General features: G+C 72.8%; 36 protein-coding genes, 1 pseudogene and 1 riboswitch (1 of these 38 only partly in view). Of the genes and pseudogenes, 15 read left to right on the top strand and 22 right to left on the bottom strand.

Going from position 1 to position 44,289, the window contains the following annotated elements; translation table 11 throughout:
* Window positions 1-93: the start of a bifunctional methylenetetrahydrofolate dehydrogenase/methenyltetrahydrofolate cyclohydrolase gene (locus AB0G63_RS18560; protein WP_360751125.1), read on the bottom strand. Its footprint begins 762 nt before the window's first position; 93 of the gene's 855 nt are visible here — the first part of the coding sequence; the start codon lies at window positions 91-93; its stop codon lies off the left edge, out of view.
* 282 nt (window positions 94-375) lie between these two features.
* Between AB0G63_RS18560 and AB0G63_RS18565 the strand changes: the two genes are divergently transcribed.
* Entirely contained in the window at window positions 376-1,005 is a 630-nt protein-coding gene (locus tag AB0G63_RS18565; protein WP_360751127.1) for a hypothetical protein, read from the top strand.
* A gap of 265 nt (window positions 1,006-1,270) precedes the next feature.
* Here the strand turns inward: AB0G63_RS18565 and purH are convergent, their stop codons facing one another.
* Together purH and purN are read right to left on the bottom strand one after the other, a co-directional pair.
* The gene (purH, locus tag AB0G63_RS18570) at window positions 1,271-2,836 is read right to left on the bottom strand and encodes a bifunctional phosphoribosylaminoimidazolecarboxamide formyltransferase/IMP cyclohydrolase (protein WP_360751129.1); all 1,566 of its coding nucleotides are present in this window, start codon (window positions 2,834-2,836) and stop codon (window positions 1,271-1,273) included.
* Window positions 2,833-3,462, bottom strand: a complete 630-nt coding sequence (purN, locus tag AB0G63_RS18575; RefSeq protein ID WP_360751131.1) for a phosphoribosylglycinamide formyltransferase — start codon at window positions 3,460-3,462, stop codon at window positions 2,833-2,835. Before purN ends, purH begins: the two co-directional genes overlap by 4 nt.
* A gap of 278 nt (window positions 3,463-3,740) precedes the next feature.
* Between purN and AB0G63_RS18580 the strand changes: the two genes are divergently transcribed.
* Window positions 3,741-4,562 (top strand): hypothetical protein, encoded by an 822-nt coding sequence (locus AB0G63_RS18580; protein ID WP_360751133.1) that lies wholly within the window; start codon window positions 3,741-3,743, stop codon window positions 4,560-4,562.
* A 1-nt stretch (window position 4,563) separates the two neighbouring features.
* Here AB0G63_RS18580 and AB0G63_RS18585 read toward each other — a convergent pair whose 3' ends face one another.
* Window positions 4,564-6,285, bottom strand: a complete 1,722-nt coding sequence (locus AB0G63_RS18585) for a DUF6350 family protein (protein WP_360751135.1) — start codon at window positions 6,283-6,285, stop codon at window positions 4,564-4,566.
* Between the two features lie 132 nt (window positions 6,286-6,417).
* Here AB0G63_RS18585 and AB0G63_RS18590 point away from each other — a divergent pair.
* Window positions 6,418-7,212: pseudogene (locus AB0G63_RS18590) on the top strand (RNA polymerase subunit sigma-24); the annotation flags it as partial.
* 144 nt (window positions 7,213-7,356) lie between these two features.
* Here the strand turns inward: AB0G63_RS18590 and sucD are convergent.
* The 7 genes from sucD to AB0G63_RS18625 all read right to left on the bottom strand — a co-directional run bounded on the left by sucD (window position 7,357) and on the right by AB0G63_RS18625 (window position 17,492).
* On the bottom strand, window positions 7,357-8,241 hold the full coding sequence (gene sucD / locus AB0G63_RS18595) for a succinate--CoA ligase subunit alpha (protein WP_324789072.1): 885 nt from the start codon (window positions 8,239-8,241) through the stop codon (window positions 7,357-7,359).
* Between the two features lie 27 nt (window positions 8,242-8,268).
* Window positions 8,269-9,450 (bottom strand): ADP-forming succinate--CoA ligase subunit beta, encoded by a 1,182-nt coding sequence (gene sucC, locus AB0G63_RS18600; RefSeq protein ID WP_360751137.1) that lies wholly within the window; start codon window positions 9,448-9,450, stop codon window positions 8,269-8,271.
* 529 nt (window positions 9,451-9,979) lie between these two features.
* Entirely contained in the window at window positions 9,980-10,624 is a 645-nt protein-coding gene (locus tag AB0G63_RS18605) for a hypothetical protein (RefSeq protein ID WP_360751139.1), read from the bottom strand.
* 279 nt (window positions 10,625-10,903) lie between these two features.
* The gene (locus AB0G63_RS18610) at window positions 10,904-11,890 is read right to left on the bottom strand and encodes a hypothetical protein (protein ID WP_360751140.1); all 987 of its coding nucleotides are present in this window, start codon (window positions 11,888-11,890) and stop codon (window positions 10,904-10,906) included.
* Between the two features lie 267 nt (window positions 11,891-12,157).
* Window positions 12,158-13,339, bottom strand: a complete 1,182-nt coding sequence (locus tag AB0G63_RS18615; RefSeq protein ID WP_360751213.1) for a VWA domain-containing protein — start codon at window positions 13,337-13,339, stop codon at window positions 12,158-12,160.
* Window positions 13,340-13,628: 289 nt separating this feature from the next.
* Window positions 13,629-16,163, bottom strand: a complete 2,535-nt coding sequence (locus tag AB0G63_RS18620) for a DUF5682 family protein (protein WP_360751142.1) — start codon at window positions 16,161-16,163, stop codon at window positions 13,629-13,631.
* 129 nt (window positions 16,164-16,292) lie between these two features.
* The gene (locus AB0G63_RS18625) at window positions 16,293-17,492 is read right to left on the bottom strand and encodes an AAA family ATPase (protein WP_360751145.1); all 1,200 of its coding nucleotides are present in this window, start codon (window positions 17,490-17,492) and stop codon (window positions 16,293-16,295) included.
* Window positions 17,493-17,625: 133 nt separating this feature from the next.
* On the opposite strand from AB0G63_RS18625, the gene AB0G63_RS18630 reads away from it, so the two are divergent.
* Both AB0G63_RS18630 and AB0G63_RS18635 read left to right on the top strand, forming a co-directional pair.
* Window positions 17,626-18,975, top strand: coding sequence for an SWIM zinc finger family protein (locus tag AB0G63_RS18630; protein ID WP_360751148.1), 1,350 nt, complete (start codon window positions 17,626-17,628; stop codon window positions 18,973-18,975).
* 274 nt (window positions 18,976-19,249) lie between these two features.
* On the top strand, window positions 19,250-20,881 hold the full coding sequence (locus tag AB0G63_RS18635) for a DUF5691 domain-containing protein (RefSeq protein WP_360751150.1): 1,632 nt from the start codon (window positions 19,250-19,252) through the stop codon (window positions 20,879-20,881).
* A gap of 335 nt (window positions 20,882-21,216) precedes the next feature.
* On the opposite strand, the gene AB0G63_RS18640 is transcribed toward AB0G63_RS18635, so the two are convergent.
* A complete protein-coding gene (locus tag AB0G63_RS18640) occupies window positions 21,217-21,633 on the bottom strand; it encodes a cobalamin B12-binding domain-containing protein (RefSeq protein ID WP_133927567.1) in 417 nt (138 codons plus the stop codon).
* Between the two features lie 620 nt (window positions 21,634-22,253).
* Here AB0G63_RS18640 and AB0G63_RS18645 point away from each other — a divergent pair.
* Both AB0G63_RS18645 and AB0G63_RS18650 read left to right on the top strand, forming a co-directional pair.
* Entirely contained in the window at window positions 22,254-23,117 is an 864-nt protein-coding gene (locus AB0G63_RS18645; RefSeq protein ID WP_360751153.1) for an alpha/beta fold hydrolase, read from the top strand.
* A gap of 219 nt (window positions 23,118-23,336) precedes the next feature.
* Window positions 23,337-24,875 (top strand): M23 family metallopeptidase, encoded by a 1,539-nt coding sequence (locus AB0G63_RS18650; protein WP_360751156.1) that lies wholly within the window; start codon window positions 23,337-23,339, stop codon window positions 24,873-24,875.
* Window positions 24,876-25,007: 132 nt separating this feature from the next.
* Here AB0G63_RS18650 and pcrA read toward each other — a convergent pair whose 3' ends face one another.
* Window positions 25,008-27,488 carry a DNA helicase PcrA gene (pcrA, locus tag AB0G63_RS18655; RefSeq protein ID WP_360751159.1) on the bottom strand — a complete coding sequence of 827 codons (2,481 nt, stop codon included), beginning with the start codon at window positions 27,486-27,488 and terminating at the stop codon, window positions 25,008-25,010.
* Window positions 27,489-27,737: 249 nt separating this feature from the next.
* A riboswitch (cyclic di-AMP (ydaO/yuaA leader) is annotated at window positions 27,738-27,908 on the top strand.
* Window positions 27,909-27,915: 7 nt separating this feature from the next.
* Here pcrA and AB0G63_RS18660 point away from each other — a divergent pair.
* Window positions 27,916-29,073 carry an NlpC/P60 family protein gene (locus tag AB0G63_RS18660; protein WP_360751162.1) on the top strand — a complete coding sequence of 386 codons (1,158 nt, stop codon included), beginning with the start codon at window positions 27,916-27,918 and terminating at the stop codon, window positions 29,071-29,073.
* Between the two features lie 21 nt (window positions 29,074-29,094).
* On the opposite strand, the gene AB0G63_RS18665 is transcribed toward AB0G63_RS18660, so the two are convergent.
* From AB0G63_RS18665 to AB0G63_RS18675, 3 genes are all read right to left on the bottom strand, one after another.
* Window positions 29,095-29,448, bottom strand: a complete 354-nt coding sequence (locus tag AB0G63_RS18665) for a hypothetical protein (protein WP_360751165.1) — start codon at window positions 29,446-29,448, stop codon at window positions 29,095-29,097.
* Window positions 29,449-29,543: 95 nt separating this feature from the next.
* A complete protein-coding gene (locus tag AB0G63_RS18670; protein WP_360751167.1) occupies window positions 29,544-29,792 on the bottom strand; it encodes a DUF397 domain-containing protein in 249 nt (82 codons plus the stop codon).
* Window positions 29,789-30,601, bottom strand: coding sequence for a helix-turn-helix transcriptional regulator (locus AB0G63_RS18675; RefSeq protein WP_351888260.1), 813 nt, complete (start codon window positions 30,599-30,601; stop codon window positions 29,789-29,791). Before AB0G63_RS18675 ends, AB0G63_RS18670 begins: the two co-directional genes overlap by 4 nt.
* A gap of 130 nt (window positions 30,602-30,731) precedes the next feature.
* On the opposite strand from AB0G63_RS18675, the gene AB0G63_RS18680 reads away from it, so the two are divergent.
* Complete coding sequence (locus AB0G63_RS18680) at window positions 30,732-31,175, top strand: ATP-binding protein (protein ID WP_360751169.1); 444 nt, start codon at window positions 30,732-30,734, stop codon at window positions 31,173-31,175.
* Window positions 31,176-31,249: 74 nt separating this feature from the next.
* Window positions 31,250-32,794: a protein kinase gene (locus AB0G63_RS18685; protein WP_360751172.1), complete on the top strand. Its 1,545-nt coding sequence runs from the start codon at window positions 31,250-31,252 to the stop codon at window positions 32,792-32,794.
* Between the two features lie 62 nt (window positions 32,795-32,856).
* Here the strand turns inward: AB0G63_RS18685 and AB0G63_RS18690 are convergent, their stop codons facing one another.
* Together AB0G63_RS18690 and AB0G63_RS18695 are read right to left on the bottom strand one after the other, a co-directional pair.
* Window positions 32,857-33,579, bottom strand: a complete 723-nt coding sequence (locus AB0G63_RS18690) for a response regulator transcription factor (protein ID WP_360751174.1) — start codon at window positions 33,577-33,579, stop codon at window positions 32,857-32,859.
* Complete coding sequence (locus AB0G63_RS18695) at window positions 33,576-34,874, bottom strand: PspC domain-containing protein (RefSeq protein ID WP_360751176.1); 1,299 nt, start codon at window positions 34,872-34,874, stop codon at window positions 33,576-33,578. Before AB0G63_RS18695 ends, AB0G63_RS18690 begins: the two co-directional genes overlap by 4 nt.
* Window positions 34,875-35,053: 179 nt before the next feature.
* On the opposite strand from AB0G63_RS18695, the gene AB0G63_RS18700 reads away from it, so the two are divergent.
* Together AB0G63_RS18700 and AB0G63_RS18705 are read left to right on the top strand one after the other, a co-directional pair.
* Window positions 35,054-36,583: a PspC domain-containing protein gene (locus tag AB0G63_RS18700; RefSeq protein ID WP_360751178.1), complete on the top strand. Its 1,530-nt coding sequence runs from the start codon at window positions 35,054-35,056 to the stop codon at window positions 36,581-36,583.
* Window positions 36,570-36,818 (top strand): hypothetical protein, encoded by a 249-nt coding sequence (locus AB0G63_RS18705; protein ID WP_360751180.1) that lies wholly within the window; start codon window positions 36,570-36,572, stop codon window positions 36,816-36,818. Before AB0G63_RS18700 ends, AB0G63_RS18705 begins: the two co-directional genes overlap by 14 nt.
* Before the next feature lie 472 nt (window positions 36,819-37,290).
* Here the strand turns inward: AB0G63_RS18705 and AB0G63_RS18710 are convergent, their stop codons facing one another.
* Complete coding sequence (locus AB0G63_RS18710; RefSeq protein WP_360751182.1) at window positions 37,291-38,580, bottom strand: hypothetical protein; 1,290 nt, start codon at window positions 38,578-38,580, stop codon at window positions 37,291-37,293.
* A 188-nt stretch (window positions 38,581-38,768) separates the two neighbouring features.
* On the opposite strand from AB0G63_RS18710, the gene AB0G63_RS18715 reads away from it, so the two are divergent.
* Complete coding sequence (locus AB0G63_RS18715; RefSeq protein WP_360751184.1) at window positions 38,769-39,656, top strand: DUF4429 domain-containing protein; 888 nt, start codon at window positions 38,769-38,771, stop codon at window positions 39,654-39,656.
* A 146-nt stretch (window positions 39,657-39,802) separates the two neighbouring features.
* Here the strand turns inward: AB0G63_RS18715 and AB0G63_RS18720 are convergent, their stop codons facing one another.
* Window positions 39,803-40,606, bottom strand: coding sequence for a class II aldolase/adducin family protein (locus tag AB0G63_RS18720; protein ID WP_360751186.1), 804 nt, complete (start codon window positions 40,604-40,606; stop codon window positions 39,803-39,805).
* A gap of 257 nt (window positions 40,607-40,863) precedes the next feature.
* Here AB0G63_RS18720 and AB0G63_RS18725 point away from each other — a divergent pair, with 257 nt between their 5' ends.
* Complete coding sequence (locus tag AB0G63_RS18725; RefSeq protein ID WP_360751188.1) at window positions 40,864-41,337, top strand: pyridoxamine 5'-phosphate oxidase family protein; 474 nt, start codon at window positions 40,864-40,866, stop codon at window positions 41,335-41,337.
* A gap of 17 nt (window positions 41,338-41,354) precedes the next feature.
* On the opposite strand, the gene guaA is transcribed toward AB0G63_RS18725, so the two are convergent.
* Window positions 41,355-42,932, bottom strand: a complete 1,578-nt coding sequence (gene guaA, locus AB0G63_RS18730; RefSeq protein ID WP_324789097.1) for a glutamine-hydrolyzing GMP synthase — start codon at window positions 42,930-42,932, stop codon at window positions 41,355-41,357.
* 366 nt (window positions 42,933-43,298) lie between these two features.
* Between guaA and AB0G63_RS18735 the strand changes: the two genes are divergently transcribed.
* On the top strand, window positions 43,299-43,688 hold the full coding sequence (locus AB0G63_RS18735) for a chorismate mutase (protein WP_360751190.1): 390 nt from the start codon (window positions 43,299-43,301) through the stop codon (window positions 43,686-43,688).
* A gap of 334 nt (window positions 43,689-44,022) precedes the next feature.
* Here the strand turns inward: AB0G63_RS18735 and AB0G63_RS18740 are convergent.
* On the bottom strand, window positions 44,023-44,289 hold a 267-nt coding region (locus tag AB0G63_RS18740), incomplete at its 5' end, for a hypothetical protein (protein ID WP_360751192.1).

A 44,289-nucleotide genomic window follows, 5' to 3' on the forward strand; every position in this document is an offset into this window, starting at 1 on the left:
GACGCCCTTCTCCTTCAGCGCCGCCACCCGGGCGGTCAGATCGGACTTGATCGCGGCTGCGGTGGCCTTGCCATCGAGAATCTGGGCGGTCATGGCCCCATCCTCGCGGATGACGGCCCCCCGGTTCCAATCCGGGTCCCTCCGGAGGGCAAGGCGCCGCTCCCCCGGTGTCCGGCCATGATCAGCGATGTTGCACTTGCACAACACCTGCGGAATGCGGCTGGACAAGTAAGTCACCGGTAAAGAACGATGGCGGAACAGTGCCGCGGGCAGCTCATCGGGGGGACGCACCGCAGACTCGGATTCTTTTCGGATCTTCCTCCGTACGGCGCCGCGCGTCGTCCCCGCACCTGGAGCAACGGAGGAAACCCCGCCATGAGTTTCGGCGATCCCAACAACCCCTACGGCCCGCCCCCGGGCCAGCAGCCGGGCTACCCCCAGGGTCAGCAGCCGGGGTATCCGCAGGGTCAGCAGCCGGGTTACCCCCAGGGCCAGCCGGGCTACGGCTACCCGCAGCAGCAGCCTCCCGGCTACGGTTACCCCGCCGCTCCCGCGCCCCAGCCCTACGGCGGCGCCCCGATGATGACGACGATGCCGGGCACCGTGAGCGCGGCCCGCATCCTGCTGTGGGTCATCGTCGCCCTGCAGCTGCTGGGTGTGGCCCTGTTCGCCTTCAGCGCCGCGACCATCCAGGCCGCCAAGAACGGCTCCCTCGACAACGAGGCGGCCTTCGAGCAGCTCAAGAACTACTCGACCGGCGCGCTGTGGGGCTTCACGGTGTTCGCGCTGGCCTGGGGAGTGTTCGCGCTCCTGCTGGCGGTGAAGTTCAACACCGGCGGCAACGGCGTGCGCGTGGCGGCGATGATCTTCGGCATCATCACCGCGGTCCTCGGCATCTACCCGTTCATCATCGTCGGTCTCATCCACACGGTGCTCGGCATCCTGATCGCCGTGTTCGTCGGCAACGCCAACGGCAACGCCTGGTTCAACCGAGCGCGTTACTGAGCCGGCGGGGCCGCTCGCGCCGAGCCGTCCGCGCCGCAGAAACGCCGAAACACCGAAACACCGAAACACCGAAACACCGAAACACCGAAACACCGAAACACCGAGGGCCGTGTCCCACCCCGCGGGGAGGGACACGGCCCTGCCGCGTCACGCGGACGCCGCGATCGACGGACGCCGCCATCAGTGAACGCCGCGATCGACGGATGCCGCGGTCAGCGGACGCCGCGGTCAGCGGACGCCGCGGTCGGGCGACGCGACGCCGCGATCAGTGGAAGAAGTGCCGCGTGCCGGTGAAGTACATCGTGATGCCGGCCTTCTCGGCGGCCTCGACCACCAGTTCGTCGCGGACCGAGCCGCCGGGCTGGACGATGGCCTTGATCCCGGCCTCGCTCAGCACGTCGATGTTGTCCGGGAAGGGGAAGAAGGCGTCCGACGCCGCGTAGGAGCCCCGGACCCGCTCCTCGCCGGCCCGCTGGACGGCCAGCCGGCAGGAGTCCACGCGGTTGACCTGGCCCATGCCGACGCCGACCGAGGCGCCGTCCTTGGCGAGCAGGATGGCGTTGGACTTCACCGCCCGGCACGCCTTCCAGGCGAAGGCCAGCTCGGCGAGCTCGGCCTCGGACAGCGCCTCGCCGGTCGCGAGCGTCCAGCCCGCCGGGTCGTCACCGTCGGCCTGGAGGCGGTCGGTGACCTGCACCAGGACGCCGCCGTCGACGGGCTTGACCTCGACCGGGTTGGCGGGGGCGCCGGGCGCCTTCAGCACGCGGATGTTCTTCTTCTTGGTGAGGGCCTCCAGCGCGCCGTCCTCGTAGTCGGGCGCGACGATGACCTCGGTGAAGATCTCCGCGACCTGCTCCGCCATCTCCTTGCTGACCGGCCGGTTGACGGCGATCACGCCGCCGAACGCCGACAGCGGGTCGCAGGCGTGCGCCTTGCGGTGCGCCTCGGCGACGTCCGCGCCGATCGCGATGCCGCACGGGTTGGCGTGCTTGATGATCGCGACGCAGGGCTCGGCGTGGTCGTACGCGGCACGGCGGGCGGCGTCCGTGTCCGTGTAGTTGTTGTACGACATCTCCTTGCCGTGCAGCTGCTCGGCCTCGGCGAGGCCGCCGCCGGTGCCGTCGACGTAGAGGGCGGCGGGCTGGTGCGGGTTCTCGCCGTAGCGCAGGGTGTTCTTGCGCTCCCAGGTGGCGCCGAGGAAGTCGGGGAACGACGAGTCGTCGACGGGCGCGTAGGAGGAGGCGAACCAGCTCGCGACGGCTACGTCGTAGGCGGCGGTGTGCTGGAAGGCCTCGGCGGCGAGCCGCTTGCGGGTGGCGAGGTCGAAGCCGCCGTCCTTGACCGCGGACAGGACGTCGGCGTACCGGGCGGGGCTGGTGACGACCGCGACCGAGGGGTGGTTCTTGGCGGCGGCGCGGACCATCGACGGGCCGCCGATGTCGATCTGCTCGACGCACTCGTCGGGGGTGGCACCGGAGGCGACGGTCTCCCGGAACGGGTAGAGGTTGACGACGACGAGGTCGAACGGCTCGACGCCCAGCTCGGCGAGCTGCTGCCGGTGGCTGTCCAGGCGCAGGTCGGCGAGGATGCCCGCGTGGACCTTCGGGTGCAGGGTCTTGACCCGGCCGTCCAGGCACTCGGGGAAGCCGGTGAGCTCCTCGACCTTGGTGACGGGGACGCCGGCGGCGGCGATCTTCGCGGCGGTGGAACCGGTGGAGACGAGTTCCACGCCCGCCTCGTTCAGGCCGCGGGCGAGCTCCTCGAGCCCGGTCTTGTCGTAGACGCTGACGAGCGCCCGGCGAATCGGCCGCTTGTTGCTCTCGGCGGTCACTGGATAACTACCTTTCGTCCCTCGATGCGATAGCCGTTGCGGGCGAGGCGCCCCACGACCTCGACGAGCAGCCTTCGCTCGACTTCCTTGATGCGCTCGTGCAGAGCGCTCTCGTCGTCCTCGTCCCGTACCTCCACCACGCCCTGGGCGATGATCGGTCCGGTGTCGACGCCGTCGTCGACGAAGTGGACGGTGCAGCCGGTGACCTTGGCGCCGTACGCGAGGGCGTCCCGCACGCCGTGGGCTCCGGGGAAACTGGGCAGGAGGGCGGGGTGCGTGTTGACGAACCGGCCGCCGAATCGGGCCAGGAACTCCTTGCCCACGATCTTCATGAAGCCCGCCGACACCACGAGGTCGGGCCGGTACGCGGATACGGCCTCGGCGAGGGCGGCGTCCCACGCCTCACGGGTGTCGTAGTCCTTGACCCGGCACACGAAGGTGGGCAGTCCGGCGCGCTCGGCGCGGGCGAGGCCCTCGATGCCCTCCCGGTCCGCGCCGACGGCCACGATCTCGGCTCCGTACGCCTCGGCGCCGGTGGTCGCGATGGTGTCGAGGAGCGCCTGCAGGTTCGTACCGGATCCGGAGACCAGCACGACGAGGCGCTTGGCCACGGGCTTGGCGGCCACGGTGGGGCCCTTTCTCGGGGAGGCGTTTGTATGGTCGTACGAATGCTTCGCGCCCCCGGATACGGGGAAGTCTACGAAGCGACCGACCGTCAGCAACGATACCGGCACACCGGACGGCCCCCGTGGGACGGGGGCGTGGCCGGAAGGTAGCGTCTGCGGGGAGCGGGCTCGGGAACGCGGCAGGCGTGCGGAGCGTTTCCGGGGTGACAGCTCAGGCCGGGCCCGGCCGCCGGACCCACCAAAGCCACCGTACTCGCCAAGGGGAAGACGCTCACTTGATGCCGGACCGCAGTCTGCGACTCCTCGCCCTCCCCCCGCTTCCGGCGCAGGAAGGGGAGCACAGCCGCGTGCTGCTGCGGGAGCGGCCCGCCTCGCCTCCCGAGGCGCCCTCGGGCGGGACGAGGGGTGACGGGCGTGAGGGGGGCGCGCAGGAGGACAACCCGTTCGCGCCGCCGCCGGAGGGCGCTCCGGACCGGCCCTGGCAGCCGCGCCGCCCGGTGGGACGGGACTCCGGGGGCCGCGGGGGCCACGGGGACTCGGGGGGCTCGGGAGACTCCGACGGCTCGTCCGGTGAGGGCGGGCGTTCACCCTGGGGCAGCCAGTGGAGCGACCGCCAGCCCGGCCGCTCCTCCGGCGGCTTCGGCGAACGCCCCGGTGCTCAGCGCGGCGACAGCGAGGGCCCCAAGGGCCCCGGTCCCGGCGCGAACATGCGCTGGGACCCCACCGACCCCGTCCAGCGCCGTGCCCGGTACGCGCTGCTGGGCGGCATGTGGGCGTTCTTCTTCTCCCTGTTCGGCTGGCCGTACGTGGCCCTGCTGCTCGGCGCGCTCTCCCTGTACTGGGGCATCAGCGCGCTGCGCGCCAAGCCGCGCGCCGGCGCCGGCCCCGAGGCCGCCGGCCGCCCGCAGACGACGGCGGCGGTGAGCGGCCTGGTCACGGCGTCCCTGGCCATCCTCCTGGTCGCCGCGAACTTCACCGCGCACCTGGTCTACAGCGACTACTACACCTGCCGGAGCGACGCCCTCACCAGCGAGGCGAAGCAGTCCTGCAGCCAGCACCTGCCGAAGGAACTGCGCGGCGTGCTGGACGCCAACAGCTGACCTACCGCAGCTCCTGGGGCCTGCTCGGCCGGTCCGGCTCGGGGGACTTCTGATGCTCGCCCGGCTCCTGCGGCGGCTGCTGCGGCTGCTGCTGCGGCTGCTGCGGGCCGGGCGCCTGCTCCGGAGGGTCAGGGGGCAGGGCGTCCCAGGGCTGGAAGCCGACGTCGTACAGGCCGGGGAAGGCGCACGCCTCGGTGGCGTCGGCGCCGGGGACGCGAGCCGGCGGCGGGACGCCGGGCCGGCCGGACGCACGGCGCGCGAATGAGGGCAGCCGCAGCCGCGGACGGCGGCGGGCGGGGTGCACGGATGCGGGCGCGGGCGCGAGCCCGGGTGTGGGCGCGGGCGCGGGCGCGGGGGCGGGGGCGGGGGCGGGGGCGGGGGCGGGTGCGGGGGCGAGCCTGGGTCCTGGTGTGGGCGCGGCGCGGTGGCGGGGCCGTCGGGCCAGTGCCGTCGGGAGCGCCGTGACCGCCGTCCACAGCAGGGCCGCGCCGCCCGTCTGCCACCACACCGGGCCGAACCGGGCGAGCGCCGCCACGCCGAGCGGCCCGCCCGCCAGGGCCGCGAGCACCGCCATCGCGCCCCCGCACATCAGCGCCGCCAGACCGGCCGTTCCGGCGGTCCACCGGCGCGAGCGGACGGCGTCCCGGTCCGCGGCCCGCCCCACGAGCCACCCCACCGTCACCCCGGCCGCCGCCGGCACCACCGCCGCCACCCAGTTCACCGGTCCCCCGGCCCCCGGTTCCGGCACCGCCGCCAGGAGCGGGAACGACGGCAACGAGGACACCGGTGCCGACGAGAGGGGTGCGACGACATGGCCGGCGTGCAGGGCGAAACCGGGACCGAGCGCGTACGCCGCCGCCCAGACCGCCGCGTTCGGCAGCAGCGCCACGCAGAGCAGCAGCACCGCGAACCGGCCGGACCAGCCCTCCGTCAGCCGCAGCAGGGACGCCCCCGCCGCCCCGCCGTGCCGGACCAGGGAGACCGCCAGCAACAGCGCCCCGCCGCCGACGAGCACCGCCGCCCCGCCCGCCCCGGCCCGCGCGGCCACGACCAGGCGGTCCCGGGTATCGGCCCCCGGCAGGAACCGTCGCACCGGCGCCGGCAGGAGAACCGGCACGCCGTCCACCGCCCCGTACGCACGGCCGGCCACCGCCCCGTACGCACGGCCGTACGCCGTCCATACGCCTGCCCCGGCCGCCGCCGCGGTGACCAGCGGCAGGCTCCTTGCGGTCCCCGCCCATGAGGGCCGCAGTTCGCCGCCCGACGCGTACAGCGCGGCGGCCGCGGCGACGGCGAGGTAGCCGACGACGACGCCCGTCCACGCCGTGCGGCCCGGCACGAGCGGTTCGCCGGCCTCGCCCGCGTCCGTCGCGTCCCGGGCGGCCCGGTGCACCAGCCACACGGGAAGCGCCAGGAGCAGCAGCGGGGTGACGCCGACCGGTGCCGGGACGCCGGAGAGGGTGTCGGTGCGGACCAGTTCCGCGCCGTGCGCGAGCAGCCACAGGGCGGCGACGACGTGCAACACGCCGCGGGGCCCGGTGTCGGGGTACGGCGAGCTGATCCACAGCACGGTCACCAGCATGGCGAACGCCCCGAGCCCGAGCCCGGCGGCGACCGCACCGCCCACGAGGCCGGCGGCCGGCCGGGGCGCTCGGCGGCGCCTCCGGGCGAGCCGCGGCGGCAACGGCGATCGGCGAGGGGTCATCCGGGTCACGCCCGCCATGCTCCCAACGACACGCTCTTTCCCGTCGTAACCGCCGAACCTTCGATGTGTCGCCCAATATGTTGTTATGTACTTTTTCGTACGAAGGGGCGCGCAGTGACGCGGAGCCAGCAGACCGGCCAGGAGTCCGACCTGACGCCCGCTCAGGCATTCGACGCGTTGTACGCGTTCTGCGCCCCCGCCCTCGTACGGCAGGCCTACCTCCTCACCGGGCGGCGCGAGGCGGCGCGTGAGGCGGTCGAGCGGGCCTTCCACCTCGCCTGGCAACGCTGGCCCGAGGTGGCCCGCGACCCGGATCCGGCGGGCTGGGTGCGGGCGGCCGCACACGAGTGCGCGCTCTCCCCCTGGCACCGCCTCCGCCCGCGCCGCCGGCACCCCGAACCGCCGCCTGCCGACCCCGCCCACCGCGCGCTGCTCCAGGCCCTGCGGCACCTCCCGCCGCCCCACCGCCGCACCCTCGTGCTGTACGACGGCGTCGGCCTGGACCTGCCGGAGACGGCGGCGGAGACGGAGGCGAGCACCCCGGCGACGGCGCACCGGCTGCTGCACGCGCGCGAGGCGGTCGCCGCGTGCCTGCCGGAGCTGGCGGACCCCGGAGTACTGCGCCGGCGGCTGGCCGAGGCGGCCTCCGCGGAACGGCTGCGGGCCGCCGCCCCGACGGCCGTGCGCACGAGCTGCGAGCGCCGGGCGCGTTTCTGGACGCGGGCGGCGATCGCCTTCACCGCCTCGCTGATCGCGACGACGGCGCTGACCCTGCGCACCGCGCCGACGCGCTACGAGCCCCCGGTCCCGCCCGGGCAGACCGTGCAGGGGCTGCCGCCGCGGGTCGCGCCGGGGCCGCTGTCGCAGCGCGAGGCGCGGTTGCGGGCCAAGCTGCGCTCCCAGGTCGTCCGGGGCCCGGAGCGACTGCTGCCCGCGCCGCGGTGACACACTCCGACGCCGTCCGGTGACACGCCGCGGCGACACACCCCCAGTGGCACGCCGCGCTGACGCGCCCCCGCTGACGACGGTGGGCCCGCCCCCGGGAAGGGGGCGGGCCCACGAGCCGTACGGACGGCCGGACGACCGGGTTCAGCCGGCCAGGATCTCGCGCGCCAGCTTCGCCGTCTCGGTCGGCGTCTTGCCGACCTTGACGCCGGCGGCCTCGAGGGCCTCCTTCTTCGCCTGCGCGGTGCCGGAGGAACCAGAGACGATGGCGCCGGCGTGGCCCATCGTCTTGCCCTCGGGCGCGGTGAAGCCCGCGACGTAGCCGACGACCGGCTTGGTCACGTTCTCCTTGATGAAGGCCGCGGCCCGCTCCTCGGCGTCGCCGCCGATCTCACCGATCATGACGATCAGGTCGGTGTCGGGGTCGTCCTGGAAGGCGGCCAGGGCGTCGATGTGGGTGGTGCCGATGATCGGGTCACCGCCGATGCCGACGGCCGTGGAGAAGCCGATGTCCCGCAGCTCGTACATCATCTGGTAGGTCAGCGTGCCCGACTTCGACACCAGGCCGATGCGGCCCGGCTTGGTGATGTCGCCCGGGATGATGCCGACGTTGGACTGGCCCGGGGTGATGATGCCGGGGCAGTTCGGGCCGATGATGCGGGTCTTGTTGCCCTTCTTGCCGGCGTACGCCCAGAAGGCGGCCGTGTCGTGCACGGCGATGCCCTCGGTGATCACGACGGCCAGCGGGATCTCGGCGTCGATGGCCTCGTCGACCGCGTCCTTGGTGAACTTCTCCGGCACGAAGATGACGGAGACGTTGGCGCCGGTCTTCTCGATGGCCTCCTTGACGGTGCCGAACACCGGTACCTCGGTGCCGTCGAAGTCCACGGTCTGACCCGCCTTGCGCGGGTTCACGCCGCCCACGACGTGAGTGCCGTCACCGATCATGAGCTTGGTGTGCTTCATGCCGGTGGCACCGGTCATGCCCTGGACGATGACCTTGCTGTCCTTGTTGAGCCAGATAGCCATGGTGTGTTGTGTCCTCGTCCTGAGTGCTTACTTGGCGGCGTGGGCCAGCTCGGCGGCCTTGTCGGCCGCGCCGTCCATGGTGTCGACGCGCTGGACCAGCGGGTGGTCGGCGTCGGTGAGGATCTGTCGGCCCAGGTCGGCGTTGTTGCCGTCGAGGCGGACGACGAGCGGCTTGGTGACCTCCTCGCCGCGGTCCTCCAGGAGCTTCAGGGCCTGGACGATGCCGTTGGCGACCTCGTCACAGGCGGTGATGCCACCGAAGACGTTGACGAACACGGACTTGACGTCCGGGTCGCCGAGGATGATCTCCAGGCCGTTCGCCATGACCTGGGCGGAGGCGCCGCCGCCGATGTCGAGGAAGTTGGCGGGCTTGACGCCGCCGTGGTTCTCACCGGCGTACGCGACGACGTCCAGGGTGCTCATGACGAGACCGGCGCCGTTGCCGATGATGCCGACCTCGCCGTCGAGCTTGACGTAGTTGAGGTTCTTCGCCTTGGCCGCGGCCTCCAGGGGGTTGGCCGCCGCCTTGTCGTGGAGTTCCTCGAAGTCGGGGTGACGGAACTCGGCGTTGTCGTCCAGCGACACCTTGCCGTCGAGGGCGATGACCTCACCGGAGGCCACCTTCGCCAACGGGTTCACCTCGACCAGGAGGGCGTCCTCCTTGATGAAGGTGTCCCACAGCTTGACGAGGACGTTCGCGACCTTGTCCGCGACCTCGGCCGGGAACTTGGCGGCCGCGACGATCTCACGGGCCTTGGCCTCGTCCACACCGTCGATGGCGTCGATGGCGACCTTGGCGACGGCCTCCGGACGGGTGGCCGCCACCTCCTCGATCTCCATGCCGCCCTCGACGGAGGCGATGGAGAGGAAGGTGCGGTTCGCACGGTCGAGGAGGAACGAGACGTAGTACTCCTCGAGGATCTCCGGAGCGGTCTCGGCGATCATCACCTTGTGGACCGTGTGGCCCTTGATGTCCATGCCGAGGATGTCCGTCGCGCGGGCGACGGCCTCGTCCGGGGTGGCGGCGAGCTTCACGCCACCGGCCTTGCCGCGGCCGCCGACCTTCACCTGGGCCTTGACGACGGACTTGCCACCGAGGCGCTCAGTGGCTGCGCGGGCCGCCTCAGGCGTGTCGATGACTTCACCGGCCAGCACCGGTACATCGTGCTTGGCGAAGAGGTCCCTCGCCTGGTACTCGAACAGGTCCACGCGCTTCCGTCCCTATCAGTGATCTCGCGGTTCGTTGGATGCGTGGGCGTGCCGCGAAGGGCAACGTGACGTCCGCCGTCTGTCACAAGGGAGGCGCACACGGTGTCCGAGCGCGCGGCATGTCCGTCTCGCAGGTTATCGCCGCTGACGGAGGGTCTCTAAATCGCGGGTCACACCTGAGCGGTGATACCTGTCACATGATGCCACGCTCACTGGCACGGCGTGCCGACGGTGAGGAGGGCGGGAGGAGAGCCCGAGGAGACCGCGAGGAGACGGGGAAGGGCCCCACCGGGCTGGGGTTGACCCGGTGAGGCCCCCTGAACAGCCCCGGAGGTGCGCGAAGAGGCCACCTGCGGGGTTCCGGGCGGACGGTCCCCACCCCAATGGGGACCGCCCGGCCCGTTCCGCGGAGGTCCGGCCGGACGAATCCGACGGCTTTCGGCCGTCCGGGTCCTTCGGCTCCGCGAGTCGAGCGCGCGCCGGGGGACGGCGCGCGGGGTACCGCGGGGGCGCTTTCGCGCTGGGGCGGTCAGCCCCGGTCGGTGCTGCTGTGGTGCGGCTGCGGCCCGGGGGGCATCGTGTCGGCGATGACCTGCACGCCGGTGACGGGCTGCCCGGCGAACGGGCCGCCCGCTGCCTCTACGGTGCCGGTCAGGTCCTGCGCGACGCCGTGGAGGTCGGTCTGGGCGGAGGCGAGCGCCTCCTCCACCTCCGGTGCGAAGAGGGAGAGCGGGCCGAAGAGGTAGTCGACCTCGCCCTGAGGGTCCTGCGCGGGGCTCACGTCCGGCACGGGGCTCACGTCCGGCACGGGGCTCACGTCCGGCACGGGGCTCACGTCCGGCACGGGGCTCACGTCCGGCACGGGGCTCACGTCCGGCGCGGGGCTCACGTCACGCACGTCCGGTACGTCGGGAACGTGCGGCACGTCCGGCACGCGCGGGACATCCGGCACATCGGGCGCGTCCGGCACGTCCGGCACGTCCGGCACGTCCGGCACGGATATGGGGGTGGTGGCGACCGTCCGGACGACGGCCGTGGGCCGGGCCTGCGCGGCGCGGGCGGTTCTCGCGGCACGGCCGGCCCTGGCGCCGCGGATGGCGTCGGCGATCCTCGCGCCCCTGGACGTCCTGACGCCGGGGGCTGTGACGAGGGAGCGGCGGATGTTCTTGTTCATGAGCGTGTCAGATCCTTCGGATCTCGGTAGCGCTCCCTGGCGCATCGGGACGCCCGTCACCGGAGTGGTGCACCGGAATGGTGTGTGGGGGTCCTGGGCGTTCCCGGGCCGGGGAGGCTGAGTGACATTTCCGGGGCCGGTTCCGGTCGTGGTCCGGGGAGTCGGGTGGACCAGCGGAGCCGGCGGCTTGCGGCCGGAGACCGACGAGGAGTCCGGACGGACGGGCAGACCTGTTCCGCCCCCGCGCGGCAGGTCTGTGGCGGGGGAAGGGGCTGCTGCCTAGGCGGGGGAAACCGGAATGTCCCGGTGCCTGTCCCGGGCCTGGGTCGTGGTGGAGCGCGCTATGGCGCCGGGCACGAGCCGCAGGGGTGCACGGTCGTTCAGGGCCACGGCCGAGGCGTCCCCGTGACGCGAGGTGCCGCTGTCGGCGGCGGCGCGGTTGCCCAAGGCGGCGGCCGGGTCACCGGCGGGCGTCTGGTGCGCGGGGGCGTACCCGGCAACGACGGCCCGCTGTTCCCCGCCCCGCGTCACGACACCGGCCGCGTCGGCGAGCCGCGGTCCGTACGCCGCGCCGCTCGACGCGTTCGTCCCGGGCCGCCGCTCGGCGGACGGGTCCTCGGCGGAGTGCTCCGCCGCGCCCTGCTGCGGCGCCGAGGTGGCCGGCACCGGCGCCGTCTGCCCCGGAAGCGTGGGCAGGCCGGGCGAGCCGGGGAGACCGGGGACGGACGGCGCTCCGGGCGCCGACGGCAGACCGGGGTCCTCGGGCAGGGACGGGGAGTCGGGCAGCGGGAGGGAGGGCAGCGACGACAGCGGGGGTATCCGCTCCGTCACCTCACCGAGCGCGGCGGTCACGGTCTCCACCACGTCACCGACCGGTTGCACGATCCGCTCGTCCACGGACCGCAGGACCTGATCGGTCAGCGGCCGCAGGACGTCGCCGCCGGCCGGGGAAGCCGAGGGCTCCCGCGGCGCGGAGGCGACGGAGGCGCCGGAGTCGGCGGGAGTGGCCGCCGCAGCCGACGGCAGGGCCTCGGCCACCGGAGCCGCCGGGACCGCCGGCCCCAGAGCTGCCGGTGCCGCCGGAGCTGCCGGTGCCGCCGGAGTCGCCACCGAGGGGACACTCTCCGCCGCCTGTGCCCGGGCTCCGCAGAGGAACCCGAGCGCGAGCAGTCCGCCCACCAGCAGCACCACGTTCAGCACACGCCGTCCGGCCGCCGAGCGCATCACGCGCAGGGCGGCACCGGGCAGAGCGGCCGGCGTGCTCAAGGGAACGGTTCCTCCCGTGCTGCGGAACGGATCGGGCGATTCGGCGAGCGAAGGCGGGGCGAGCTGACGAGCGACTGGTGCCGAGTCACGAGCCGACGCGGCGCGGCACGAGACGCGGAACGCGACACACCGCTGACGCGGCGTCGGATGACCGGGCATCGATCCTCGCACGGCCCTCCCGAGGTTGTGCAAGCCCCCTGTTACCGATGGGTAGTCATGTCCTGTTTTGCTGAGCGCACGCGTCGCGCTGCGCTCACGCGCCGCCCGTCACACGGTTTCCGGTATCGGAAGCGGCCGCTTCTCGATCGCCGCCGCCATCACCTCCGGGAACAGGTCGGGGGTGCAGGCGAACGCCGGCGCCCCCAGCGCGGCGAGCGCGGCCGCGTGCTCCCTGTCGTAGGCGGGCGCCCCTTCGTCGGACAACGCGAGCAGCGCCACGAACTGCACCCCCGACGCCTTCATCGCCGCCACCCGCTTGAGCATCTCGTCCCGGATGCCTCCCTCGTAGAGATCGCTGATCAGCACGACCACCGTGTCCGCCGGCCGGGTGATCTGCGACTGGCAGTAGGCCAGCGCGCGGTTGATGTCCGTGCCGCCGCCGAGCTGGGTGCCGAACAGCACGTCCACCGGGTCGTCGAGCTGGTCGGTGAGGTCGACGACCGCCGTGTCGAAGACGACGAGCCGGGTGTTGATGGACCGCATGGAGGCGAGCACCGCTCCGAACACGGACGCGTAGACCACCGACGCCGCCATCGAACCCGACTGGTCGATGCACAGCACGACGTCCTTCTTCACGGACTGCGACGCCCGCCCGTATCCGATGAGCCGCTCCGGCACGACCGTCCGGTGTTCCGGCAGGTAATTCTTCAGGTTGGCGGCTATCGTGCGGTTCCAGTCGATGTCGTGGTGGCGCGGCCGGTTGACGCGGGCGCTGCGGTCCAGGGCGCCGGTGAGGGTGGCCCGGGTGCGGCTGGCGAGCCTCTTCTCCAGGTCCTCCACGACCCGGCGCACGACGGCCCGCGCCGTCTCCTTCGTTGTCTCCGGCATCGCCTTGTTGAGGGAGAGCAGGGTGCCGACGAGGTGCACGTCGGCCTCCACCGCCTCCAGCATCTCCGGTTCCAGCAGCAGCGTGGACAGGCCGAGCCGGTCGATCGCGTCGCGCTGCATGACCTGGACGACGGAGGAGGGGAAGTAGGTCCGGATGTCGCCGAGCCACCGCGCCACGGACGGCGCCGACGCCCCCAGCCCGGCCGAACGGTCCCGCCCGGCCCTCGTCTGCCGGTCTCCCTTGCCGTAGAGGGCGGCCAGCGCCGCGTCCATCGCGGCGTCCTGCCCCGACAGAGCGCACCCGGTGCCGTCGGCCGCCTCGCCGCCGAGCACCAGCCGCCAGCGCCTGAGCCGCTCCCGCGCCGGGTCCGCCGCCGCCCGAGCCGACGCCGTCTGTGCCATCGCGGTCTGTGCCGTCGCGGTCTGCGGCTGCACTGTCTGCGTCTTCGCAGTCTGTGTCTTCGCAGTCTGCGTTGTCGCTGTCAGTGTCGTCGCTGTCAATGTCGTCGCTGTCTGCGTCTTCGCTGTCTGCGGCGTCATCGGCGGGCCCCCGGGCGAGGCCGCTCCCACAGCGGGATCACCGGGACGGCCGTCCTCGGACCGGCGTGTGCCCGCAGCGCGCGAGGCGTCCCCCCGTCCGGTCCAGCGCCCGCCGTCTCCGACCCCGCCCTGGGCCTGCTCGTCACGTCGGTCATGCCGTCACCCCCACAAGATCGTTGTCGTCGGCGGCCCCGGCCGCTCCGTCCAGTCCCAGCAGCAGCCGCACCACCGGCAGCACCGCGGCCGCGCGCCCCGGGTCGAGTTCGGCCGCGAAGCCGGGTATGCCCGGGCCGCCCGCCGCCGGGCCGCCCCGGTGCGCGGGCCCGCGCCGGACCAGTTCGCCCAGGGTGCGGCGGACGCCCGGCTCGTACGCGGAGAACGTGCGCCGCAGCAGGGGCAGCACATCCGTGAACGCCTCCGCCGGCACCCCCGTCAGCCAGGCGTCCACCAGACCGAGCAGCCGCTCGTCGTGCACGAGCAGCATCCCGCCGCCCGAGCCGCCGCCGACGAAGCCCTCGATCCAGGCGGCCGCGTCCCCGGGCGGCGTCCCCGGCGACAGCACGAGCCCCATGAGCCGCGCCGCCTCCCCCTGCGCGAGCTCCCCGTCGTCCAGCAGCAGCCGTACCGCCCGCCCCCGGACGACGCCGGGCACGGTGTCCCGCAGTCCCAGCACCCGCAGCACCGTGTGCCAGCGTCCGCCGAGGTCGGGGTGGCCCGGCACGGGGACGTCGCCCAGCAGCCCCACCGCCCCGTGCACCGCGTCCACGTGGCCCCGCATCTGCTCCGCCGCCTCCGCGTCCAGCGCGCCGCAGGCCGGCGGCAGCCCGACGAAGACCCGCTCGGCGAGCCCCGCGGCGACCTCGGCGAGCGCGCCGGTGTGCGTGCCGCGCACGTCGCCGTACCGCAGGGAGCGCACCAGGGCCGGCAGGGCCTGGGCCAGGTGACCGACGTCCGCGTCGAGCGCCGCCCGGTCGGCGAGCACCCGCATCACCACGGGGAGCGCGTCCGGCAGCCCGGCCAGCAGGCATCGCTCGGCGAGACCGGTGACCTCGGCGAGCGACTGCGCGGCCACGGCGTCGGCCTCCGCCCTGGCGGTCGCGGCGGCGAGCACGGTCGTGCCCCACACGCCCGCCTCGGCCACCCGCACGGACAACTCGGGCTCCCAGCACAGCCGCCACGTCTCCCGGAAGGTGCCCGTGCTGCCCCGTGAGGCCCGCGGCTCGCCCCACGCGATGCCCAGCAGCCGCAGCCGGTGCAGCAGCCTGCTGCGCTCGGCGTCGGTGTCCTTGCGCAGGTCCAGCTCCAGCTCCCGTTCGGCCGCCTCCGGCTTCAGCCGCAGCCGGCGCTGGATCCGGACGAGGTCCCGCTGCAACGGCACCGCGGGCGCCGACTGCGGCACCTCCCCCAGCACGTCCCCGACGACCAGCCGGTCGTGCACCAGCGCCAGCGGCACGTCGGAGCCCTCGCACATCACCGCCCGCACGGCGTCGGTCGTCTCGCCGAGCCCCGGCAGCGGACGGCCCCGCATCGCGGCGAGCGTCTCGGCCAGCCGCACCGCCTCGATGACATGGGCCGAGGAGACGATCCGGTCCTCCTCCCGCAGCAGTCCGGCCACCTTCGTCATCCACCGCTCGACCGGCCGGTCCGGCGCGCCGAACAGGTGCCCGTACCAGCCCGGCGACTCGATGCCCGCGCCGTAGCCGCTGGCCCGGGACAGCCGCCGGTGGGTCCACGGCACCCACGTCATGTCCGTCTTGACCTTGGGCAGCCCCTTCAGCAGCGCCCGGTCGGCGGAGACCGCCGTCCCGCGGCGCAGCGCGGGCACGTGCCAGGCCCCGCAGACCACGGCCACGCCGTCGCCGAACTCGCGCCGTGCCGCCCGCACCTGGAGCCGCATGTACGCCTCCCGGACGAGGTCCCGGTCATGCCCCCCGCTGCCGTACGCCTCCCTCAGCGCGCCCATGGCCTCCTCGAGCACGGCGAACGGCGCGAAGGCGTCCTTCTCGCCCGCTCCCCGGTGCTCGACGACGTCCTCCCACCAGCGCTCGGGATCGTCGTAACCGGCGGTCTCGGCGAGCACGGCGAGGGGGTCGACCCGGACGTCGACGCCCAGGCAGGAATCCTCGGCACGCCCGCCGTCCGGGCCCTCGCCGTCCCCCTGCCGGTTCCCCTCCGGGTTCCCGGGCGCGCCGGCCCGTCCGGCGGCGGAGACGTCCTCGCCGACGGAGCCGCCCTCGCCCGCGGAGCCGTTCTCGTCCGGGGCCGCCGCCTCGCCGGCTGCGTCGCCCGCGGCCCCGCCGGGTTGCGCGCCCGCCGGTTCCCGGCTCCCCCACGCCAGGGTGTGGGTGGCCGGCAGGTCGATGAAACGGGCCGGCACCTCGTGCTCCAGCGCCCAGCGGATCGCGACCCACTCCGGGGAGAACTCGGCCAGCGGCCAGAACGCCGAGCGGCCCGGTTCGTCCACGGCGTGGGCGAGGAGGGCGACCGGCGGCCGCATGTCCTCGTCGGCGGCGAGCGGGATCAGCGCACTGGCCTCGGGCGGGCCCTCGATCAGCACCGCCTCCGGCCGGGCCGCGTCCAGCGCCGCCCGCACGGCCCGCGCCGAGCCCGGCCCGTGGTGCCGGACGCCCAGCAGCCACGGCCCCGGCCCGGGAACCGCCGCCGCGGTCTCGTCAACGCCTGTCACAGCCTCCCCCTCGCTCCGCCGTCCCGCCCGGGCCCGCGCCGGGCCGGCCCCTCCCCGCCCTGGTGGGCCGCCGCGCCCCGCGAACCGTCACCGCCCGGCCTGCGCCGGACCGCTCCCGTCCGGTTCCGTTCACGCGCTGACCTCCCGGCAGGCTCGGTAGAAGTCCGTCCAGCCGTCACGCTCGCGGACCACCGCCTCCAGGTACTCCTGCCAGACGACCCGGTCGGCCGCCGGATCGCGGACCACGGCGCCGAGGATGCCCGCGGCGACGTCGGCGGCCCGCAGCACGCCGTCGCCGAAGTGGGCGGCCAGGGCCAGGCCGCCCGTGACGACCGAGATCGCCTCCGCCGTGGACAGCGTGCCGCTGGGCGACTTCACCTTCGTGCGCCCGTCGGAGGTGACCCCGTCGCGCAGCTCGCGGAAGACGGTGACGACGCGGCGGATCTCGTCGACGCCGTCGGGCACGGCGGGCAGGTCGAGGGAGCGGCCGATCTGGTCGACGCGGCGCGAGACGATGTCGACCTCGGCCTCGACGCTCTCCGGCAGCGGCAGCACCACCGTGTTGAACCGGCGGCGCAGGGCGCTGGAGAGGTCGTTGACGCCGCGGTCGCGGTCGTTGGCCGTGGCGATCAGGTTGAAGCCGCGGACCGCCTGCACCTCCTGCCCCAGCTCCGGTATCGGCAGGGTCTTCTCCGACAGGATCGTGATGAGCGTGTCCTGGACGTCGGCCGGGATGCGGGTCAGCTCCTCGACGCGGGCCGTCATGCCCTCCGCCATGGCCCGCATGACCGGGCTGGGCACGAGCGCGTCCCGGCTCGGGCCGTGCGCCAGCAGCTGCGCGTAGTTCCAGCCGTACCGGATCGCCTCCTCCGGCGTGCCCGCGGTGCCCTGCACCAGCAGCGTCGAGTCGCCGCTGACCGCCGCGGCCAGGTGCTCGGACACCCAGGTCTTCGCGGTGCCGGGCACCCCGAGCAGCAGCAGGGCGCGGTCGGTGGCGAGCGTGGTGACCGCGACCTCGACGATGCGGCGCGGGCCCACGTACTTCGGCGTGATCACCGTGCCGTCGGGCAGGGTGCCGCCGAGCAGGTAGGTGGCCACCGCCCACGGCGACAGCTTCCAGCGGGCCGGGCGCGGGCGGTCGTCCTGCGCGGCCAGCGCCGCGAGCTCGCCGGCGAAGGCGTCCTCGGCGTGCGGCCGCAGAGCCTCCGCTGCGTGCGCGGGCGGCTGCGTGCCCGGGCCCGCGGTGGCAGGGGCGCCCGTGCCCGGATTCGCGGGCGCGGACCCGTTCCCGCTCTGTTCGACGGACATCGGTTCTGCGGACACAGTCATGGCTGAGGCCCCCTCCAGCTCGGCCGGTTCGGATCTGCCACCAACCGTGCACCATGCCACTGACAATGCGTTCTGACCTGCGGAAACACCCTCGCGAGGCCGATTGTCAGTGGTGGGTTCTACCTTCGATGGCATGACTCAGCAGGGGGTGCGCTGGAGCGCGGACCAGGTGCTGGCGCTGGCGCCTGACGCCGCGTCACGCAAAGCGGGCAGCAAACTCGCCACGGCCGGGCCGTGGTCGGAGGCGGGCAGTTCCGGCGACGGGACGGTGTGGGGGCTGTGCAAGGGCAGCGGCAGCACGCCGTACCGGACGGTCGTGGACATCGCGGACGCGTCCGGTCCGGCGTACAAGTGCAGCTGTCCGAGCCGTAAGTTCCCGTGCAAGCACGCGCTCGGGCTGCTGCTGCTCTGGGCCGGCGACGAGGGGGCGGTGCCGCCGGGAGCGGCGCCGGAATGGGCGGAGCAGTGGCGGCAGGGCAGACGCAGGCGGGCAGCGGAGAAGCGGACGGCGGGTGACGCGGGATCGCCGCCCGGTGACCCGGAGGCGGCGCGGCGCCGGGCGGAGCGCCGGGCCGAGCGGATCACCGCGGGCGCGACCGAGCTGGAGCAGCGCCTTGCCGACCTGCTGCGCGGCGGCCTGGCCGGCGCGGAGCAGGCGGGCTACGGGCTGTGGGAGGAGACGGCGGCCCGCATGGTCGACGCCCAGGCGCCCGGACTGGCGGCCCGGGTGCGGGAGCTGGGGGCGATCCCGTCGTCCGGGCCCGGCTGGCCGGTGCGGCTGCTGGAGGAGTGCGCGCTGCTGCACCTCCTCGACCAGGGCTGGCTGCACCGCGAGCGGCTGCCGGCCGGCCTGGCGACGACGGTCGGCGCACGCGTCGGCCTGCCCGCCTCGGCGGACGGACCGCCGGTCCGGGACCGCTGGCTCGTGCTCGCCCAGTACGACACGGCGGACGCCCGCCTGACGACCCGGCGTATCTGGCTGTACGGCGCGGACTCGGACCGCACAGCGCTACTGCTGTCCTACGGCGCCGGGGGCCGGGCTCCGGAGCTGGCGCTGCCCGTGGGGCTGGCCCTGGATGCGGAGGTGTCCGCGTATCCGGGCGCGGGGCAGCCGCGGGTGGCCCTGGGCGAGCAGTTCGCGCCGCCCGCCCGGGCGGACATCAGACCGCCGGGGGTGACGACGGCCGAGGCGGCCGCCCGGTACGGCGAGGCGCTGCGGGACGATCCCTGGCTGGACTCCGTCCCGGTCACCCTCGACCGGGTCGTGCCAGCCCCGGACGGCGACTCGTGGCAGCTGGCGGACGCCGACGCGGACACGGCGGTGCCGCTCACCCCGGCCGCCCGTGCCCGCCCCGGCCTGTGGCGCCTGGTCGCCCTCTCGGGCGGCGCCCCCGTCAAGGTCTTCGGAGAGTTCGGCCACCGGGGCTTCGCTCCGCTGGCGGCCTGGCCGGAGGGCGCAGGCGAGGCGGTGCCGCTGTGCTGAGCCGCCCGCTCATCACACCGAGCAACCCATTCGCCACGCCGAGCCACCCACTGGCCACGCCGAGCCATCGCCTCACCGCCCCGAGGTTCCCGCTCGCCGCCGCCCCGAGCGGCGGCCCGCTCGCCGTGCGCAGCGGTGTTGCCGCACCCCACGACCTCAGCGGCTCACCCGTTCGCACCCGTTCACACCCGATACGCGCATATGTCACGTTTCCCTGGACACCCGAAGTGGACGACCTGTCGACCGCTTCCGGGCACCGGCAGAGAGGAACCGCATGAGCAGCACTCCCGCCCCCGTGGACGCCCCCGCGCAGAGCGCCTGGGAGGAACTGGTGACGGCGGCGCTGCTCGGGACGGAACGGCGGACGCCGCCGGGCGGCACTCCGGGGCGGGACGCCCCCGTGGCTCTGCTGGACACAGCGGCCGCGGAGACGGTGCGGCGACGGGCCGGGCTGCGGCCGGCCCGGGCGGCCGAGCGGCTGCGCCCGGCGCCCGACGACCGGCGCCCGGCACTGCCCGCCGCGGCCGCGCGCAGGCTCGCGATGCTGCTGGCCGACCGCCCCGGCACGGGCGGCGGCGGCCGCCGGGGCACCACGCCGGACCTGATGGAGCTGCTGCCCCAGTGGCTCGCGGCGGCCAACGACCGCGGTTTCACGGCGCCCTCGCCCATGCTGCCCGCACTGCTGGACGCGGCCAGAGGGCGTACGGATCTGCGTCCGGCGGTGCTGGCCTTCGCCGGGCCCCGGGCCGTGTGGCTCGCCCGGATGAACCCGGACTGGCGGTTCGCGCTGCGCGCCGCCCCGGGCGGGGGGACGGCCCTGCCCGCCCTCGACGACACCGACGAGGTGCGGCGCCTGTGGCAGCAGGGGCTGTTCGCCGAGCGGGTCGCTCTGCTGGCCGCCCTGCGCGCCCGGGAGCCCGCCGCCGCCCGGGAACTGCTCGCGACGACCTGGCCGACAGAGCGGGCCGAGGACCGCCTCATGTTCCTCGACTCGCTGCGGACCGGGCTCGGCACGCCGGACGAACCCTTCCTGGAACAGGCGTTGTCCGACCGCAGCCGCAACGTCCGGGCGACGGCCGCCGAGCTGCTCTCCGCGCTGCCGGGCTCGGCGCTCGCCGCCCGCATGGCGGCGCGGGCCGAGGCCTGCGTGGCCGTCGACCGCACCGGGGACACGCCGACGATCGTCGTCGAGGCGCCGCACGAGTGCGACGCCGCCATGGAGCGTGACGGTGTCGTGGCCAAAGCCCCCGCGGGACGGGGCGAGCGGTCGTGGTGGCTGGGCCAGTTGGTGGAGGCGGCCCCGCTGGGGACGTGGACCGTGCGGCTCGGCGGCCGTACGCCGCAGGAGATCGTGGCGTTGCCGGTGGCGGACGACTGGCAGGGGGAACTGCACGCCGCATGGTGCCGGGCGGCCGTACGGCAGCGGAACGCCGCGTGGGCGCGGGCGCTGCTGGGCTCCCCGTCCGCCCCGGAGGCGGGCGGCCCGGGAGCGGTGTCGCTGGCCGAGCGCGCCAAACTGCTCGGCACGCTGGGCGCCGCCGAGCGGGCCGACTGGGTGGCCGGGTTCATCTCCGCGCACGGGCTGTCCGAGGCGTTCCAGTTGCTCGGGGTGTGCGCGGTGCCGTGGGCCGCACCGCTCGGGCGGGCGGTGGTCGACGCCCTCAACATCGCGCGGGACGCAGGGAGTTACCCATGGAGTTTCAGTGGAGTGATGGGACTGGCCGAGCGCTGTCTCGATCCCTCGGAGGCGAGCCGCCTCGACGCCCTGCTGGCGGTGCCGGACGAGCCGGAGGACGCGTCACCCGGAGCCGGCGGGTACTGGGCGGAGGCGTTCCAGCGGCTGGTCACGACGTTGCGGTTGCGGGCGGCGATGACCGAGGAGCTGGATGCCGGGAAGGCCGGCTGAGCCTCCGCCCGTGCCGCCGCCTGCCCCGCCGGGTCGGCCTGCCCCGCCGGGTGCCGCGCCCCCGGGCCTCGCTCCGGCCCGCACGGCCTCGCCCTCGTCCTCACCCGCCGGACGGGCTGGGGGCCCTCGGTCAGCCGGACAACCCATGGGCCGCCCGCCGACCGGCCGGGCCATGGACCGCCCGCCAGCCGGACCGGCCATGGACCGCCCGCCAGCCCGACCGGCCGCGGAACGCCCATGGGCCGGAAGGACCACGGAACGCCTGTTGGCCGCACAGGCCGCGGGTCGCAGACCGGCACCGGGAACGGCGGGCGCCGGTCACGTCCCCGAAGGCGCTACGCCTCCGCGGGCTGCCGGACGTTCGCCCGTACCCAGTCCACGATCGACTGCGTGGTCGCGCCGGGCGTGAAGATCTCCGCGACGCCCTTCTCCTTCAGCGGCGGGATGTCCGCCTCGGGGATGATGCCGCCGCCGAAGACCAGGATGTCCTCCGCGTCCCGCTCCTTGAGCAGGTCGATCACGGCGGCGAAGAGCGTGTTGTGCGCGCCGGAGAGGATGGACAGCCCGATCGCGTCGGCGTCCTCCTGGATCGCGGTGTCGACGATCTGCTCGGGGGTCTGGTGGAGCCCGGTGTAGATGACCTCCATACCGGCGTCGCGCAGCGCCCGCGCGATCACCTTGGCTCCCCGATCGTGGCCGTCGAGCCCCGGCTTGGCCACCACCACGCGGATCGGACCGGCTGCCACACCCATCACTGCCTCCATGAAGCGACTACATCCATCCGTACCGACAAGTACCGCACACTTCGCGCACGCCGTGCACCTCACCCGCCCGACGCGCACGCCGCGTACGCGACGCGTCACGCACGGCGCACGTTCCGCCGCACACCGCTCGGGTCGTGCCGTCACGGCACGGACGCCCCGGGCCACACCGCCCGGGGAAGTGAACGAACGTTATCGCCAGCATCCCGCACCCGGCAGTTTCGCGGCGCACAGCGAGGGGGAAATCACACAGTGAGACACGTTCACCGCGCACCGCTCCGGCGGGTAGCGCACCAGGAGCCGCAACGAGGTCGCCGCACCACCAGGCCGCAGACCGCGCGCCGGGGTGGTGCGGCGCTTCGATCAGGACACGAAGGGCACGCAGGGCAGGTCAGGCACGACAGCGGGGAGCCTCGTCGGCACACCGGCACGGGGTCCCGGCACGTCGGTGGCGTCACAGACGCGACAGGCTCCACCCGCGTCATGTGCGCCGCACGCCGCGTCCGCCCGGCGTCGTCCGCTCGCGCCCCGTCGAGCGCCTCTGCCACGGCATACCACGAGGGCACACGGGGGACAGCGCCGTTCTCCTGCGTGCCGACAGGAGGTCGGCCATGAAGGTCACCGGGGTGCTGCCTTTCCTCCCGTTCTGCCGACGGCTGCTGCCCGGCAGGCTGGCGGGTCTCTCCCTGACCCTCCTGAAGGCGACGGCCCTGGAGATCGCGATCCTGGCGGGACACCTCCTGCTGTACCCCTCGGGCATCATCCAGGAGCGCAGGAGCCCGGCGGCCCCGCTCCCCTCACCGGACGGCGCCACGCAGCTGCCGACCGAAACCGGCCCCCCGGTAGTCCTCCTGCACGGCTTCATAGACAACCGCTCGATCTTCGTCCTGTTGCGCCGCAGCCTCGCCCAGCACGGCAGGCAGCGGATCGAGTCGCTCAACTACTCTCCGCTGACGTGCGACGTCCGCACCGCCGCCGAGCTGCTCGGCCGGCACATAGAGGAGATCTGCGAGCGCACCGGCAGCAGGCAGGTCGACGTCGTCGGGCACAGCCTCGGCGGACTGATCGCGCGGTACTACGTGCAGTGCCTCGGCGGCGACGCGCGCGTCCGGACGCTGGTCACGCTCGGCACCCCGCACTCCGGCACCCGGGTGGCGCCGCTGGCGAACGCTCACCCGATCGTGCGCCAGATGCGCCCCGGATCCCCGGTGGTGGAGGAGCTGTCCCGGCCGGCGCCGGGCTGCCGTACGCAGTTCGTCAGCTTCTGGAGCGACCTGGACCACCTGATGGTCCCGCTGGAGAGCGCCTGCATCGACCACCCGGACCTGCTGGCGCAGAACGTACGGGTGAGCGGGATCGGGCACCTCGCCCTGCCGGTGCACCCGGCCGTCGCGACCGGGATACGGCGGGCGCTCGACGCCCCGGGCGAAGGAGCGGAAGCCGCCGCCCGCACCGGCGGCCTCACCGTGGCCTGACCGCCCGGCAGCCCACCCCTGACCGCCCGGCAGCCGACCTCGAAGTCGAACAGTCTTCGAACATAGGGCCAAAGCCGTGTCCGCGCTCCCCCGAAACACGTCCGAATGCCCTTTTCCTTCGCGCACAAAACCTGTTGAAGATTGTCGCGCCCGCATACCGCCGGGTACAGTCGCCGCACTGCTCTGGCAGCCCCTGTTGTCGAGGCGAAAGAGAAGTTGGTGAACGACCGTCACCCGTCGGGGGCCATGACCACCCCGGCCCAGGCTTCCGACGCCGCCTCCGCGCACTACGCGCCGTACGGCACCCAGGAAGCCCAGTACGGCGACTTCACCACCTACGGCGGCCACGACGCCGCGGGCTTCGCCGCGACCGGCCACGCCACCACGACCTTCGCCGCGGACCCCCTCTTCGGCAGCCTCCCTGGCGAGGACACCGGCCCCTACGACGCCACGGCCTGGACGACCGGCGTCCAGCACACCGCGGTCTACGACGCCTACGCGGCCCAGCACCACGCCGCCTACGACACCGGCGTGTACGACGCGACCGCCTGGGGCGCCGACCAGCAGCGGCTCTCCACCGTCCCGCCGCAGGCCACCGCGGCCGACGTCTCGGGGCAGTGGGACGCGAACGCCTGGCTGCAGCCCGACGCTTCGGGCGGCCCGTCCGACCAGACCCAGCACTGGGAATGGGGCACGCAGACCTTCGAGACCGGCGCGTACGACGCCACGCAGTGGAACTCCGACGGCTCACCGGCCGACGACACGCCCGCAGCCGACGGCTACGAGCCCGAGCCCTTCGACCAGCAGGCGACCGCCGTCTTCGAACCGGCCGTGCCGGACGCGTACGACGACCCCACCCCGGACGACGGCGAACCGGAGATGGCCGCCACCGGCGAGCTGCCCTCCGTCGGCCCGCTCCTCGACGACCAGCTCCTCGACGACCGGTTCCCCGACGACCAGCTCCTCGACGACCAGGAAGAGGTCGTTCCGGCTCCCGGCTCACGCGCCGCCGCGCGCAACGGGGCGCGTTCCCGCCGCCGCCCGCCCGCCAAGCGCTCCGCTCTGCTGACGATCGCCGTGCCCTCGGCGTGCGTGATGGGCGTGGCCGGCATCGCCGCCGCCTCCGTCGGCGCCCTGGGCGGCGACAAGGACACCTCCACGACGGCTTCGGACGCGCACGCGGTGAAACCGTCCACCGCCAACAACAAGCTGGACACCCAGCTCAAGATCCTCTCCGCCGGCGCCGACGACTTCGCCGACCGGGCCAGCCGCACGCAGGAACGTATCGACCTCAAGGCGCAGCAGGAGGCCGAGAAGAAGAAGGCGGCCGCCGAGGCCGCCCTCAAGGAGCGGCTGCGTCCCAAGTACGCCCTGCCGGTCGCGCAGCACGGCCTCAGCGCCTACTTCGGCCAGGCCGGCATCAACTGGATGTCCGTGCACACCGGCATCGACTTCCCGGTCTCGTACGGCACGACGGTGATGGCCGCCACCGACGGCACCGTCCGCACACAGTGGAACAGCGCCTACGGCAACATGTTGATCGTAACGGCGAAGGACGGCACGGAGACGTGGTACTGCCACCTCTCCAGCTACCGCGTCGCCTCCGGTACGACGGTCAAGGCGGGCGACCCGATCGCGTACTCCGGGAACTCGGGCAACTCGACCGGCCCGCACCTGCACTTCGAGGTGCGGCCGGGCGGAGGGTCGGCCATAGACCCGCTCGCCTGGCTGCGCAGCCACGGGCTCGACCCGAACTGATACCCCGCAACCACCCGCCCCCGTGAGCCCCCGCCTTCCCGACGGGGGCTTTCCGGCTTCCGGCCCCGGCCGTCAACCGTCGGCCGTCAACCGTCGGCCACCGGCCACCGGCCACCGGCCACCGGCCACCGGCTAGAGCTTCTCCACCGGTGCGTACCGCAGCAGCAGCCGCTTCGGCTTGGTGTCGCCGAAGTCGATCGTCGCCTCGGCGTTCGCGCCCGTGCCCTTGACGCCCACGACCGTGCCGAGTCCGAACTGGTCGTGCGTCACCCGGTCCCCGACGGCCAGCGAGACCACCGGCTTCTCCGACGTCCGGCGGGTGGCGAAACCGGACGCGCCCGACGCCGAGGAACGCGAGCGGGAGGACGACAGGGAGGCCGCCACCCCGGACGCCGGACCGGAGGACACCGGAGACATGGCGCCCGTGCGCTTCCAGTCGACGTGGTGCGGCGGGATCTCCTCCAGGAAGCGGGAGGGCGGGTTGTACGACGGCTGCCCCCAGGCGCTGCGCATCGACGAGCGCGTCAGATAGAGCCGTTCACGCGCGCGCGTGATGCCGACGTACGCCAGGCGCCGCTCTTCCTCCAGTTCCTTGGTCTGGCCGAGGGCGCGCATGTGCGGGAAGACGCCGTCCTCCATGCCGGTGAGGAAGACCACCGGGAACTCCAGGCCCTTGGCGGTGTGCAGGGTCATCAGGGTGATGACGCCGTCGCCGTCCTCCTCGTCGGGGATCTGGTCGGAGTCGGCGACCAGGGCGACCTGTTCGAGGAAGTCGGCCAGGGTGCCGGCCTCGCCCTCGCCGCGCTCCTGCTCGAACTCCAGCGCCACTGCCGCGAGTTCCTGGAGGTTCTCGATGCGGGTCTCGTCCTGCGGGTCGGTGGAGGCCTGCAACTCGGCGAGGTAGCCGGTGCGTTCGAGCACGGCCTCCAGGACGGTCGCCGGGCCCGCGCCGGACTCGACGATCGTGCGGAGGTCCTCCATCAGCGTGTTGAACCGTTTGACGGCGTTGGTGGAGCGCGCCGCCATGCCGTACGCCTCGTCGACGCGCCGCAGCGCCTGCGGGAAGCTGATCTTCTCGCGCTGGGAGAGGGCGTCGATCATGGCCTCGGCGCGGTCGCCGATGCCCCGTTTGGGCACGTTGAGGATGCGGCGCAGCGGGACCGTGTCCTCCGGGTTGGCCAGCACCCGCAGGTAGGCCAGGACGTCCCGGACCTCCTTGCGCTCGTAGAAGCGGACGCCGCCGACGACCTTGTAGGGCAGGCCGACGCGGATGAAGACCTCTTCGAAGACACGGGACTGCGCGTTGGTGCGGTAGAAGACGGCGACGTCACCGGCCTTGGCCTCGCCCGCGTCCGTGAGGCGGTCTATCTCGTCGGCGACGAACTGCGCCTCGTCGTGCTCGGTGTCCGCTACGTAGCCGGTGATGCGCGCGCCCGTGCCCGCGTTGGTCCACAGGTTCTTCGGGCGGCGGGACTCGTTGCGCTCGATGACGGCGTTGGCCGCGCTGAGGATCGTCTGGGTGGAGCGGTAGTTCTGCTCCAGCAGGATCGTCGTCGCGTCCGGGTAGTCCTCCTCGAACTGGAGGATGTTGCGAATGGTCGCGCCGCGGAAGGCGTAGATCGACTGGTCGGCGTCGCCGACGACGCACAGCTCGGCGGGCGGGAGGTCGTACTCGTTCGGCGGGACGTCCTCGTCATGAGCGCCGGTTCCGACGAGCTCGCGCACGAGCGCGTACTGGGCGTGGTTGGTGTCCTGGTACTCGTCGACCAGGACGTGCCGGAAGCGGCGGCGGTAGTGCTCGGCGACGTCCGGGAACGCGCGCAGCAGGTTGACCGTCGTCATGATCAGGTCGTCGAAGTCGAGGGCGTTCGCCTCGCGCAGCCGCGACTGGTACAGGGCGTAGGCCTGGGCGAGGGTCTTCTCGAAGCCGTCGGTGGCCTGGGCGGCGAAGTCCTCCTCGTCGATCAGCTCGTTCTTCAGGTTGCTGATCTTGGCGCTGAAGGACTTGGGCGGGTAGCGCTTGGGGTCGAGGTCCAGGTCACGGCAGACGAGGGCCATCAGGCGCTTGGAGTCGGCGGCGTCGTAGATCGAGAACGACGAAGTGAACCCGAGCTTCTTGCTCTCCCGGCGCAGGATGCGCACGCACGCGCTGTGGAACGTCATCACCCACATCGCGTTCGCGCGGGGGCCGACGAGCTGCTCGACGCGCTCCTTCATCTCGCCCGCGGCCTTGTTGGTGAAGGTGATCGCGAGGATCTGGCCCGGGTGGACGTCCCGCTCGGCGAGCAGGTAGGCGATGCGGTGGGTGAGCACCCGGGTCTTGCCGGAGCCGGCGCCGGCCACGATGAGCAGGGGGGTGCCGTGGTGCACGACGGCGGCGCGCTGGTTGTCGTTCAGCCCCTCCAGAAGCGCGGCCGCGTCGACCGGGGGCCGCGGGGCACCGTCGCGGTAGTACGCGTCCCGGTCCGGCGGCACGTCGAACTTCCCGCCGAACAGATCGTCCGGAACGGGTTCCGGCACATGATCGTCCTCGGGCGGCGGCGGAGGTTCCTCCTCGTGCCCGCGGGGGGCCTGGAGGTCCGCCAGGAAGCTGTCGTCAAAGAGGCTGCTCATCGCTCTCCGAGTCTAGGGCGCCCCACCGACAGCCCGCCGCCGCCCTGAGAACATCGCCGGATCCGACGACACCGCCCCCGGGGCACGCTCCGTACCGATCCGTCACTTTCGGTGACCGTCACCGCGGGTCCTGCGGAAGGTCACGAAAATGTATCGGGCATATCGAACATCAACCTTCACAGGAGCCACGCGAGTTGGCTACGGTGCCGGGCAGGCCGAACGACCCCCACCGGCGAACGTCGCCGGGCCGTGCGGCCTCCGCCGAGTCCGGCGCGCCGCCGCGCTTCCGGAGCCGGGGACCCAACCGACCTTGGGGTGAATCGGCCCCCTCCCCCCGGGGAGAAGGCCGTAGGGCAACCCTTCCGAACCATCCCGCCCGAACCCGACAGCTAACTCGGTAGGCGGAAGATGGAAGGAGTCGCCACCCTTGGCGTCGCACCGCAAGTCACGCCCCGCGGGTACACGCGTGGCCGGCATCCGCACCCCCGCCCTCGCCACCGCCGCCCTCACTTCCGTGGCCCTGCTGTCCCAGTCGGCCAACGCCGCCCCCGCCGCCGACGGGAAGCCGAGCCTTGAGGAGGTCGAGAAGAAGGTCGACGACCTGTACCGCCAGGCCGAGTCGGCGACCGAGAAGTACAACGCGGCGAAGGAGAAGACGTCGAAGCAGCGCAAGCGCGTCGACACCCTCCTCGACGACGTCGCCAAGCGCACCCAGAAGCTGAACGAGGCGCGGGAGGAACTCGGTTCCTTCGCCGCGGCCCAGTACCGCACCGGCGCCGCCGCACCCGACACCGCGACCTTCCTGCTCGCGGACTCGCCGCAGGACTACTTCGACCAGACCCAGCTGATGAGCCGGCTCACCGGCCGGCAGAAGCAGGCCGTCGACGACTACGTCACCGAGCAGTCCGCGACGATGAAGAAGCGCCAGGAGGCGACCAAGAGCCTCGAGACGCTCACCGAGTCGCAGGGCGATCTCCAGGCGGCCAAGTCCACCGTCCAGAAGAAGCTCTCCGACGCGCGTCAGCTCCTGTCGAAGCTGACCGCCGAGGAGAAGGCGCGGCTCGCGGCGATCGAGAAGAAGAAGCAGGAGGAGGCCGCGCGCCAGGCGGCCGAGCTGGCCGCACAGCAGGCGGCGCAGCAGAAGGCGCAGGAGCAGAGCGGCAGCACGTCGTCGGGCTCGACCTCGACTTCGACCTCGGGAAGCTCGACCACCGACTCGTCCTACGCCACCAAGGCCGAGAAGGCGATCGCCTTCGCCCGCGCGCAGATCGGCAAGCCGTACGTCTGGGGCGCCACCGGCCCCGGCTCCTACGACTGCTCCGGCCTCACCCAGGCCGCCTGGAAGGCCGCCGGCGTGGCCCTCCCCCGCACCACCTACGACCAGGTGAACGCGGGCACCACCGTCTCACTCGCCGACGCACAGCCCGGCGACCTGATCTTCTTCTACGACGACATCAGCCACGTCGGCCTCTACATCGGCAACGGCATGATGATCCACGCCCCGAAGCCGGGCGCGTACGTCCGCGAGGAGTCGGTCTACTACGGCGGCGCGTCGATCATCCACAGCGTGGTCCGGCCGGCCTGAGACAGGACAGGACAGGACGGGTCAGGTCCAGAGCACCGCGATGAAGATGTTGGTCATGGTGAGCCCGCCCACCAGGCCGAACAGGCCCTTGTCCACCTTCTCGTCGTCCCGCTTGACGTAGACCAGAGCGAGGATGACGACCAGGACGGCGAGCTTCACGCCGATCTTTATGTTGTTGACCTCGTGGCCCTGGGCCTGATGAATGCCGACCAGGGCCACGCCGGTGATCAGCATGGTCAGCGCACCGTGCAGCATCGAGGGCACGAAGCGTGCGGTGCCCTGGCCCATCGCCTTCATCTGGGTGAGGAAGCCGCCGAGCAGCGCGGCGATGCCGATGATGTGCAGGCCGACGAAGAAATGGATGAGTACGTCCATGAGGCCGGAGCTTAGACAGCGACCCAGACGCCACCGGACACCGGCCCTCCTCCGCACACTCCGTCACCGCACGAACACGGCGAGGTGCTCGAAGCTCAGGCGCCGGTCTGGGCGTACCCGACGAACGCGGCCCAGGCGGCCCCGGCGACGGCCAAACGGGGACTCCGGGAGCCGAGCTTCGAGTCCCGGACGTGGACGGTGTGGGGGCAGGGGGCTATCTGGACGCAGGCGCCGCCCTGACTGTCACTGTGGCTGGACTTGCGCCAGTCGGGAGCGACTTCGAGGCAGGCTCCCCCCTCGGTGCCGCTATAGCTGGACTTGAACCATCGCAGGTTCTGCGTCATCGCCCCTCCGCTACCTCGCTGATGAATCTCACGGACTCCGAAAGACTCAGCGCCTGACGCAAGATCATCGCATGACGCTGCGCAGCGATACTGACACGGTCCGGGTCCGAGTAGAGCACGCCTGCTGTCTGTCCCTCTTCGTACCCAAGATGCTCGTGCTCTGACGTTTCCAGCAAGACCAGGGGTCCGTTGAGGCCCGGATGCGCACCAGCAATAGGCAGCACTTGCACGGTGATGTTCCGCTGCCGGGATGCTGCCAACAGATGGCGCAGTTGACACAAGTGAGTTTCGGTTCCTCCGACCTCGTTACGCAGCGCCGATTCACCGATCACGAAGCTGAACGATCTCGTCTGCTGGGCGAGGACGTCCTGCCGCTTCAGCCGAGCCATCACGCGTTCCTCGACCGTTTCATCATCCAGCGGGGGCCAGTGCGCCTTGAGCAGCGAGCGGGCGGTCTCTTCCGTCTGCAGCAGGCCCGGAACGAGCAGCGGTTCGTACCAACTCAAGGAGATCGCCTCGGACTCGTACCGGATGAAGTCCTGCGAGAACGTCGGGAACGGCTCCGGCTTCAGGTACTCCTGAGCCGCAACCAGCTTCCCACCCGCGCCACACACCTGGTCGGCGATCTGCAAGAACCGCAGCGTGGGCCGACGGCGGCCGTTCTCCATCGACTTGACGTACTCGTAGTCGTAACCGGCCTCCTTGGCCAGCGCCTCGCGGCCGACGCCGGCTTCCGCGCGCCACAACTTGATCTGGCTGCCGCAGTAACGCCATGCGATCGGCGGCTGGGAGTTCACCTGGGTCGTCACGCACACCTCCACCGGTCCACGACGGGTACGACCACGCACCGTACCCGCGCCGTTACTCGCGAGGCTACGCACGGAACGGGACCGTGATCTGGCCAAACCTCGGAACTTCCACGCAAGGGGTGAACAGCGCATGCAGACCCCGTGGCCCCCACTCCCCACGACGACCGCCCCGAAGGACATCGAGTGGCGCCTGCCGCGTCACGCGCGCAGCGTGGGCAGGGCACGTGCGCTGTTCCGCGAGCAGGCGGCCTCCTGGGGGCTGCCACAGGACGTGACCGACACGGCGGAACTCCTCCTGAGCGAGCTGATGACGAACGCCTACCGCCACGCGAGGGTCCCGGCCGGCCGCGAAATCCGGGCCCGCTGCCTGGTCACGGAGGACCGGGTCCGCGTCACGGTGACCGACGCGAACGACGCCCTCCCCGAGCCGGGCCTGGCATCGCTGGACGACGAGTCGGGCCGGGGGCTCGCGCTGGTGGCGGCACTGGCGGACGACTGGGGTGCCGAGAGGCGGGAGTGCGGCATCGGCAAGGAAGTGTGGTGCGAACTCCTGACGGAGACCACACAAGGCTGAGGGTCATGCTGCTGCCCGGCAGGCGTGTGGCAGGGTCGTCCCGCAGGCCGGTGTCGGCGGCTCATGGAGGAAGCGTGGAGCGAAGGATCTTGGCGCAGCGCTACGAGCTGGTGGAGCAGCTCGGGCGAGGCGGCATGGGGACTGTGTACCGGGCGGTCGACCGTCGGCTGCGCCGGGAGGTCGCCGTGAAGACCCTCTCCGCGGAGCTGGCGCGGCAGCCCCAGTTCCTCGCCCGGTTCCGACGAGAGGCGCATGCCGCCGCCGCGCTCAACCACCCCGGCATAGCCACCGTTCACGACGCGGGTGAGGGCTCCGGAGACGGTTCCGCTGAGCCGTACCTGGTGATGGAGTACGTGAAAGGCCGGACTCTGAGCGACGTGGTGGGCGATGGCCCCATGCCGGTCGCGCGGGCCGTGGACATCACCGGACAGGTGCTGGAGGCTCTTGAACACAGCCACCGGCAGGCCATCGTGCACCGGGACATCAAACCGGCCAACGTCATACTCACGCGCGGCGGTACGGTCAAGGTGCTCGACTTCGGCATCGCCAAGGCACTCAGCGAAGTGGCGACCCGCCTCACCGGCACCGGGGTTGCGGTCGGCACACCCGCTTACCTGTCACCCGAGCAGATCGTCGGGGACGAGACCGACCACCGTACGGACCTGTACGCCGTGGGCTGCCTGCTGTACGAACTCGTGACGGGGCGCCCCCCGTTCACCGGCGAGTCACCGTTCTCCGTCATGCACCAGCACCTGGCCGCGGAGCCGGTGGCGCCGTCCTGCCTGCGGCCGGAGCTGCCTCCCGCAATGGACACGGTCATTCTGCGCGCTCTGCGAAAGAGCCGAGAGGACCGCTTCCCGGACGCGGCCGCGATGAGGGCCTCGCTCACCGAGGCCGCGCTGGTCGCCCCCGCGTCCGTGTCCCCGACTCCCACCGAGGTCGATCCGGCGGCCAGGACGATGACGCGCCCGGCCGTCGCTCCGCAGGCCTCCGCCGAAAGCGCCCCGCCGGTCCCCTCCCCGAACCGGCGCCGGCTGGGGGTGGTCGTCCAGCCGTCGGCCGAGGGCATGCTCGCGCTGCTCGGCTGTCTGCTGTCCGTGATGGTCTCCACGACCGATGCCATCGAGATCGACCGCTTCCGCCAAGTGGCCCTGCTCGCCGGGGTCTTCGGATCAGTGCTGCTGCTGTGGTCGGCACGGCTTGCCTGCGCCGTGGCCTGGGGCCCGGTGGCCGAGGCGGTGGCCGTGCAGTCGGGTCTCGCCCGCCAGTACATCGGCTGGGACACCCACTACGTCGTCCTGGCGCTCACCCTCGGTGCGGTCGCCACCGTCTGTCTCGTCGCCGGATACCGCGACGCGCGTGTGGGCGGGTTCGCTCTCGTCGCCTTCTGGTTCACCGGCCTCACCTGCGTCTGGTTCTTCCTCGACGACCTCCGCAAGATCGGCGTGTTCTACGCGCTGCTCCTGGGCGTCACGATCGCCGTCGGCACGCACGTGCTCAAGTCACGCACCCAACCACCGCGAGGCACAGACCGCGGCGAGACACGCAACGACGAGCGGAACGCAGAGAACCCGGCAGCCGACCCCCGCAGGGAGCAGTCGGCACCCGCATCTCGATGAGGCGCTACGCGTGCGCCAAGGGGTTCGGCAGCGGGGTGGCCGTCGGCTCGCCCACTGGACGGTCACACCAGCCGTCGTGCCGTTGCCCAACGGGTCAGTTCGTGGCGGTTGGAGAGCTGGAGCTTGCGCAGGACCGCCGAGACGTGGGACTCGACCGTCTTGACGGAGATGAACAGTTGCTTGGCGATCTCCTTGTAGGCGTAGCCGCGGGCGATCAGGCGCAGCACCTCGCGCTCGCGCTGGGTGAGACGGTCGAGGTCCTCGTCGACCGGCGGGGCGTCGGTGGAGGCGAAGGCGTCGAGGACGAAACCGGCCAGGCGCGGGGAGAAGACCGCGTCGCCCTCCTGGACGCGGAAGATCGAGTCGACGAGGTCGGCGCCGGTGATGGTCTTGGTGACGTAGCCGCGGGCGCCGCCGCGGATCACGCCGATCACGTCCTCCGCCGCGTCCGAGACGGACAGCGCGAGGAAGCGTACGGGCTGCTCGGCGTCGGCCATCAACGGGGCGCAACGGCGCAGGACTTCGACTCCGCCGCCGCCCGGGAGGTGGACGTCGAGGAGGACGACCTCGGGGCGGGTCGCGGTGATGACGGTGACCGCCTGGTCGACGTCCGCGGCCTCCCCGACGACTTCGACGCCGGTCTGCTCGGTCTGGCCGATCTCGGCCTGCACGCCCGTACGGAACATGCGGTGGTCGTCGACGAGGACCACGCGCACGTGGCGCCTGCCCGCGCCGTCGCCGGCCGGTTCCATGGGCTCCGCGTTCGCCTCGGTCGGGTCGCTCATGACGTCTTCTCCGCCCTCTCCATCTCCAGTTCGACCTCCGTGCCGCCGCCCGGCACCGCGCGCACTCGCGCCGTGCCGCCGTTGCGCTCCATGCGGCCGATGATCGATTCTCTGACACCCATGCGGTCGGCGGGTATCGAGTCGAGGTCGAAGCCGGGGCCGCGGTCCCGGACGGACACGAAGACCGTGCTGCCCTCGACTTCGGCGTAGACCTGTACGGCGCCGCCCTCGCCACCGTACTTCGCGGCGTTGACCATTGCCTCACGCGCGGCCTGCATCTGCGCTCCGGTCTTGTCGTCGAGCGGGCAGTCGCCGACGACGACGACCTCTATGGGGACGCCGTGCTTGTCCTCGACCTCGGCGGCGTTGCGCCGGACCGCGTCGGCGAGGTTGTCGGGCTCGTCGGCCTCGTCCTTGCCGGTGCCCTCGGGTTTGTAGAGCCAGGTCCGCAGGTCGCGCTCCTGGGCGCGGGCGAGGCGGCGGACCTCTCCCGCGTTCTCCGCGTTGCGCTGGATCAGGGTCAGGGTGTGCAGCACCGAGTCGTGCACGTGGGCGGCGACTTCGGCGCGTTCCTGGGCGCGGATGCGCATCAGGCGTTCCTCGGACAGGTCCTGCGTCATGCGGACGAGGTACGGCCCCGCGAGGAGCGTTATGCCGACGAGGACGGCGAGGGCGGCCTGGAGGACGGAGCCGAGGTGGGCGGCGGAGCCCTGCAGGACGAAGATGCCGGTGACACCGGCGGTGACGAGGAGGACACCGCCCGCGGACCGCAGCAGGGTGAGGGTCCGCCGGCGGCGGCCGACCTCCATCCAGCGTGCCCGGCGGGCGTTGTCCGCCTGGCGCCAGACCAGCGCGACGCCCGCGCCGACGAGCACCGCGGGCCAGAGGTACGCCTTGGCCGCGCCGCCCAGCTGCACATTGCTCACGAAGACCATGGCCAGCACGACCATGAGAAGCAGGGCGACGATCTGGCCCTTGTCCGGTCTGCGCGCCACGAGCCGGCGCCGGCCGTCCGGCGAGGTCTCGGTGCTGACGAGGGACGGCTTCAGGCCGCCGGCCCCGCCGACACCGCCGACGCCGAGGGGTACGAAGAACCAGAACGCCGCGTACAGCAGCGCGCCCAGGCCGTCCCCCATGAACAGGCCGACGAAGACGAGCCGCACCCAGATCACGGGCAGGCCGAGATGCCCGGCGAGCCCCCGCGCCACACCACCGAGCCAGCGTCCGTCACTGCTGCGGTAGAGCTTGCGCGGCGGCCGCGGTTCGACGAGTGGCGCTGCTGCGGCTTCCGGCATGCCAACGATGGTCACACGGCGGGCTGGCCCGGGCATCAGGGTCGGCCCCGGAGACTCCCCTGATCTTCGCCCGCCCGGTCCGTCGAACGTTTCCCGGGCGCCGGGTCAGGGGCGATTTCAGGGTCCGGCCAGGGTCGTTCCGACTGCCGCGGCGGCGGCCCGGCCGTCACCATGGAGTCATGACAGAACACGAGCGCGCCGCGACGGGTCCGGGACCCGGCTCCGGCCCGCGCCCCGCTCCAGGCGCCGGGCCGCAGGATGCCGCGCCCGCCGCGCCCGCCGCGGACGCCGCGGACGCCGCATCCACGGCCACCGCGGGGCCCGGGCCCTCGGGTCCCGGGTCCGCCTCCCCCACCGGTGCGGGCGGCCACACGGACCCCGGCGCGGGCACGCGGGCGGGCGCGGGCACGCAGAGAGAGGGGGACCCGGCACCGGCGCCCATGCCGCTCCGGCGGGACCGGCGGTACAAGATGCTCGGCGGGGTGTGCGCCGGGCTAGGGCGGCAGTGCGACATGGATCCGGTGATATTCCGGATCACGCTCGTGGTGCTCTCCGCGACCGGTGGGCTCGGCCTGATCTTCTACGGCTTCGCGTGGCTGTTCGTCCCGTACGAGGACGAGGACGAGAACGAGGTCCGCAAGCTGCTGACCGGCCGCGTCGACGGGGCGGCGCTGGCGGCCGTACTGTTCGCGCTGGTCGGCTGCGGCGTGTTCCTGTCGATGCTGAAGAACGGGGGCGTGCTGGCCTTCGCCGTCGTCCTCTCCCTCCTGCTGGCGGGCGCCGGGTACTGGTCGCGGCAGCGCGACACCCCCGACCCCGACCCGCTGGCCGCCCAGGCCGTCGCCGACGCCCCGCCGGAGGCCAAGGCGCCGCCGGTTCCCGCCGCGTACCCCTCCTGGTGGCGCGACCCCATCGTCAAGGACGGCACGCACGTGGGGGGCACCGGATACCTGTGGGGGCCCCAGGACTCCCGCGACCGGGACATCGCGGCCGCGGTCAACATCGGCCTGGGCAACTACTGGCACAACCGCGCGGACATACGCACCCCGCGCCCCCCGGCAACGCCCCGGCCGCGCGGGCCGCGCTGGACAGGCGGCTGGGTCTTCCTGCTCGCCCTGCTCGCGGGGGGCCTGGGCACGCGTCTGACGTGGGACGACCATCCTCTCGGCACCAGCCTGCAGACCGGCCTGTCCTGCGCGCTCGTCGTCTTCGGCCTAGGCATAGCGATCAGTGCCTTCCTGGGGCGCACCGGTGCCGGCTCGGTCCTGCTGGCGGTGATCACGGCCGGGCTGCTCGTCGGATCGGCGGCCCTGCCCGGCGACATCGGCACGCACTGGACGCGCACCACCTGGCAGCCGACCGCGGTGGCCGACGTACGGCCGACGTACGACCTCGGCAGCGGCGTCGGCACCCTGGACCTGACCCGGCTGCACGTGGCCAAGGGGCAGACAGTGAGCACGAACGCCGAAGTCGGTATGGGCCGGCTCAAGGTGATCGTGCCGCGGGACGTGACCGTGCGGCTGAGCATCGACGTGGGCGTGGGCGACATCCAGTTGCCGGGTGACGATCAGAAGGACGTGGACGTGGAGCCGGGCAAGCACCAGGACGTAACCCTGCCGCCGACGAGGGGTGGCAAGAGCACCGGCACGCTCGACCTGGATCTCCAGGTCGGCCTGGGACAGGCGGAGGTCAGCCGTGCTGCGTCATGAGTTCCAGCCCGGGAAGCTGGTCGCCGGCCTGTTCCTCGCCCTCGCCGGGGTCATCTACGCCGGGGACGCGGGCGGCGCCTGGGAGGCACCGTGGTTCGTGGCTATCCCGGTCGTCACAGTCGGCCTGTTCCTGGCCGGCGCGGTGGGCCTGCTGGCCCGGTCCGTGCGTCGGCGCCGCAGAGCGGCGCGCGAGCGCGAGGGCTCGGCGGGGGCGCGGCCGGACGCCGAGGTCTGACCCGGACGCCGTCGGGTGCGAGCAGGGAGCCACCGGTACCTCTCCGACCACCGCCGTCACCGCGCGGCGTACCGGGTGGCGGCTCCCGCCAGTCGCCGTCACCGTCGGGCCGTCGTCCGCCAGTCCGTCGTCCGCCAGTCCGTCGTCCGCCAGTCCGTCGTCCGCCCGGCCGTTGTCCGCCCGGCTGTTGCCTGCCAGGCGTCGCCACCAGCCCGTCGTCCACCAGGCTGTCGTCTGCCAGCCCGTCGTCTGCCAGGCCGTTGTCCGCCCGGCTGTTGCCTGCCAGGCGTCGCCACCAGCCCGTCGTCCACCAGGCTGTCGCCTGCCAGCCCGTCGTCTGCCAGGCCGTCGCTTGCCAGGCCCCGTCGCCGCTGGTCCGTCGTCCGCCGGTGCGTCGCCGCCCGCCCGCCGACGGGTCGTCCCAGCAGCCGGTCAGCCGGTCAGCCGGGCAGTCCGGCCGTCGGTCAGCCGGTCAGTCCGTCACCTCGATCGTGTACCGGTTGGTCTCCACCCCGGCCGCGGTGACGACCTGGACCTCCACCCTCCCGGGCTCCACGTCCGCCGGTACCGGCACCGTCAGGACCGCGTCCGTCGGGTTGCTGAAACCGCCGGTCACGGGGACCAGCGGCACATGGACGTGCACCGCGCCGACGCGCACGACCATCCGCGCCAGCCGGTCGGCGGACCCGGCGCCCGGCGGGACGAAACCGGCACCGCGGATCTCGATGTCGTCGCCGGTCCGGATCGGCGCGTCGAGGTCGCCGGCCTCGCGGGCGCGCACCACGGAGAGGATGACCGGCCGGCCTCCCTCGGCGTACTTCCCGGCCACGTACGTCGCCGCCGACACCAGCACCACCACTCCGAGCCCCCAGGGCAGGTCCGGCAGCTGGTCCGGCCGCCGCGCCAGCCGGACCACGCCGAACAGCAGGGCGACCGCGCTGATCACGACGTACTGGATGTCAGCGAAGGTCCCCCGGCCCGCGTCGTCCGTCAGCAGGTCGGCCGCTCTGGGCCGGTCGGCACGTACCTTCTGCAGCCGTTGCCCGAGCACCCGCAGCCCGACCACCCGCCGCACCAGCACGGCGATCCCGCACACCACCGCGAGGACGGTCACCACACCGGCCCCACGGGCGAGGTCCAGCCCCGAGATCAGCGCGTCGCGTTCCGTGTGGTCGGAGGCCGCGGCGAGACGCCCCGCCAGCACCAGCACGGCGTAGGCGACGAAGAGCACCCACGCCGCCGCGACCGTGCGGGAGGTGGACAGCCGGTTGTCCTCACCGATCACCGGGGCCAGCGCACCGCCCCGCGCGCGGTGGAACCACGACGCGGCCGTCAGCGCAGCGGCCACCAGCAGCGCGGCCAGCAGACCGGCCGTCCGGGCCGACGTCCAGCCGGGGCCGATCGCGGTGAGGGACTGGCACAGGAGCAGGACGAACACCAGCGCCCACACCACGCACACCGTCCGCCGCCACAGCCGTGCCAGCCATGCCTCGCCCTCGGCGCGGCCGCGCTCGGCGACGAGTCCCGCGGACTGGGCGAGTTCCTCCGAGACCCACTGGCGGGAGGCCGAGGCCGAGTGGGCGACCGCGGCGGGCAGCCCCTGTCCGGCGGCGAACTCGTCGCGCTGGACCAGGAACGCGGCGACGGCCCGCCGATGTCCCTCGCGTGCCCCGTGCGGGCAGTCCCCGCATGTGCAGCCGCCCCCGTGGGCACCTCCGCGCGCGCCCGCGCCCGCGCCGCCCCTCGCCTCCTGCACCGCCACGCCCGACGCCCGCCTTCCCCACGTGCCCGACGACCGGCGGCCCCTATCCGGCAGTGGGCCGCTGTCCTTCGACTCCGGTGTGATGAAAGCGCATTGTGCCCTATGTGACACGTCCCGCATCCGGCAGGTCCGGTGAGCGCGGGGTGACGGGCGGGCGGCCGTGTTGACCCGGCTGCGAGAATTTCCCTATGGCCGAGATCATCCAGCGGGACGGGACCTGGGCCTTCGACGGCACCACGGTCAGAATCACGCCGGGCCTGCACCGCTCCGTGCCCCTGTTCCGGCAGACGTACGGGGAGATCGCCGTGCCCCTCGAGGCCGTCTCGGGGGTCGTCTTCGAGCCGGAGCGCAAGCGCGGGCGGCTGCGGATGCGGCTGCGTGAGGGGGCCGACCCGTTGCTGCAGGCGACCGGCGGCAGACTGCCCGAGCCGGCCGACCCTTACCGGCTGCTGGTGGACGCCGACCGTGGCGGGGTGGCCGAGTACGTCGCGGAGGAGATCCGTCACGCGCTGCTGCTGGACCAGATCCCCAAGGAGCCGACGAAGGCGTACCTGCTGCCCGGGCCGCCGGTGCCGGTCTCGGTCCGTTCCTCCGACGGCACCGTCTCCTTCGACGGCGCCCAGGTGCGGATCGACTGGTCCGACACCTCCGACCGGGTCAAGCGGGCGACCGGGCCGCGGATCATCGGCATGGGCGACCTGGTGCAGGTGGAGTGGCTGCCGAACTCCGGTTACGAGGACGGCTTCCTGCGGTTCGTGACCCGCGAGACGGTCTTCTCCAAGCTGCCGCCGGAGAAGGATCCGTACGCCCTGGATCTGTGGGGCAGTGCCCGCCGCGATCTGCTGACCGCACTGGTCGCCACCGCGGTGACCGCGCGGCTGCCGCATCCGTCCATCCGCACGGGTGTGGACCACGCCGACCGGCCGCAGCTCACCGCCGCCGCCGTCCCGGGGGCCGCCGACCATCACGACGTACTCCTGCGCAGGCTGCGGGAGCTGGGCGAACTGCACCGGGACGGGGTGCTGACGGACGAGGAGTTCGCGACGACGAAGGCCGCGGTGCTGCGCGGTTTCTAGGACCGGCCCGCCATGCCCGCACGCCCGTCATGCCCGTACCGGCCCGTCATGCCCGTACCGGCCCGTCATGCCCGCACCGGCCCGTCATGCCCGCACCGGCCGGCTCAGCGGGCGGTCACCGCCGGGTTCAGGTCAGCAGGCCGGGTTCAGGTCAGCAGGTCGGGTTCGCTGCGGCTGATGTCCTGCCACATCGGCTGGTAGTTGATCCACGCCACCAGGTCGCCGCCGAGCTGTTCGCGGGTCGCCGTGGCCAGTTTGTGATCGATGAGGAGTGGCCGGCCGGCCGCCTTCGCCGCCAGCTGCACCTGGCAGGAGCGTTCCATGGACACGAACCACCAGGCCGCCGCGTCCACCGAGTCGCCGACGGTAAGCAGGCCGTGGTTGCGCAGCACAAGCGCCTTGCGCGAGCCGAGCGCGGTGGCGATGCGCCGGCCCTCCTCGGCGTCGACGGCGACGCCGGTGTAGGCGTCGTAGAGGGCGTGGTCCTCGTAGAAGGCGCAGCTTTCCTGGGTGATGGGGTCCAGCAGGTCGCCGAGCGCGGACAGGGCCCGGCCGCCCACCGAGTGGCAGTGCGCCACGGCCACGACGTCGGGGCGGGCGGCGTGGACCTGGGCGTGCACGGTGAAGGCGGCCTGGTTGACGTGGTAGCGGCCCTCGATCACCTGGCCGTCCGAGTTGGCGAGCACCAGGTCGCTCACCGTGACGTGCTTGAACGGGATCCCGAACGGGTTGACCCAGAAGCAGGTGCTGTACTCGGGGTCGCGGGCGGTGATGTGGCCCGAGACCCCGTCCTCGAATCCGAGCCGCCCGAAGATCCGCAGCGCGCCCGCGAGCCGTTCCTTGCGGTGCCGGCGTTCGTCCTCGACCGATTCGTGCATGGGCGGCATGGCGAACCGCAGCCGGTCGGTCGGGAGAGCGGGGGGCGGAGTGGGCCCGGGCGTCCCGTGCATGTGTCCTCCAGCACTGGGGTGCGTTACGGGGCGGAAGTTACCCTCGGTCAGCCCAGGAGAACAGAGATGTTCTGTAAAGATGAGCGCTCAACCGTTCCAGGGCTTCGCGGATCCGGCCGGCGACCGGCGCCGCACAGTTGGATGCACCCTTGGACGCACCCTTGGACGCACCGTTGGACGCACCGTTGGACGCATCCTTGGACGCGCCGCCGGAAAAGCAGACAGAAGGTGTCGGGTATCGGCGTCAGACTCGCCGTATGACAGCGAACTGGGGCGCCTTCAGCGCCGCCGAACCCGCGCTCGCCTCCCTGGTAGAGGAGCGTTTCGGAGCCTTCACCCACCACGTCCTGGCCACCCTGCGCAGGGACGGGTCGCCGCGCACCACCGGCCTGGAGGTGCGCTTCCTGCACGGCGAGCTGTGGTTCGGCATGATGCCGGACTCGCTCAAGGCGCTCGACCTGCGCCGCGACCCGCGCTTCGCGCTCCAGGCGAACCCGGGCGAGGGGACGTCGATGGGCGGCGGTGACGTGCGGATCGGCGGCCGCGCGATCGAGGTGGACGATCCGGCGGCGAAGGCGGCGTACGTGAAAGAGGTGGAACCGCCTGAGCCGTTCCACCTCTTCCGCACCGAGCTGACGGAGGTCGTGCGGACCTACGTCGAGGCCGACACGTACCTGGTCGTCGAGGTCTGGAAGCCCGGAGAGCCGGTGCGCACCCTCAGACGGACCTGACCGGGGAGGTCACTCGGTCACTCCCACTCGATGGTGCCCGGCGGCTTCGAGGTCACGTCGAGGACGACGCGGTTGACGTCCTTGACCTCGTTGGTGATCCGGGTGGAGATCTTCGCGAGGACGTCGTACGGCAGCCGCGACCAGTCGGCGGTCATGGCGTCCTCGGAGGAGACGGGCCGCAGGACGATCGGGTGGCCGTAGGTGCGGCCGTCGCCCTGGACGCCGACGCTGCGGACGTCGGCGAGCAGCACCACCGGGCACTGCCAGATGTCCCGGTCGAGGCCGGCCGCGGTCAGTTCCTCGCGGGCGATGGCGTCGGCCTCGCGCAGCAGGTCCAGCCGCTCCTTGGTGACCTCGCCGACGATGCGGATGCCGAGGCCGGGGCCGGGGAACGGCTGCCGCTGGACGATCTCCTCCGGCAGGCCCAGTTCCTGGCCGACCATCCGGACCTCGTCCTTGAACAGCTTGCGCAGCGGCTCCACGAGCTTGAACTCGAGGTCCTCGGGGAGGCCGCCGACGTTGTGGTGCGACTTGATGTTGGCGGTGCCGGTGCCGCCGCCGGACTCGACCACGTCCGGGTAGAGCGTGCCCTGGACGAGGAACTCGACCGCGGGGCCCTCGTCCGCGATGATCTCGGCCTGCGCCTGCTCGAAGACGCGGATGAACTCGCGTCCGATGATCTTCCGCTTCTCCTCGGGGTCGGAGACCCCCTTGAGCGCGGTGAGGAAGCGCTCCTCGGCGTCGACGACCTTCAGCTGGACGCCGGTCGCGGCGACGAAGTCCTTCTCGACCTGCTCGGTCTCGCCCTTGCGCATCAGGCCGTGGTCGACGTACACGCAGGTCAGCTGGGAGCCGATGGCCTTCTGGACGAGCGCGGCGGCCACCGCGGAGTCCACGCCGCCGGACAGGCCGCAGATCGCGCGCTTGTCGCCGACGAGCTCGCGGATGGCGGCGACCTGCTCCTCGATGACGTTGCCGGTGGTCCAGTCCGGGCTCAGGCCCGCGCCGCGGTAGAGGAAGTGCTCCAGCACCTGCTGGCCGTGCGTGGAGTGCATGACCTCGGGGTGGTACTGGACGCCGTACAGCTTCTTCTCGTCGTTCTCGAAGGCGGCGACCGGTACGACGTCGGTGGACGCCGTGACGGTGAAGCCCTCGGGCGCGGCGGAGCAGGCGTCGCCGTGCGACATCCACACGTGCTGCTCGGCCGGGGTGCCCTCGAAGAGGGTGGAGGACGGCTTGGAGACGTGCAGGTCGGTCCGGCCGTACTCGCGGGCGCCGGTGTTGTCCACGGTGCCGCCGAGCGCCTGTGCCATCAGCTGGAAGCCGTAGCACATGCCGAAGACCGGGACGCCGGAGTCGAAGATCGCGCGGTCCAGGCGGGGGGCGCCCTCCTCGTACACGGACGAGGGGCCGCCGGAGAGGATGATCGCCGCCGGGTTCTTCGCGAGCATCTCCGCCACCGGCATGGTGCTCGGCACGATCTCGCTGTAGACCCGGGCCTCGCGGACTCGACGGGCGATGAGCTGGGCGTACTGCGCGCCGAAGTCGACGACCAGGACGGTGTCGGGGGCGGCGGCGGGGGTCGCTGATGACACGGGTTGCCTTCCGGCGGTGAGCGAGGTGTGTGTGGGTCCGAGTCTACCGGGCCCCGCGGCGCCCCTTCCGGGACGAGTCCGGTCCCCTTCCGGGACGGGCCCGGTTCCCTTCCGGGACAAGCCCGGTCTCAGCATGCGAACCGTCTTGGACACCGCCGCCCCGCCCGGCATACTGGCCCCATGCTCACGCACCCGACCTTCGTCTTTACCTATGGCAACCGGCCCACCGGCTGCCATGGTCGTGCTGCTTGAGCAACTGACAAGCGACTTCCCAGGCGCCCCGGGCCGACAAGGTCCGGGGCGTCTGGCGTTTCCGGGCCCTGCCGCTCCGGGGCACCCCACCCTCACGACGAGGAGCCCCCCGACATGACCGCCACCGGCACGACCACCCCCGGAACCACCACGCCCGGAACCACCACCCCCGGCGCCCCCACCAACAGCACGGCCGCCCGCACGACCCCCACCCCCACCGGTTCCACCCCCGCCGACCTGACCGGCGCCCGCACCCCCGAGGCCGCCGACGTGATCATCGGCGCCCGTGAGCGCATCGACGCGCTCGACGACCGGATCATCGGCCTGATCCAGGAACGCATGGCCGTCTCGGCCGTCATCCAGGAAGCCCGGATCACCTCCGGCGGGCGGCGCGTGAACCTCTCCCGGGAGATGGAGGTGCTCGGCCGCTACAGGGAGGCCCTGGGCAAGCCGGGCACTTCCCTGGCCATGACGCTCCTCGAACTGTGCCGCGGTCGCATCTGAGTTCGCCCCTGCTCTCACCCGTACGGTGCGTGACCGCCTCGCGGGCGGCGTCGTTTGTGGTGGTGTCCGTGCCAGCCAGGGGCGGGCCCGAAAGAACCACGCGTGGCTCGCCGGAGCGATGAGACGTGCGGATAGTGCCGCGCGTCGTGGGACCTCGCTCCGGATTCGTGACCGGACGGCAGGGGACAGCAGCCCGGTCACTCTTGAGAACGGTCGGCTCCGGGGACGCCCGGAGCCGACCGGCGGAACCTGCGAAAACACACAACTCCGGGTGAAACGGTTGCGGGGGACGCGTCCGGCGAGCAGGATGCAGGCAAGCCCCAATACCAGTGACTTAGTGGCCTGGCTTCGCGGGTGTCTTTGTTGACGGGCTGATCGGGGCGGTGCGCCAGTGCGGGGCGATGGCCACGTCGTCTGCTGGGTCCCGGGCGGGCTGAGGCCAGGAGTAGTGCTCGTCCCGTTTGACGCCGAAGTTGGACATCTTGCGTTTGACGACGCGTGGGTTGGAGCGTCTGCGGCGGGTGGGTAACAGGCGCGCGGTGATCTCGCGGAGTCCGTCGGTGAGGGCCGCGGTCAGGTGGTCAGGGGGAAAAGGCCGCCT

The organism is Streptomyces sp. NPDC020996 (genome assembly GCF_040641355.1).
Classification (GTDB): Bacteria; Actinomycetota; Actinomycetes; order Streptomycetales; family Streptomycetaceae; genus Streptomyces.

Bases quoted from the DNA above. Each gene is read 5' to 3' on its own strand.
- AB0G63_RS18700 (WP_360751178.1), top strand. From the start codon at position 35,054: ATGACAGAACACGAGCGCGCCGCGACGGGTCCGGGACCCGGCTCCGGC.
- AB0G63_RS18640 (WP_133927567.1), bottom strand. From the start codon at position 21,633: ATGGGTGTGGCAGCCGGTCCGATCCGCGTGGTGGTGGCCAAGCCGGGG.
- AB0G63_RS18625 (WP_360751145.1), bottom strand. From the start codon at position 17,492: ATGACTGTGTCCGCAGAACCGATGTCCGTCGAACAGAGCGGGAACGGG.
- AB0G63_RS18735 (WP_360751190.1), top strand. From the start codon at position 43,299: ATGACCGCCACCGGCACGACCACCCCCGGAACCACCACGCCCGGAACC.
- AB0G63_RS18690 (WP_360751174.1), bottom strand. From the start codon at position 33,579: ATGAGCGACCCGACCGAGGCGAACGCGGAGCCCATGGAACCGGCCGGC.
- AB0G63_RS18695 (WP_360751176.1), bottom strand. From the start codon at position 34,874: ATGCCGGAAGCCGCAGCAGCGCCACTCGTCGAACCGCGGCCGCCGCGC.
- AB0G63_RS18645 (WP_360751153.1), top strand. From the start codon at position 22,254: ATGAAGGTCACCGGGGTGCTGCCTTTCCTCCCGTTCTGCCGACGGCTG.
- AB0G63_RS18565 (WP_360751127.1), top strand. From the start codon at position 376: ATGAGTTTCGGCGATCCCAACAACCCCTACGGCCCGCCCCCGGGCCAG.
- AB0G63_RS18720 (WP_360751186.1), bottom strand. From the start codon at position 40,606: ATGCACGGGACGCCCGGGCCCACTCCGCCCCCCGCTCTCCCGACCGAC.
- AB0G63_RS18635 (WP_360751150.1), top strand. From the start codon at position 19,250: ATGAGCAGCACTCCCGCCCCCGTGGACGCCCCCGCGCAGAGCGCCTGG.
- AB0G63_RS18665 (WP_360751165.1), bottom strand. From the start codon at position 29,448: ATGGACGTACTCATCCATTTCTTCGTCGGCCTGCACATCATCGGCATC.
- AB0G63_RS18615 (WP_360751213.1), bottom strand. From the start codon at position 13,339: ATGGCACAGACGGCGTCGGCTCGGGCGGCGGCGGACCCGGCGCGGGAG.
- AB0G63_RS18585 (WP_360751135.1), bottom strand. From the start codon at position 6,285: ATGGCGGGCGTGACCCGGATGACCCCTCGCCGATCGCCGTTGCCGCCG.
- AB0G63_RS18715 (WP_360751184.1), top strand. From the start codon at position 38,769: ATGGCCGAGATCATCCAGCGGGACGGGACCTGGGCCTTCGACGGCACC.
- pcrA (WP_360751159.1), bottom strand. From the start codon at position 27,488: ATGAGCAGCCTCTTTGACGACAGCTTCCTGGCGGACCTCCAGGCCCCC.
- AB0G63_RS18680 (WP_360751169.1), top strand. From the start codon at position 30,732: ATGCAGACCCCGTGGCCCCCACTCCCCACGACGACCGCCCCGAAGGAC.
- AB0G63_RS18725 (WP_360751188.1), top strand. From the start codon at position 40,864: ATGACAGCGAACTGGGGCGCCTTCAGCGCCGCCGAACCCGCGCTCGCC.
- sucD (WP_324789072.1), bottom strand. From the start codon at position 8,241: ATGGCTATCTGGCTCAACAAGGACAGCAAGGTCATCGTCCAGGGCATG.
- AB0G63_RS18630 (WP_360751148.1), top strand. From the start codon at position 17,626: ATGACTCAGCAGGGGGTGCGCTGGAGCGCGGACCAGGTGCTGGCGCTG.
- AB0G63_RS18580 (WP_360751133.1), top strand. From the start codon at position 3,741: ATGCCGGACCGCAGTCTGCGACTCCTCGCCCTCCCCCCGCTTCCGGCG.
- AB0G63_RS18670 (WP_360751167.1), bottom strand. From the start codon at position 29,792: ATGACGCAGAACCTGCGATGGTTCAAGTCCAGCTATAGCGGCACCGAG.
- AB0G63_RS18605 (WP_360751139.1), bottom strand. From the start codon at position 10,624: ATGAACAAGAACATCCGCCGCTCCCTCGTCACAGCCCCCGGCGTCAGG.